Below are 57,671 nucleotides of genomic sequence, written 5' to 3' on the forward strand. Positions count from 1 at the left end.
ATTGATGAAGTACTAGAACCGTACGTAATGACAAGCTACGAGAAACACCTAGAGATCGCAAAAGAGTGGAACATTGCTGAGCCAGAAGAGTTCGCAAAATCACGCACTGAGAAAGAGTGTTACGACGCGTTCCAATCTCTAGAATACGAAGTAAACACGCTACACACGGCGAACGGGCAAACCCCATTCGTTACGTTCGGTTTTGGTCTTGGTACAAGTTGGGCGTCACGCCTGATCCAGAAGTCTATTCTAAAAAACCGTATTGCAGGTCTAGGTAAGAACCGTAAAACAGCGGTATTCCCTAAACTAGTATTCGGCATCAAAGATGGCTTGAACCATAAATCAGAAGATCCAAACTACGACATCAAGCAACTTGCGCTTGAGTGTGCGTCCAAGCGTATGTACCCAGACATCCTTAACTACGACAAAGTAGTAGAAGTAACGGGTTCATTCAAAACGCCAATGGGTTGTCGTAGCTTCCTTGGTACTTACGAAGAAAACGGCGAGCTGATTCACGAAGGTCGTAACAACCTTGGCGTAGTAAGCTTGAACCTTCCTCGTATCGCTATCCGTGCAAACGGCAGTGAAGCGAAGTTCTACGAGCTTCTAAACGATCGCCTACGTCTTGCTCGTAAAGCGCTAGAAACACGTATCTCTCGTCTAGAAAACGTGAAAGCACGCGTTGCTCCGATCCTTTACATGGAAGGCGCATGTGGTGTTCGTCTGAAAGCAGACGACTCAATCGCAGATATCTTCAAGAACGGTCGTGCGTCAATTTCTCTTGGTTACATCGGTGTACACGAGACAATCAACGCGCTATTCGGTACAGAAGCGCACGTTTACGACGACGCTGTTTTACGCGAAAAAGCAGTAGCTATCATTAAGCACTTGAAAGACACAGTAAACGGCTGGGCAGAAGATACCGGTTACGGTTTCAGCCTATACGCAACGCCAAGTGAAAACCTATGTAGCCGTTTCTGCCGTATCGATGCGAAAGAGTTTGGCGTAATCAAAGGTGTAACAGACAAGGGTTACTACACTAACAGCTTCCACCTAGATGTTGAGAAAACAGTAAACCCATACGACAAGATCGACTTTGAGATGCCTTACCCAGAAATCTCAAGCGGCGGCTTTATCTGTTACGGCGAGTTCCCGAACATGCAACGTAATGTTGAAGCACTAGAAAACGTATGGGATTACAGTTACACCCGCGTACCTTACTACGGTACAAACACACCAATTGATGAGTGTTACGAGTGTGGCTACAACGGTGAGTTTGACTGTACAAGTAAAGGCTTCACTTGCCCAAGCTGTGGCAACCATGACTCAACTAAAGTGTCAGTAACACGTCGTGTTTGTGGCTACTTAGGCAGCCCAGATGCACGTCCGTTTAACTTCGGTAAGCAAGAAGAAGTGAAGCGTCGAGTTAAGCACCTGTAAGGTTCACTTAAGCTCAAACCCAATAATGAAAATCAACCTGTCGTGGGTTGATTTTCTTTTCTAGCCAGCAAAACAAGGCACGATTATGAACTACCACCAATATTATCCAATTGACGTTGTTAACGGACCAGGTACACGCTGCACGCTATTTGTGTCGGGCTGTGTACACCAGTGCCGCGGCTGTTATAACCAGTCGACGCAACGCTTGGATTCTGGTGTGTTTTTCACGCAAGAAGCGGAAGACAAAATCATTGCAGACCTAAACGACACGCGCATCAAACGCCGTGGTTTATCTCTGTCTGGTGGTGATCCTTTGCATCCAGCGAACGTGCCGCACATTCTTAAGCTTGTAAAACGCGTAAGAGAAGAGTGCCCAGGCAAAGATATTTGGATTTGGACAGGTTACACGCTTGAAGAACTAGACGATGCACAGCGCGAAGTGACTCAGTACATCGACACATTAATCGATGGCAAATACGAGCAAGATAAACGAGACCTCAATCTAGAATGGCGAGGCAGCTCGAATCAAATTATCCATCGATTCACTGAGCTTTAAGCGTGAAACACAAGAAAGCTAAATATGAAAAGGGCACATTCGTATAATTCGAATGTGCCCTTTTGGTGTGAGTCCTTTTAAAGCTTTGCTCGATAGATGAGTCGCGCTGTTGTGATCTTACTATAGCACAACACTTCAGTTACGCTGTCACAGTGGAATCATCATCAACCATGTTATTAATCCATCGCTTAGACTGAATTCGGTGAGTTGTTAGAATGCCTTTTACCAATTCTTCGACCAGTAGAGACATCAGCACCCAATGCAGTGGTAAACCTAACACCATTCCAGTGTAGTAGGTAAGCGGAATACCAATCGCCCATTGACCAAACGTGTCGATGAAAATGCTATAGCGAATATCAGCGCCACTCTTTAATACGCCCCCAATACCAACCATGTTAAACACACGCAGTATCATGCCTAGCGCAAGTACTAAACATACATTCAGCGCCATTTGTGTGTCTGTGAGCGGGCTCATTTCCAGTAAATTCAATATTAAAGGCGAGCTAACCCACACAGCAAAAAACAACACAGTTGCGAGCACGGCGCTGGTTAAGACATACCACCAAGCGGTCTTCTCAACACGGTCATATTGCTGAGCGCCAATGTCATTCCCAAGCAACACAGACGCGGCAACAGCGAATCCCATAAAGGTTGAAATCAATACGCCTTCAATCGGCGATAGGAAAGAGATAATCGCCAGTTCGGATACGCCTAATTTACCGTAAATGATGCTGTAGATAATCAGGCCGCCGGTCCACAACGCATCGTGGATCAGCATTGGCATAGAGACTTTGAAATATTTGTTCCGATACTTCTTTATTGTACCTTCACGCCAATCTGAACGGGTAGGGAGCAGATACGCGTATCGACGACAGAAGAAATAAACCAGAATCGCCGTTTGAAAGAATCGAGAAATCAAAGTCCCCACAGCTGCGCCAAACACGCCCCATTGTGGAAAACCAAGTAAACCGAAGATCAAAACTGCATTGAGGAAGATGTTTACAACAATGGCAGCAATACTGACGTAAGTCGGCATCTTAGCTTCACCGACTGATCTCAACACCGATTCAATGGGAACAACGACAGCTGTGCCAATCAAACTCAATCCAGTTACCACCAAGTATTCCCTCGCGTACCCAACATACTCGGGGTCGTCCGCCATAAAAGAGACAATCTCTTTGTCGTAAACCACATACAACAAGATAAACGGCAAGGTCACGACCAACGAAATAAACCAAGATTGAGCGAGTGTTCGTCTTATTCCCGCAAGGTTCCCCGAACCATAATATTGAGAGGCTAAAACCGTTACAGCCCCACACAAACCAAACACCACAGCAAGGTTAAAGAAAAAGATTCGGTTACCGACACCCACCGCAGCGGTAGCGGACTCACCAAGTTGACTAACCATGAAGATATCCACGGCTCCGAGCAACGAAAACAGCATAGATTGGAGCGAGACAGGAACGCCAATCGCAACCAGTTTTTTCCAAAATGCTTTGTCTATGTATTGACGTGTTAAGAGCATCGCATTTCTCCTCTAAGAATAATGCGAGTAGTTTATCCACATGATTTAGCGGTGTATTTTTCAAAGACATCCAATAGTTTTGCGAAACTATCCAGTCTCTGTGGGAGTTACTCTAACTCCGAGACGAAAGTACCTTAGTGAGTCGATGAATCATGGAAGAAAAACAAGAACGCTACACCATTTCAGATAAAACCTATCAAGAATTCATCGATCATACCCGTGTACTTGCGCTTGAAGAACGCGGTATTGTCCAATGTGGAATCGCTACTTGCCGAGATTTTTTTTCCGTTTATCGCAAAAACCAAAAAAAGCACATGTTGTTATACACCGTCCGTGGAAGAGGTTGGCTAGAGAGCGGGGCATGTCGATATGAGTTAGAATCGGGGTCATTAGTAATTGTTCCAGCTGGAACGGAAAATGGATTTGGAATGGAAGATGAAACATGGCAAATCGCTTGGGTTTTCCTTTCACAAGATAAAGAATGGCCAATGGTTAATGAAGAGATCGAATACCAACTGACCCCTGCACCAGAAGTGCTGTATTCCTGCATTCAAACGCTACTGCGCAGTATCAACTTGCCTATTGACTACGGAGGTGAGGTAGGAGCTCACAGTGTTGCTCAATTAGAGCTTATGCTAAATATGCCACACTCAGATTCCCTTTCGCGTAATCAATTAAAACTACGACGTGTGTTCGATCTAGTGCAACGGCAACTTCATAAAGATTGGACAGTTGAACAACTCGCAGCGTTATATCCTTGTTCTGAGCCGCACCTTCATCGTTTAACTCAGCAACAATTTGGAAGAAGTCCGATAGCACATCTCACACGCATGCGGATGGAATATGCAGCTCGATTGTTGCGTTCGACAGAATGGTCAATTCAACACATTGGTGAAATCGTGGGGTATCCTACTAGTGCGAACTTCAGTACCCGTTTTAAAGCCTGGTCGAGCATGACCCCACGTGAATTTAGAAAGAATGGTAAACTTGACTCAAACTCGGATGAGTGAATCGTTCTTTTTATAACCGATTGAGATCATAAAACGCGTTCGTTCCCAGTATTTTGTCCTCTAATTGATGAAATCCGTTAAAAATCCTTTCGCCATTTTTAACGAAAGTGTTACCGTGAGGTTCGATACTTGAATTTCAAAGGGTTATGACTTTCATGCTTTCTAATCTACCAACTCCTGTATTAGATCCTATTTTATCTCTTTCCGTCGCATACCGCGGCGATGAACGCCCTAACAAGGTTGACCTTGGTATTGGCGTATACAAAAACAGCGCTGGCGAAACACCAATCATGAAAGCCATTCAAATGGCACAAGAAGTGGTCGTTGAGAACCAAAAGACTAAGTCTTATGTTGGTCTTGCAGGCTGTGAAGAATTCAACCAAAGCATGATCGACCTCCTTCTAACGGGAACATCAGCCACAGATCGCGTTGCTGCTATTCAAACGCCTGGAGCAAGTGGTGCATTGCGTATGCTGGGTGACCTAATGAAGGTCGCACAACCAGATACAACGGTTTGGATTTCAAACCCTAGCTACGTAAATCACAAACCAGTGATGGAAGCGGCTGGGCTGAAAGTTAAGTTCTACCATTACTTCTCTCCAGAAACCAAGCAAGTCGATACAGCAAAAATGCTCGAAGACCTTTCTAAAGCTGGTCCTTCTGATGTAGTACTTCTGCATGGTTGTTGCCACAACCCAACGGGTGCAGATATTGATTTTTCAGCGTGGCAGACAATCACTGAGCTTTCTCAAAAAAATGGTTTTACGCCATTCGTAGATATTGCTTACCAAGGTTTTGGTGACGGCTTAGAAGAAGACGCAAAAGGTCTTCGCTTTATGGCTGACAACGTTGAAGAAATGCTGATCACGACTTCTTGTTCTAAAAACTTTGGTTTGTACCGTGAACGTACCGGTGCAGCGATTGTGATCGGCAAGAATGCAAAAGATGTGGCGAATGCGAAAGGTAAACTGCTTACGCTAGCACGTTCAACATACACTATGCCGCCAGATCACGGCGCAGCATTAGTAAAAACCATTCTTCAAGATGCAAGCCTCACTTCCGTTTGGAAACAAGAATTGAACGAAATGCAGCAGCGCTTGTTGAATCTTCGTCAAACTTTGTGTAACGAATTGAAAAACAACCATAATACAGATCAATTTGATTTCATTGAGAGTCACAAAGGCATGTTTACTGTGCTAGGCTTTAGTGAAAACCAAATGGCGCAACTGCGTGAAGATTATGGCATTTATGGTGTCGGTGATGGTCGAATCAACATCGCTGGTTTAACCGAAACTCATATTCCTTACGTTGCTGACGCGATCCAAAAAATATCTCAACGTTAATTGGGAGAGTTAATGAAGAACTGGAAACTGATTCTGCCGCTAATGATGAGCGGTGGTCTTATTGCTTGTACGTCGACACCGACGACGACTGAGCCTGTTGAGCCAGAAAAACCAGTCGTGGAGCAGCCGGTAGAAAAACCGGATGTAAAACCAGAAGTAGACCCAAAACCCGAGGTGAAGCCGGAACAAAAACCGGAAACTAAGCCTGAGAAGAAACCCGATCCTAAACCGGCAAAACCACCGCAGGCAAAGAAAACACCTGATGGCATGTTGATCCTTGGTTCGGAAGAGTGGGTTTATGTACCAGACATTGACCAAACATTTAAAGGTCGCGTCGATACCGGTGCAACCACATCATCAATCAGCGCGACAGAAATAGTGCCGTTTGAACGAGATGGTAAAGACTGGGTTAAGTTTAAAATCGATATTAATGGTAAAGCGAGCAAAGAGTTCAAGTTACCTGTTGAACGTTGGGCAAAAGTTCGTCAATCCTCTTCAGAAGAAGTAGATAAGCGCGCTGTTGTTGTAGCTTACATTCAAGTTGGTGACCTAAAAGAGAAAACGGAATTCACACTGGCTGAGCGAGGCCACATGAATTTCCCAATCCTACTTGGTCGAAGCTTCTTCCGCGACGTTGCTGTTGTAGACGTATCTAAGAAGTATGTTCAAAACAAGCCAAGCGGCAAGTAAATCTCTGCTTCACGTAGCAAGCAAAAAAAGCCTCTCATTCGAGAGGCTTTTTTACATAATATCAATGCGTTATTGAACTTTAATGTCGAACAACTTAGTAAGCAAAGCGTGCTGATAAAACAAGCTGTTGGCCGTAAGTACCGTTATTTTTTAAATCCGCACCCAACGACAGTTGTTGCGTAGAGTGAAAGCGTGCACCTAGGTTATAGATAGTCTTAGAGTCATCGTTGTCAATCAGTTGGCCAATACGACCATGTAGTTCAATGTTCTGCATAAACCAGACTCGAGTGCCGATGTTTACTTCTGTTTTCCACTCATCACCGTCGCCATTGTCTTGTTTGATGTTGTGAACCAACATTTGACCATAAATATCAGCAAATTGGCCTGCAGGACCATTGAAGCCAATACCGCCTGCAACATCCCAATCACCACTGAATTCACTATCAGCACGTCCAATAAAATGCGTATTTTCAGTAAAGTAGGTTGTGACTTCCCCACCAAACGTACCTGGGCTGGTACCCATGCGGAATTCCATTGTGTTGTAGTTGAAATTGTTTGCGTGAGCAGAAAGTGGCAAAACAGCGCACAAACCAAAGGCAGCAACCTTTAGAGCTTTACCTAGCATGGGTGTCTCCGGGCAAGAAAAATAATACGAACGAAAAAAAGGTCTGCAAAATGCAGACCAATATTTACAAAATATCATTTCAGGTGTTTCCCGTCACCTTAAACACTAGGACAGAGTGCTTATGATCATAGTGATGACGCCCAATTAAGCGGCAAGAGAGCAGTGCTTACATCACCACTAAGTGTTCAACTTCGATCTCTGGCTTACTACCGCCTTCAAACTCACCAAATAGACGAACTTTTGTAGTCTGGTCAATTGGTGTTGCTAGACGGATGTCGTCGTCCAACTCAACCATGATCTCGCCAGAGCCATCGCTAAAGATAAACTGGTCTGAGCGTGTTTGACGAAGTAGGTTGCCTTCTACGACCACGTCTTTCTCAGTGAACATGCTTGAGTCTTTAATCAATGCATCGACTTTTTCAACCGTTACAGGACCATTAAATTGAATGCTTGATTGACCGTGGTTGTGGTCTTTAGCCATTGCAACAGTAGGAGCGATAGCAAGTGCAGCGATAGTAGCGATAACAGTGTTTTTCATAATTTGGTTTCTCTATTAAAGTGTTCGTTTTGATGGTGCTATTAAAACAAACCTTATTTGAACCATTACTGATTCGAACATTCATATTCGATTCATTTTCTTGAGTCCTATGCTGAGATAACGTTATGATTGTTCACCTTCTTTTTTCTCTTAATAAACGTTCATGAAATCACCAATCCCTTCATTAATGGTTCAAGGCACAACTTCAGATGCCGGAAAAAGCGTCCTTGTGGCAGGTTTATGCCGTGTATTAGCTCGTAGAGGGATAAAAGTTGCCCCGTTCAAGCCGCAGAACATGGCTTTAAACAGTGCAGTAACGAAAGATGGCGGTGAGATTGGACGTGCTCAAGCCGTTCAAGCGCAAGCCTGCAACGTCGAGCCTACGGTTCATATGAACCCTGTGTTGATTAAGCCAAACAGCGATACGGGCGCTCAAATTATCTTACAAGGTAAAGCATTGTCCAATATGGACGCTGTCGGCTTTCACGATTACAAAAAAGTCGCAATGGGCACGGTATTAGACTCTTTCTCTAAACTGACCGAAGAATTCGAATCCGTGATGATTGAAGGCGCCGGCAGTCCAGCAGAAATCAACTTAAGAGAAAATGATATCGCCAACATGGGATTTGCCGAGGAAGCAGACGTTCCCGTCATTATTATTGCAGATATCGACCGCGGTGGCGTGTTTGCCCATCTTTACGGGACACTAGCGTTGCTATCCGAATCTGAACAAGCGCGCGTTAAAGGTTTCGTAATTAATCGCTTCCGTGGCGACATCAGCTTGCTTGAATCTGGTCTTGATTGGCTAGAAGATAAAACGGGCAAGCCTGTACTCGGAGTATTGCCGTACCTTCACGGGTTAAACCTTGAAGCAGAAGATGCTATTACGGATCAACAAGAGCTGTCTTCACAAGTGAAACTCAATGTCGTGGTACCAGTTTTAACGCGCATTAGTAACCATACTGATTTTGATGTGTTGCGTCTAAATCCAGACATTAACCTTCGCTACGTTGGCAAAGGTGAGAAGATCGATAAAGCCGATCTCGTTATCTTGCCGGGTACTAAATCAGTCCGAGACGATTTGGATTATCTACGTAGCCAAGGGTGGGACAAAGACATTCAACGCCACATTCGCTTGGGCGGCAAAGTCATTGGCATCTGTGGCGGCTACCAAATGCTTGGCAACGTAATTGATGACCCAAATGGTGTAGAGGGCCGGCCTGGTCGTAGTGAAGGCCTTGGTTTGTTAGACATCACAACAACTCTAACCGATAGCAAACAGCTTACAAACACACGAGCAGAGCTTTCTCTTAACGGCAAAAAAGCTAATGTGAAAGGTTATGAAATCCATGTGGGAAGAAGTGAAGTGCAGGGCGCTCAACCTATCAAGTTAAATTCTGGCGAAGCAGAAGGCGCGCTTAGTGAATGTGGCCAAATCATGGGAACCTACCTACACGGCTTCTTCGATGAGGCAGATGTCTTGAGCCTTGTTTCAGAATGGGTAAACGGCACTCAAATCAAACAACAAGACTTTGAACAGCTCAAAGAACAGGGCATTAATCGAATTGCAGATGCGATAGAACAACATATGAATCTTGACTTTCTGTTCAAATAAAACCAGTTTTTAACTGTCTGAAGCATAAATAAAAGTGGAGATTGCTTTCCACTCATTCATCTTCTGCCTGTCTAGCACCGGAGTGTTTTTATGAAAGCATGGAAAATTCATGCTTGCCTAGTGGCAATATTGAGCGTTTCATCAGCAGCAAACGCGGCAACTGACTTAAAAATTTATGCAGCGTCGTCAATGACTAATGCGATTGATGATATTGCTCAAAAATTCGAGGAAAAATACGATGTATCAGTCACACCTGTATACGGTGGTTCATCATCCATTGCTCGCCAAATTCTAAATGGCGCACCAGCCGATGTGTTTATCTCTGCAAACACTAAATGGATGAATTACCTAGTAAAATCAAAAGCCGTAAAGAGTGACAACGTCACTACTTTAGTGCAAAATTCCCTCGTTGTCATTGCGCCGCAAAATAGCAGTATTGCAACATTTGATTTCTCTGATGCTGATGCTTGGAATGAGGCACTGGACGGCAACCGCCTTGCTCTAGGCAATCCAGTGTCCGTTCCTGCCGGAATGTATGCAAGAGAGTCTTTAACTAACCTTGGCGTGTGGAAAGTACTAGAACGTCAAATTGCTCCAGCAAAGAACGTTCGTCTTGCACTTGCGCTAGTAGAGCGAGCGGAAGCCCCGTTGGGAGTGGTCTACAAAACGGATGCACAATTGACAACTAAGGTGAAAATAGTTGGAGAATTTGCAAGCGATACCCACGCAGACATCGTTTACCCAGGCGCGATTGTGAAAGACTCAATACAATCAAAACAATTCTTCCAGTACTTGAAGTCGGATGAAGCAAAACAAGTCTTTGCTCATTACGGTTTTCAATAAAAGGGATCAGAGTGTCAGAACTTGAATACCAAGCCTTAATGCTAAGCCTAAAAGTCGGCACCTATGCCGTCGTTTGGTTGATTCCAATAGGCGTAGCTCTCGCTTGGTTACTGTCTAGAAAAGAGTTTATCGGTAAGTCCATATTAGATAGCTTGATTCATCTTCCACTCGTATTACCTCCTGTGGTTATTGGTTATTTGCTACTGATCTCTCTCGGTCGTCAAGGATACTTGGGTGGGTGGCTATATGAACACTTTGGTTTAATATTCAGTTTCAACTGGAAGGGGGCCGTCATCGCCTGTATCGTCGTGGCCTTACCATTAATGGTCCGTTCGGTCCGATTGAGTTTAGATACGGTTGACCCCAAATTAGAACACGCAGCGTCAACCCTCGGAGCGTCGCCGTTTAAAGTCTTTGTCACAATTACGCTTCCGTTAACTATTCCTGGAATCATCACTGGTACCATGCTCTCGTTTGCACGCAGTTTAGGAGAGTTCGGTGCCACTATCAGCTTCGTTTCGAACATACCAGGGGAAACGCAAACCATCCCACTAGCTATGTACAACTTTATAGAAACGCCTGGTGCTGAAATGGAGGCCGCGCGCTTGTGCATCATTTCTATTGCCTTAGCTCTGTCGACGTTAATGATCTCAGAATGGTTAAATCGTAAAGCCGCAGCGCGTCTGGGGGCCAAGCGATGAGTATAGAAATTCAATTTAAACAATCACTTGGTGAAACCAACTTTGACATTAATCTATCGTTACCGCGTAACGTAATAAGTGCGCTATTTGGTCGTTCCGGCGCCGGAAAAACGACTCTAATTAACGTTATTAGTGGATTAGTTACACCACAGCAAGGCAAAGTGGCGATTGGCGAGCACATCCTTTTCGATAGTGATGCGGGTATTAATCTACCGACGCATAAGCGCAAAATTGGTTATGTATTTCAAGATTCTCGCTTGTTTCCGCATTATTCAGTAAAAGGAAACTTGCTCTATGGTGTTGTAGAAAAAGATGAAGAGTATTTCGATAAGGTCACAGAATTACTTGCTATTAAACCACTATTAAAACGCTTCCCAGTTTCTTTGTCGGGCGGTGAAAAGCAACGTGTAGCCATTGCGCGAGCACTACTTTCTAAGCCTAATCTGCTTTTGATGGATGAACCTTTGGCTTCCTTAGATATGCCACGTAAGCGAGAAGTCATGCCATTTTTAGAAGAGTTGTCTGAGCAGGTCAACATTCCGATCGTGTACGTTACGCATAGCTTGCAAGAAATCCTACGCTTGGCCCAACACCTTTCGATTCTCGACAAGGGACGAATCATGACGTCAGGTAAGCTTGAAGAAGTGTGGGCGTCTCATGCGATGCGTCCGTGGCAGTCATTTTCCGATCACAGTAGCTTGTTTGAGGGCAAAATTGCGACCCATCATGACAAATACGCGTTAACGTGCGTAAAGCTCGCACCAAAGGCTTGTTTGTGGGTTCAAAAGGTCGATGGTGAGCCAGATACGTCAATTCGCCTGCAAGTGCGTGCCAATGATGTCTCTATAGCTTTGGAAAAACCAGTTGCGACGTCTATTCGTAATGTACTGTCAGCGACCGTTGCATCCATTGAAGAATTCAATGCTGGCGAAGACAAACAAAGTATTACGGTATCGCTGAAGTTAGATACTGACTGCCACTTATGGGCGACCATTACGCCTTGGGCGTTGGATGATTTGAATTTAAAAGTCGGTGACATGGTGTACGCACAAGTAAAAGGGGTCAGTGTAACGCAGAGAGATATCTCGTTGGCGCATCACTAGCGCGTAACCAGATTATACGAAATAAAAAAGGCCGCAATTGCGGCCTTTAACTTAACTGAAGTAAATGGGAAGAATTACTTCACAAATACTTCTTTAAATTCACGCTTAAGAAGAGGATCGCGACGCGCTTTCTTAAGTTGCTTAACCATGTCTTTCACGCAGTTGTGAAGAACATTGTCAAGAAGTTGAGAACGGTAGTCTTCTTTGTCTTCATCTGTCATGTTTTCAGGCAGATTAAGCGTTGGGAATTCTTCCATTACGTTTAGACCAGCGAATGCTTGGCCAACCGTTACTAGAGCGTGGAATTGCTCAAAGTTGTCCAGAATGTTTTGTGCACTTGCAGGCATTTCGTCCCAAGACGCACGAACAGCTTCTTCAGACACTTCATGGATAGAGGTAACCATCTCGAACATTTGCTCTGGAACTTCGTCAAATTCGATAACTTTACGTAGTTCAGGAGAAATGGTTTCTAGATCGATTTTTTTGCTTTCGTTGTTAGTTGCTTCTGACATGGTGTGTCTCTCGTTACAAAAGGCGGGAATATTAATACCAAATGCATCAAATAGCTACCATAAGAAGCATTTGATTCCGTGACCACTCAACAAAAAAATATAGCACTAAATGAGTGGCGTAATGCAACAACCTCGTGAGTATGATATATGTTTAATAAAGACTTACAAAAGAATGGGACGCGCTATGCAACCGACAGGGACATCGATGCGCATTCTACTGGTTGATGACGTTCAGCTGGATCGAATGCAGTTGGCTATCCGTTTGAAACAACAAGGTCATATTGTTAAAGCCGTTGGAAGTGGTCTAGAAGCATTAAATACTTATGAAAGCTTCGACCCAGAACTGGTTCTGTTAGATATCGCTATGCCAGACATGAATGGCTTTGAAGTATCACTTCATATCAGAGAAACGTTCCCGGACTGGATCCCAATCATCTTCCTCAGTAGCCATGAGGAACCAGAAATGATCGCCAAAGCTATTGAGGCCGGCGGGGATGATTACCTCATCAAACCTGTCGACAAGCTTGTTCTTAATTCTAAGTTGATGGCAATGCAACGTATTGCTCACATGAGACGAGAACTGAAACAGGCGACGGCACAACTAGAAGATATGAACTCAAGATTACAACAGCAAGCCAATGAAGATGGTCTAACGAAGTTGTATAACCGCCGCTATATCGATCAAAAGTTTGAAACCATGATTGCTTGGCATGGCCGTCATCATATGCCAATGGCCCTCATCTTACTCGACGTTGATTTCTTTAAGCCGTTCAATGACAACTATGGGCACATAGAAGGGGATCGCTGTCTGCAAGCGATTGCAAATCAACTCAAAGCAACGTTCTGTCGTTCTGGAGAGTATGTTGGGCGCTATGGTGGGGAGGAATTTGTCATTCTTCTCAATAGCACGGATGCGAAAACTGCAGAAAGGGAAGCTGAACGCGTGCAAGAGGCCATGTACTTCCTCGACTATCCACATGCATATTCTAGTATTGCAAATAGAGTGACAGTGTCACAAGGAGTCTTTGCCTTTCAACCCACAGGTAAAGACAACATAGCAGAATTGTACGCAACGGCAGATAGAGCGCTTTATTCGTCAAAGTCTCTAGGAAGAAATACATACACTGTGGTAAATGCTAGTTGATTCAGAAGCTTAATTTTAAAATCATTGTAGTGACAATGTCACTTATTTCTGGTTTTTGTCAAGCAAATCCCGTACAGCAAACGCTACAAAAAGAGTTTGAGCGCAACTTCGCGATTGGCATTGTGCTCTCTGACAGTGATGTCTTTACCTTAGGCTTTCATGATTTCGACCCCAATAAATATCTTAATATTGATAATGAAGATATTGGTACCCAAGACTCTGTCGACCTGAGAAAACAGGTTGCGCTGTCCACACTCCCTTATCACTTATCTCTTTCTGAAGATAAAACTGCCCCAGTTAAATATAATCTCAAAGGTCGATTATATGCGTTAGGTATCGACCAAGATGTGACCGTCAATGAAGACAAAGTGCCCGATCGAAACAAAGAGCTTATCTTAGGGTCTTACACCGAAATTGAACAACAAAACCAACTCACAGAACATCTATCATTGAGTGGCGCCGCCGGAGCTCACCTGATGTATTACCGCAACGAGTATTCTTACCGTAGTGATGCGCTCGATAACCTTAAGCCTTATATAGAGGGAGTTTACCTCAATACCGATGCTTGGGCGTTGGTCGGAGAGGTCAACGCAGAACTCAAGTACCTCGAAAATGAAAATTGGGGGAAATGGTACGTTTGGTCGTCGCCACATTACTTTTATGGAATGGGTTGGGGCGAAGGAAATAATGGCGATATAGGAAACCCAGAAGGCTGGTATTGGGTGAACGGCGTCAAATTGTTTTACGACATCACCAAAGTGGGCAGAACCGTCCAGTCTGTATACACCAGTTTCAATCGAGTTGATGTTGGCGGTGATACGAGTAAACCGATGAATACCTCACACTACTATGAAGCAAGCTTTGGTTGGTTAATGACACCACCGTTTAAAAGCGAATGGATTGATAACATAGGTCTCGGTCTGTCCGTCAATTACGGCAGTGCACTAAAAGGCGGAAGCCTTGTTTTGTTCTTTAATCAGGAGTAATTCCGCAATGGCAAAGAAAACCATTGCATTTCCTCACTCGGCGAGCCAAAATCGCGCCCCATTTTGCTTAATAGGAACATAAGCACATAAACCAAGTCATGGAACGACAATAACAAACCTATAAAAGTTATGCGTAAGTTGGCTTGTTTGGCGATGTGTTTCGCTTCTACTTCATCTTATTCCAGCACCGTTGAAAAGCAGCTGCAAAAAGAGTTCGATTATAACTTCGCCTCCAGCATTGTCCTTTCAGACAGTGATGTGTTCACCTTTGGCTTCTCAAACTTTGACCCTAACGAATACCTCAATCTCGATGATGATTCTTTAGGTGATAACGAATCCGTCGACCTTCGGAAGAAAATCTCCGTATTGTCGTTGCCATTCAGTATCCCGGCGAGCAATTACCGTTATTCCCCATACCAGACAAACGTGAACGGGCGAGGCTACCTGCTTTCTTCTCAACAAAAAGTGTCCGCGTTAAATGCCGACACTCCTGACGACCTTGATGAGCTTGTTTTAGGTGGCTACTTAGAAGTTGAGCAAGAGGCTTATTTGAATCGCAATATCACGTTGGGCGCAGCGGCGGGAACGCACATCATGTACTACCAAAATGATTACGCTTATCGTAGTGATACGTTGGAGGATTATCGTGACCAAATTGATGGTATTTATGTCAATACCAACGCGTTAGCAATGGTCGGCGAGGTCAATGCGACACTAAAATACAGCCCTTATGGTCATTTTGGTCAATGGTACTTTTGGTCTTCACCACATTACTTTAACGGCGTTGGTGTCAATCTCGGAAAAGGTGACAACGTAATTAACCCTGAAGGCTGGTATTGGGTTAATGGCGTAAAGGTCTTTCACCGTCTAGCGATATGGCAAAACATGGTTCAGTCGTTTTATACCAGCTTCAACCGAGTTGACATAGGTGGCGATACCAAGAAACCGTTAAACACGGATCACTACTATGAAGCGAGTATGGGTTGGCTTATGACACCACCGATTAAAATCCCATTTGTGGTGAACATAGGTGTAGGGATGAGTCTCAACTATGGCAGTGCGTTTAAAGGGGGTAGTTTGGTCATGTTCTTCAACCAAGTTTAACGCTTTTCAGATTTCAACGACTCTTGTAAGCAGAAAATAGGACAATTAAGCGTGGCAGAACTTCACACAGTTTCGGCCCGCTTTTTTGGCTTTATACAGGGCGTCATCAGCAAGTTTAATCACGTCAGTTGGGTTTCGTGCACTACGGCTGTCTGCAACCCCAAAACTCGCAGTGACAGATACGGTCTTTTTCTTTGAATCAGCACTTCCGCGCTTTTTGCGGCCTTGTTTGTTGTCATCAGGTCGACTGTCTTGATCGCGTAGAATCATTTCATATTCAGCAATCAATTCGCGAACTTCTTCCACATGAGCTTCGCAGTCTTCGGTGTACTTACCTTTAAAGACAATGGTGAACTCTTCACCACCAAAACGATACACCTTTGCTCCACCTTGTGTCTTCATTAGGCGCGAAGCCACCATCTTTAACACATCATCACCGGTGTCGTGGCCGTAGGTGTCATTAAACTTCTTAAAATGATCAACATCCAGCATCGCAATGGTGAACTTACGTCCCATATGCTTAAGGTCCAGATCCAACGCACGACGGCTAGGAATGAGCGTTAAGCTATCAGTAAAAGCCAGTTGATGGCTCGCCGATGTGGAGTAAATGATGATCAATAGGCCCGTTAGTGTAAACATGGTGCTAGAGATATATTGGACGTCGAAGAAGATAAACGTCGCCGAGGCTAACACCATCGCAGAGTAAGTCATCGCATGAATGATCTTATTCTTCTTCAGCACCAAAATGCCAAGGAAGCACACAATACCAACGCAATAGAGCACAAGTACTAGAGGAAGTTTGGAAACCTTGGGAACAATAAACAAGATGCCATTGGTCCACTCATCGAATCCACCTTCTACGTAATAGGTCAGCGTCACATAGGACCAAAAGACAAACATAACCAGCACAAAAATGTAGGCTAACGTGGCTTTGGAATCGAAACCTTCTTTATTGAACAGAAACACCGCTAGGAAAGAGACGGGTAAAAGACTCGCTAAAATGGTGAGCTCTAAAAGCGCAGTTCCCGTTTGAAGCGGAACTTGTAGGCGATGTTGGATTACGAAGTAGGCAAGTAGCATGGCAATGCAAACCATAGACTCGCGACCTTGCTTGAATGAGTAACACATTAACAGCGCACAGCCCAACAAAATATATGGCAAATTCGAAGCAATGCCCCAGTTAGACTGAGTCATCTGAATGATGCTATCCATACCCAAGCTGATCATACCCAACAGTATTATTGGAAATAGAAACCGAAAGCCTGGAGAGGTCATTAAAGATGAAGCCATCTACTACAAATCACCTGCAAATAGTTGAGTATATCTAAAGAGTTACATTAAGCATTCAATTAATACCGTGTGTGGGCAGTATATATTCTGACGCTTTCAAAACTAACAAGAATACGTGTATTTGCGAATTTTCCAAGTGTTTTACAGTCGATGATTACAAAAAGAGAGAGGTTGATTAAATTAAGACCAATCAACAAGTTGCACGATAGTTGTGACTGCTATAATTTCGTAGTGTTGAGCAAAGGAGAAAAATCGATGCAAATCAGTTCAGATGTACACAATTATATGGAGACCCTCGTAGGGCAAGAACTCTCTTCAGAGCGATACGTCGATCAGTTTGATCATGAACAGTTAGCTGACATCGCTTGCTTGGCGCTGATCCAATTAAAACCAGTTTATATCCGCCATGATATCGATTTTCTGTCTGCTCTACCTGAGCGTAAACTGACGCAGTTTAAAGATAGTGTCTATATCGCGGTAGAAAATGCAGCAGCAATGGTGCAAGAAGATCGACGCACGAATCGTAACAATGATGTACCTGTAATTTTCTCGCATACCAGTTATGATGAAGACAAAGAACTGGATTGGTTTGAGAAGCCAATTCTCAACGTCAACATTAAGTAATGAGTGTCTTAATCAGTCTTAAATAGATAAGGCATGCCCAAGGAGGAATTGTGGGATTCTTTTCGCGCTTGTTTGGTGGTGGTGATAAAACTGCCGCAGTTAAAACCGTAGACCCCGTCGAATATAAAGGCTTTTTGATTTACCAAGAGAGTATTTCAGAAAGTGGTCAGTACCGCATTGCAGGACGGATTGAGAAAGAGTTCGATGGAGAAGTGAAAACCCACCGCTTTATTCGTTCCGACTTGATAGGGTCAGAACAAGACGCCAACGAGCTGATGCTGAAAAAAGCGCAGATGTTCATCGACCAAATGGGTGAAAAAATCTTCAATTAAGAACTCACTGCAACTTGATTCGAATCATCTCCAAGAGAGCCATTAGTGTATATGCTGATGGCTCTCTTTCTTTTTGTGGCTTAATTACCTGTTAAATTAACCACTTAACATTCATCTGGTTAGACCTCTGTCTAGTGGCGCTAATCGTTGTTATTTTTCAGTGCGAAGTAGAGAATTATTCATTACTTAGCGTTATATGTAATGAAATTTAGTATTTTTATTACAAAATACTTGAAGTCATGATGGACGTTCGTTAAAAACAGAAGAATAACAGGGCTGTTAGTCAAGATTTGACTGTGCAAATGGGTGACCCAAAACACCATCATTCGTTTGCGTTTTCTTGCGTAGTAAACAGATAGAAATAAAAAAGAATTAGAGTAGAGCAACGCTCTGTTTTGGGACTAATTATTGATATGTATACAAGGAGTATGCGTTTTGCAAATCGGTGTACCTAGAGAAATACTCGCGGGTGAATCGCGAGTAGCTGCATCACCTAAATCGGTTGAGCAGTTAATTAAGTTGGGGTTCGATGTCGCAATCGAATCACAAGCGGGGGTGCTAGCCAGTTTCGACAATGCGGCTTATGAAGCAGCAGGGGCGACAATTGTATCTAGCGACGAAGTATGGCAATCAGGCTTAATTCTTAAAGTGAATGCGCCTCATGTTGATGAAGAAAATGGCATCGATGAGATCGCGTTGTTACAAGATGGCGCAACATTGGTTAGCTTTATCTGGCCAGCGCAAAACGCGGAGTTAATGGAACAGCTCTCAAGCAAGAACATCAACGTTCTCGCAATGGACTCCGTTCCTCGTATCTCACGTGCGCAAGCATTAGACGCACTCTCTTCTATGGCTAACATCGCCGGTTACCGAGCAGTGGTTGAAGCTGCTCATGAATTCGGTCGTTTCTTCACTGGCCAAATTACTGCCGCTGGTAAAGTACCACCGGCTAAAGTGTTAGTTGCAGGTGCAGGTGTCGCAGGACTAGCAGCAATCGGTGCGGCTGGTAGCCTTGGCGCAATCGTTCGTTCGTTCGACGTTCGTCCTGAAGTGAAAGAACAAGTCGAATCGATGGGCGCTGAGTTCCTGACGGTAGATTTCAAAGAAGACTCAGGCTCAGGTGACGGTTACGCTAAAGAAATGTCTGATGAGTTCAACAAGAAAGCGGCTGAGCTATACGCTGAGCAAGCGAAAGATGTTGATATCATCATCACTACGGCGCTAATTCCTGGCCGCCCAGCACCGACGTTGATCACCAAAGAAATGGTCGACAGCATGAAAGCGGGCAGCGTGATCGTTGATCTGGCGGCTGCCAATGGCGGTAACTGTGAATATACAGAAAAAGACAAAGTCATCACGACATCCAATGGCGTAAAAATCGTTGGTTACACTGACATGGTAGGCCGTCTGCCAACGCAATCTTCTCAGCTCTACGCAACCAACCTTGTAAACCTTCTAAAACTGTTGTGCAAAGAGAAAGATGGCAACATCGATATCGACTTTGAAGACGTTGTGTTACGTGGTGTGACCGTCGTGAAAGAAGGCGAAATCACTTGGCCGGCACCACCGATTCAAGTTTCTGCTCAACCACAAGCAAAAACCCAAGAACCGGTCAAAAAAGAGCCGAAAGTTGAAGAGCCAACTTCACCAGTTAAGAAATTCGCACCACTGGTTATTGGTTTGGGTGCGTTTGGCTGGGTTGCATCAGTCGCTCCGGCTGCATTCCTATCACACTTCACCGTTTTCGTATTGGCGTGTGTGGTAGGTTACTACGTAGTTTGGAACGTGACTCACGCACTGCATACACCACTTATGTCGGTAACAAACGCGATTTCCGGCATCATCGTAGTGGGTGCGCTACTGCAAATTGGTCAAGGTAATGGTGTAGTTACCTTCCTATCATTCATTGCTGTTCTCATTGCAAGCATAAACATCTTTGGTGGCTTTACCGTGACCAAACGTATGCTTGAAATGTTCCGCAAAGACAAATAATAGGAGTTACCAATGTCTGCAGGATTAGTACAAGCGGCATACATTATTGCTGCGCTATTTTTCATCTTAAGTCTCGCGGGACTTTCTAAACAAGAATCAGCACGAAATGGTAACTACTACGGTATTGCTGGTATGGCAATTGCGCTTATTGCGACAATTTTCAGCCCAGGTGCCGAAGGCTTTGCATGGGTCATCATCGCGATGGTGATCGGTGGTGGTATTGGTATCCACTACGCGAAGAAAGTAGAAATGACAGAAATGCCAGAATTGGTTGCGATTCTACATAGCTTCGTGGGTATGGCCGCGGTACTTGTTGGTTACAACAGCTACCTAGAGCCACCAGCACCAGTATCAACAGATCTTGCTGGTATTCACGCAGAGCACGTTATCCACCTTGTAGAAGTATTCCTTGGTGTGTTCATCGGTGCGGTAACCTTTACTGGTTCTATCGTAGCGTTTGGTAAGCTTCGTGGGGTCATTTCTTCTTCACCACTTAACCTACCTCACAAACACAAGATGAACCTCGCTGCGATCGTTGTTTCAACACTGCTTATGATTTACTTCGTAAAAGCAGACGGCAGCATGTTCGCACTGATCTTGATGACACTGATTGCTTTTGCATTCGGTTACCACTTAGTGGCATCAATAGGTGGTGCAGATATGCCGGTTGTTGTTTCAATGCTGAACTCATACTCCGGTTGGGCGGCTGCAGCAGCAGGCTTCATGCTAGCAAACGATCTATTGATCGTGACTGGTGCGCTGGTTGGTTCTTCAGGTGCCATCCTTTCTTACATCATGTGTAAAGCAATGAACCGCTCGTTTGTAAGCGTAATTGCAGGCGGCTTCGGTCAAGAAGTAGTGATTTCAAGTGACGAAGAACAGGGGGAACATCGCGAAACATCAGCTGAAGAAGTTGCTGAAATGCTGAAAAACTCGAAGTCCGTAATCATCACCCCAGGATACGGGATGGCAGTGGCACAAGCTCAATACCCAGTACATGAGATCACAGACAAGCTACGAGCTCAAGGCATTGAAGTTCGCTTTGGTATTCACCCAGTAGCTGGCCGTCTACCTGGTCACATGAACGTTCTATTGGCTGAAGCTAAAGTACCGTATGACATCGTACTAGAAATGGACGAAATCAACGACGACTTCCCAGCAACAGATACGGTTCTGGTCATCGGCGCAAACGACACAGTAAACCCAGCGGCACTAGAAGATCCAAACAGCCCGATTGCTGGTATGCCAGTATTAGAAGTTTGGAATGCGCAAAATGTCATCGTATTCAAGCGTTCAATGAATACAGGTTACGCAGGCGTTCAAAACCCACTGTTCTTTAAAGAGAATACATCGATGTTGTTCGGTGATGCGAAAGAGAGCGTAGAAGCAATCTCCAAAGCACTGTAAGCGTAGGGGACATCAGCATCTGCTTCGAATGGAAGTATTTGCTTTAAAACTCATCAAGGCCAGCATTCGCTGGCCTTTTTTTGTGGGCTTTCAATGTTATAGTACTGCAAATCCTTAAGCTGCCTAATGTCATTTGTTTTTAGATTGATGTATAGTTCTGGCTAATGTAACAAGTACCGGTAACAGTTTGATTAAACAGTTTTTGCTCCGTTCTGCCTTAATGCTGCCACTTTTCTCGGCAAGCGCATTTGCAGATTCATTACCAGAACGAATAGATACGTTTACAGAGCTATTTAATTATGAAGTAGCCCTTAAATCGTATGACATACGCATACTGCAATCAAACTACCCAACCAAGTTGCTTTCACCGGACTCAATGTTGCCACAAACGGCCGATTATCCGCTAAAAGACATTCAACAACTGTATCGCTTGGCGAACACATGTCGCGGAAAACTGCCGTTAAGTCCTTTAATTACGGAACCTTTGGTGTTTACTCGAGCCTTATGTAAAGGAACGCAACTCACACCACGTTGGTTTTCTCGTAGTGGGTTGATTCACCCAGGAGGCGGCACTTACGCAGCTCGTTATGCTGAGAAATATCCAGAACTGCGCCCTAAGCTTGCACAGTACATGCACATTAAAGAGCGCACTAACGACGATGGCGACGAACTGCTAGAAAGCTTGCAAAGCATGGATGATGATGCAATAAACGCACTCATCGCTGGTGCGAGCATGTTCATTGAAGGGAAGGAGCTTTGGCTACGCCGCGGTGATCACTACTTCGTTTTCTCTAAAAATGTTTGGCAAGAAAACGTTGCGAATGCTGGTCTGTCTTACGGACTCGCATCAGAAAGCCGAAGCTGCTTTGTGAAACGCGGTAACATTTGTTGGGATGTAGAAGATCACTCGCAAGTGTTGCGGATCAGCATGATCATTCTTGTGATTGCCAACATCTTATTGGTGATCGGCTGGGCAGTGTATCGCTGGAACAGCAAACGAGAAGAAATGCGCAGTCGCATGTTGGTGCTGCAAATTCTTACTCACGAACTAAGAACGCCGATTGCGTCTTTGTCTTTAACCGTTGAAGGTTTCCGTCGTGAGTTCGAACATCTTCCAGAAACCGTTTACGACGAATTTCGTCGATTATGCGAAGATACGCGCCGATTACGCCAGTTAGCAGAGGCAAGTAAAGATTATTTGCAATCTGATAACCAAATGCTTGCAACAGACTGGGTTCCTTCTGTTGCAGAATGGCTAGAATATAAGATTGAAGAAGAATTTGATAACGCTGTACTTTTCAAAATAAACGAAGATGTAGCTGCTAAAGTTAACGTGTATTGGCTCGGAACCTGTATCGATAACTTGTTACGAAACGCATTGAAGTACGGTAAAGCACCGGTCGAACTATGTGTAGAAACCAGTGCGGATAAAATCATTATCCAAGTCATAGATGCCGGCAGTTTAACTGCAAAAGATTGGGCAAACCTAAGAAAGCCGTTCGTAAGTAAGAGCGGACTAGGGCTTGGATTAACAATAGTTGAATCAATGGTAGGCCGCATGGGCGGAAAAATGTCCCTAATGGGACCACCTACAACCTTTATATTGGAGATACCTTGTGAAACAGACACTGCTTCTCGTTGAGGACGATAAAAACTTGGCTGACGGCCTGTTAGTAAGCCTGGAACAAGCAGGATATGAGTGTTTACATGTGGAGCGTATTTCAGACGTTGAGCCACAATGGAAAAAGGCTGACTTAGTCATTCTGGACCGCCAACTACCAGACGGCGACTCAGTACAATCTCTTCCTGAATGGAAAAAAATTAAAGATATCCCTGTAATCCTTCTTACTGCACTGGTTACTGTAAAAGATAAAGTTGCGGGTTTAGATTCTGGTGCGAACGATTACTTAACAAAACCATTTGCAGAAGCGGAACTGTTTGCGCGTATCCGAGCACAACTTCGCGCACCAGATTCAGCGGAACAGGGTAATGCAGACAAAGTGATGACCAAAGACCTTGAGATCGACCGCGCAACTCGCGAAGTCGTATTCCAAGGTGAAATGATCACACTGACTCGTACCGAGTTCGATCTACTGCTGTTCTTGGCATCTAACTTAGGTCGCGTATTTACACGTGATGAATTATTAGATCACGTTTGGGGTTACAACCATTTCCCAACAACGCGTACTGTAGATACTCACGTACTTCAGTTACGTCAAAAGCTACCGGGTCTAGAAATCGAAACGCTACGTGGCGTTGGTTACAAGATGAAAGCGTAACGGCAAAGAATGAAAACACTACTTCCTGTAGTTCTCTCATTGCTATTAGTGAAACCAGTCCAAGCTACGGACTGGTTTCAAACTAATACACCACTGACACAAGCTCACCAGCATCTGCTCGAAGATGACCTTGGTGGCATGTTCAATTCCCTTGTCGAACTATGGCAAAGTGAACCAAACAAAGAACTCACACCGCACCTCAATGATTTATTAGCACAATCACTTTCTAGAGACTGCGGCAAATCATTAACAGGTGTCACGCTTCCTGATTGGATAAGCGGCATTAACGTTATTAGACAAACCATCCAAAGCCCAGGCAGAGATACTTATCGACTCGTCGTTAAACTACGTGCAACAACGGATATTGAAGACATCTCTTTCCGCCGTTGGGTCGACAGTACCATCTCTGCAGACAGCTCATTCAATTTTGAAGAGCAACCGGAAGGCGCAGAACTGGCAAATGAACGCAGCTTTTTAAAACGCTACAATCTAACAGGCAAGTTGGATGCGGGCTTATATCACTTATCAGTGACGACAAAAGACAAACGTACTTACCGTACATGGGTGATTTTAGGCGATTCAAACTCGACACAATATGTTCGTTGGACTTCAAAAGAGAACTGGAAGGTAGAGAAGAGCGCGCTACGGAACCCACATTGTCCGCTACCACAGCTAGAAGTCGGCCTTTATGATTATGTCGAAGGTCAATATGACCAAGTATGGAAAAAGACATACGAATCTAATTACCCAAATTCTCTCGAATTAGATGGAATCCCTAATGACCGATATGTGTTAGCTGTGAGCATTAACAGTCGACGTTGGCAAGGTGACATTATTGTTGAGCAGGCTCAAACTATTAGCCGAACTTATGATGTTTCTCTCGAAGAATAGCTAAAGAAATTACACTTGTGCCGATATAAGTTCAGGACGAACGAAATAACAAGTGTAGTATGAAGACACAATTCAAAATTTTAACCACGACCATCACAGCAGCGTTATGCTCTAGCGCTGCTTTTGCTGGCACTTACGCAATCGAAGCTCGTAGTGACGCAATGGGTGGAGTAGGAACCGTATCAGCCTCTTACCTAACTGCACCATTCTTTAACCCGGCATTAACGGCAATCTACCGTCGTAATGATGATGCAGGTATGATCGTGCCAAGTTTTGGCGTTAACTATAACGATCAAGACGGTTTAATCGACGAAATCGAACGCATAGGTAAGCTGACCGATCCAACAGAAATCGTAAACTCCTTAGACGCGATTAACGGACAAAAGATGGATTTTGACCTTGGTGGTGTCGTCGCCGTTGGTATTCCGAATAAATTCTTATCTGCAACAGCTTACGGAAAACTATATACCGAGTCTTTCGTTGAACCGACTATCGACACGGCAAGTGGTGACCCGTTAAATGATAGCTACGTGCGCGGCGTCTCTATTGGTGTGGCAGAAGCGGGGATCTCCCTCGCTAAATACACCAACTTCATGAATCAGCATTTGTCGTTTGGTATTACACCAAAACTACAGCGCATCTACACTTACTCTTACGCAACAAGCTTTGCTGCGTTCGATACCAAAGATTTGCGTGAAAATGAAACTGCAGAAACCATGTTTAACCTTGATGCGGGTGCATTGTGGTTCTTTGGTCCTTACCGTTTAGGTATTTCAGCGAAAAACTTAATCGGTCGCGACGTGAAAACAAAATCTTTCACCTACAACGGCGATACCATTCAATCCTACGAATACAGCATGCGACCAGTCTACACCGTAGGTGCCGGATATGTCGCAGATTACTTCAGCTTCAGCGTTGACTACGATTTGAATGAAGAGAAGAAGTTCTCTACCTTTGATGACAACACGCAAATCGTTCGAGCCGGTTTTGAAATTGACGTACTTCGTCAGCTAGCACTGCGTGGGGGATACATGAAAAACCTTGCACGTTCAGGTGACGAGGGAACGATCACGGCGGGTATTGGTTTGTCACCTTTGAACTTAATCGAACTTGATATTGCAGCGCAATATACCAATGAAAACGCAATGGGTGCTTCGATTAATTTCCTTGCGACCTACTAAGCGAGCCGTTATAGTCAGCTCCTCATATTGAGGAGCTTTTTTATGTTTGACGATTTACCACCTCTGTCTCATCAAGAACAGCAACAAGCTGTAGAACGTATTCAAGAATTAATGCAGAAGGGTACCAGTACCGCAGAAGCGATTAAGATCGTAGCCCAGCAAATTCGAGCAGAATACGCCGCGAAGAAACAAGACTAAGAAATTACAAAGAGCAGGGCACAGACCCTGCTTTTTTACGCCCCTCACATATATCGCTAAATCAAACAGCTTCCCGTCTTTTCACCACACTACCTTAAACAAATTCAACGTTACCACGTAACCAAGCAGTTCAAAAGTGGAGTAGAAACACCTGCCATAATAAGTTAGTAAAATTTTACTAGATACCATTAACTATCACTTTTGAAATGCAGGTAAAAACACTGCGCAAGCACAGCAAGTTAAACATAATCCCTTAAATACAAACACTTAACTCAGGATAATCATTCAAGCAATAAAACACTCCCACCTCGTTCTGTAATTTAATTACAGTAACGAATTCAATGGCCATATCCAATAGTGAAATATTCTGCAAAAACATAAAAGAGACGCCGTCACTTTGATTGGCAGAAAATTTAGACATATAAAATGGTACTTATGAAAACAGTGAGTACTTGCGGACTAAAACCGAACCAAATCTGAAACCGTACTTAAAACAGAAAAAGAGAATGAGTAAACGGTGTTTTTCACGTGAGATTTAGATGGAATGAGCGCAACTTTTTTCAAAAAATGATCACTGGCCTACATTGGAGATATAAACGCAATTTTACTTACGTATTACACTGTAACGTTATAAGGTAAAAGTGAGATGCTGAATGGGGTGAACTATTGATGAGTAAAGTTTGCAGTTAATTCTTAAGCCTTTTGCTGCATGGTAGATACTTAGTTCGTTAGTGTTGAGGGCCAGATAAAAGCGGCAGGAGAGACGAGTTATGTATAGTGTGTCTAAACAATATGTAAGTAGAATCTAATAAGCGCTTAAACCTTTCGATCTAGTTCAGACCTGCACTAATGATGATTTACACAACGTGCGCTGAACCGATACCTTAGGCACGTCTATTGACCTAGACGGCTTCGAAAATGTTACTACATACGTTTCCATGATCAGTGAGAAGCCAACTAAAAAGCCGAACCCTTGGCGATGGGGTTCGGCTTTTTTAACTCTATGGTATCGAGAACCGAGTAAAACTAGTTACTACGGGCGCAGACAAAACCAGTAACCCAAAAAAGGAAAGTGACAGTGAAGTTTCCCGAAATCGATTATCAATTCTGGTACACGACCTGGTATGAGACCGTAGGAAAAAAGACAACTTATTCCAACGTTAACTCTAGAAAATACATGCATTTCAATGGTGACTTAAATGCCTGTATGGACGAAATTTTTTCCATGATCAGTAAAAAGCAATTCGACAAATCAACGATACTTAGAATCGTTGATCTCATTTATTGCTGGGGTGGTCCATCTGGAAGGTTGTTTTATGTACCAATGAAAGGGAAAGATGCCCCGCGACAAGTGCTAGAAGATGATGTAAGAGCATTTGAACAGTACATGCTTGGGGTCCAACTCGCAGTCGATGGCAATATCAAGTGCATAGATGAGTTCTGTAAGCTCGACGGAATTGGCAAATCGTTCGCAACTAAGCATGCTTATTTTTGGAGCCACGACAGTGCGTTCCCTTTAATGATCGTAGATTCCAAGATTTCCGGTGCCCTTGGATTTACAACAACGCAGCAACTCGAAAAAGCATACACCAATGAGCAGTTAGTGACCGCATTTAGAAAGAAGGCAATGGAAGAGTTCGGAGAGAATACTCCTTCAATGGTAGAACGTGCTCTATTCGCGTTCCATAACAACTATTTCTTGAATGACAATTCGAACTGGAAAAACAAAACTACGCATCGTGATAGTCATGTCGCCACAGGATTGGCAAAAACATTGTTTGAAACTGAAAACAGTTAAACCTTTTTGTTTTTAAGGCAAGTCACTCTAGGATGAATAGCTTATATTGGTAATTCACTATCCGTAGTAAATCGCCAAAACCATATAGAAGTATAGGGTGCTTGGGTACAACTAACCCAAGTTATAGTCTTATTCACTTGTGATGTTTGCGCTGATGGGGATGAATCTGAAATACCAGATTGTTACTCATCAAAGGACTGCAAGACGTTCGAGAAAGCGTATTGGTTCTAAAAGCTTCGCGTAATGTTGGCGCATAAAGGATTAAACTCGACCCCACACTAATGACGATTTACACAGCGGGCAGGGAGCCAATACATTTGGCAAGTCGATTGACCTCGACAGGCCTCCAATTCGTTTTCATCAACGTCCACCAAAATCAAGAAGCCTACAGAAAAGCCGAACCTTAGCGATGGGGTTCGGCTTTTTGGTTGTGCCAGCTCAAGTTTAATTGACCTTATTTTGATCTTGTTGCTATTCACCGATATTAATATGCATATAATTTAGCTGGATTTACGGCAGTTAATCCAGTTGTTTTTATAAAACACACCTCACATATAGAATTTAGTCGAGTATAGGAACACTTATGGTGTTATTTGATTCAGAAAAAAAAATATATAAAAAGATTGATGAAGAAAAAGAGCATTTGTGGAAAGCAATTAGCGCCATAAAAACACAACTCTATGAGCAGTCGCAGAGCTTAAGTGAACTCGGAAAAAGTGCTCCAGAACTCTATCAAGAGATAGTTAATGACAGTAGGAATATTAGTAGATATAGAAACCGCGCAAATGAACGTTCAAAAGAGGTTGAGCTTATAGTTACTTCTATAGAAGAAGCCAAATCTGCAATTGAGAAAGCGCAAGATGAAGTTAACCAAGCCAAACAAGGCATTGACACGCAGAGAAGTGAATCCGAAGAGGTATTTCTAGAACAAAAGCAAAAGCTCCAAAATCTTGTTCAGCAACAAGATAAAATCGAAGAAATGCACGAAGAGCTTATAACTTTTACTAGTCAAAAAGATTCTTTACAAGAAAGTATAGATCAAATCCAAGACCAGTTGACGGAATCAGAAAGTTCAAATAAGAGAATTAGTAATTTACTTACTGGTGCACTGGCTCAACAGAAAAGTATTAAAGCCATACACGAAGAAATCTTTGGTTATGTTCATTCAGATGACGGCGAAGAAGTTGTTGTCGGTGGTTTGAAAGAAGAGCTAGATACTAGTTACACAAAATTAAAAGAAGATCTGAATAATTTTAATAAAGAGGTAGCAAAAGCATCGAAAACGCAGCAGACCATACTAAGTGAGATTGAAACCAACTATGCAGAAAGCCTTTCAAACTTTAAAAATGACTCTGAAACGAAATACCACGCAATTGTTGCTAAAATAAACTCGTTACTTCCATCCGCTTTGACTGCTGGTCTTTCAGGAGCTTATATAGATAAAATTAAAATTGAAAAAGAAGAGCTTAAAAAACATGAGTCGTCGTTCAACAAGTCGATAATGGCTCTTGTTGCTTGCTCGTTGCTCCCATTTGCATTTGTGGCTGCTCGAATATTCATATTAAGAGAGAATTTTGACACCGTAATTGAAGATGCACCTATGTTGTTTTCTATAATGTTACCTGTGTACGCGCCCATACTCTGGGTAGCTTATTCTTCAAACAAAAGTTACAAGTTAAGTAAGCGTTTAATTGAAGAGTACACTCACAAAGAGGTATCAAGTCGAACCTTTGAAGGTTTGTCGACGCAGATAGCTAGCATTGGAAAAGACTCAGCAAGTGAAGAACTTAGGACTAAGCTATTGTTTAACTTACTAAATGTAAACAGTGAAAACCCCGGCAAGCTTATATCAGATTACAACAATTCTGATCATCCAATTTTAGATGCAATAGATAAAAGTTCAAAGCTAACCGATGCTCTTGGCAAACTTGGCAATGTGCCTATGCTAAGTCAATTGCTCAACCACCTAAATGCCAGAGAAAAGGAAAGGTTAGCTACTAAAGCGCAAGAAACTGAGAAAACTTTGGAAAGTCATTTGGCAGCGTCTACAGCAGACACTGAAGCACAGCAAGCTGAAAAAGCATCAGAAACTGGAACAACAGAGCAAGCAAAAGCAACAGCATAAACTTAAAGCTTATTTTTGCTATTCATTCGGCGGCTTTCATTCGACGGCCGCCTTTAAACGGTAAGACGTTTTCTTTAGCAGGATAGACCTTGGCCTGGTCAATATGCCCAAATTTCTCTACAAACTGACGATGTTCGTCACGCCAGAACACAAAGCTTTCCAATTCTTTAGGGCTGAACTCACGACCAGAAGCTGTGATAATGATGGCACGTTTCTCACAAACACGAAAACCAGACCAACGTATATCATTAGGCAAGTAACCAAGTGATTTAATCAGCAGAAGTTTTTCTACCATCGGATTAACAGGCATAGCGCCATCAAGCCAACGGGCAACAGTTGGCTTAGTTGCGTGACAGCTTTAATATATTTGTTAATCAACATCGGTTAAAGCCTCAAAAGCAAACAATGTTGTTAATCTTAGGAGGACATTTTAACTTTGGTAAATAGTGACATTACAACTTTGCGCCTACAATTACAGTGCGCATTATATGTGTTATGTTAAATACAATGTGAACTTACGCCAAATCTTCTCTACATGGGTCTCCTATCCCTCTCAGATTTCAAATTCAGACATCGTTTGTTAGGTTCATTAAACATAATGGTGATTTACCATAAAATAGCTAATATGGATCTATCAATCTACGATTGCTCGCTCTGCTATTAGCTCGTTTGTCTTTTAGCTTACTAATCGTTGCTTGTTCTTTGATATGCATTACAACTTTTGCGGACACCAACCACAGATACAAAAAGAGCGTCTGTTTGAGACGCTCTTTAAAATCTTTTGCTTAGTTTAAATTAACCGCCGGCCAACTTAACTGTCATGCCTTTCTTTTCAAGATGAGCTTTGATTTTATCACGAGCATCACCTTGAATTTCAATGGTTCCATCTTTTACTGAACCACCGCAGCCACACACTTTTTTCAGTTCTGCGGCTAACAACTTTAGCGGAGCGTCATCTAAATCCAAACCTGTGACGATACAAACGCCTTTTCCTTTGCGACCTTTAGTTTGTCGTTGAATACGAACAACACCGTCGCCTTTAGGACGTTCGACTTTTTCTTCTTCAGGTTTGATTCGACCAGTTTCTGTTGAATATACGAGAGACATACTCTTATTTCTTTTGCTGTTGTGCTTGCATCGCTTTTTGCTTTGCAACTAAATACGCTTCGATATGACGTTGAATTGCGGCTTTCGCACCTTTTATCAACTTGCCATTGAACATACAGTACCAAGCATTTGGCTCTCCTGTATCGTTCTTTATCGTGTAGCCATTAAATACTTCAGATTGAGGGTTGCCGGTGCTTTGCGTTCGTTGACCTAAAGAAGAAAACTCTTTGGGATCGATAATAGACGCGGTATCACACCACCAATCAATGCTCTTTTTTACCGCCGTTAAACTGCCTTGTAAAACGTGGTTTTTGATTTTAACCTTCCAAACGCTACCATCGGATCCGCCTGATTGCAGGTTAAAACCTCTATAATTTGAAATTGCCATACCACTGAGCCATCTATCTAATGCTTTGATACAATCATAATTATAACCGAACAATATTCAAACACTAATGCCTTACAAAAGTTCGGTTATTCTTATTTCTACCACAAAACGAATGACGGTAACGTTAGTTAGCTTGCAGTATTAATACAATCAGCTAAAAATTCGTGGAACTGATGACCATTATTTTGCAGCATTTTAGGGAACATCGAGATCGGCGTCATACCTGGGAAAGTATTTACCTCATTCAAATAGATTTCGTTGTCTTCTGTTAAGAAGAAATCGATACGCGATAAATGACGAAGATTCATTTGCTTAAAGACTGTCTGTGAAGCTTCAAGAATCGCATCCACCTGCTCTTCTGTTAAGTTCTTTGCTTCAACTTCTGTCAGCGAATGACTCGCACTGCTGTACTTCTCATCGTAAGAATAGAAGGCACCATCAGGCGCGATTACCTCACCGGGTTTGGTAATGTACAGTTGGCCACCCATCTCATAAGCTGCGACTTCAAGCTCACGTGGTTTCACTGACTTTTCAATCAACACCTGCTCAGAAAAACCGAAGGCATCATTGACTGATTGTCGCAATTCTGACTTTTCGGTGACACTGTAACACCCAACAGAAGAACCTTGACGAGCGGCTTTGACAAACACTTTTTCCCATTTATCAAATGCTTGTTGCGCTTGCTCGTGGGCGTATTCATCATTACGAGTCAGAAATAAGTATGGAGTGTTTGGGATACCAATTGCATCGTACCAAAGCTTCGATGTGATCTTATTGAAGCTGTTGCTGCTCGCCTCAGGACCGCAACCAAGGTATGGAATGCCTGCGATTTCAAACATGGACTGAATATCGCCAGTTTCACCAGGGAAACCATGAATACAAGGAACGATAAAATCGACGGCTAAACTCGAAGTATCTGAACAAAGTTGTTTTGTGTTCAAGTCTAGGTAAACCAACTCATTTTGGTTTGTTACCCAACCTTCATTTTTGATTTCTACGCGCGTTACTTTAACGTTTTCAATCAAATTTAATTGCTGCTCGACGAAGTTTGCAGACAATAATGAGATCTCGTGTTCCGATGAACAACCACCGCATAAAAGAAGAATATTTTTAATCATGAATCAATCTTTCCGTGATTTTAAAAAGATACTATTCAGTATGATAAACTTTTGGTTAGCTACGTACAGTAATTTTACTGTGAAGAATGCTGTTCGAATAGGATTTAACCAAAGAAAGAAGGGAGCAATTTGCTCCCTTCTTTTTGTGTTATTAGTTGAGTTTATTAAGTGTTGGGTATGCCGAGTTTTTAATGGCATCGATACTCTTAACAAATGGCTTCAACTGCTGAAAATGCCCAGGAAGCGTCGATATTGCTTGTTGTGCTTCAGCGCTAGTTGCGTAATCGCCGTAAAGCACTGAGAACCACTTAGTGCCATTGACTACTTTGTAGTTTTCCCAAATAGGTTGGCTGTTCTGTGGAAGCTTGCTCGCGAATTGGTCTACTTTCGCTTGGCTGCCGACGGCAACAACTTGGATGGTGTAACCAAAGCGTTGAATGCTCGCTTGCTTTTTACTTGGTGGAATGATCTTAACTGGCTTCGCTTGATCTTTAGGGGTTAATTTAACCACCTTCTTCTCTTCTGGCTTCGCAGTCATTTTGACAACGGTAGGCTCTACGTCTTTTTCTACCACTGCGTTTTCAGAAGACATAATTGGCTTAGAGACAGCCTGAGATTGGTAGTCTTCTTGGTAACTTTCTGATGTCACGTCAGTGATGTAAGTTTCCGAGGCACAAGCAGAAAGTAGTACTGACAAGCCGATGATTGCGATTTTTTTCATGAAGTAACAAACGCTCTGAACAAATATTACGATAAATCATGCCGATAGCAGGCTATTTTATCAAGCACCAAACACAATAATCTTTGAATTTGATGTGATGAGTGACACAAACTCTACAAGCATGGTTTAGATTTGCACCAATGTCTGGCTTATTCATATTTAAACAGAAAGTTATTCGTTTATGATTGTATAAGGACTAACCACTCGCTTTCGACGTCTATGGCCAAGGAGTAACAATGAACAAACTACAAAAACTCTTCAAACCGAATTCTGTTGCAGTGGTCGGCGCATCACAAAAAGAGCTGCGAGCTGGGCAAATTGTGATGCGTAATTTACTCCAAAGTGGTTTTGGCGGTGCCATAATGCCAGTCACACCAAAATACAAGTCGGTATCTGGTGTCATTGCTTATCCGAACGTAGCTTCCCTACCCTATACACCTGATATCGCGATCCTCTGTACAAACGTTTCTCGTAATAAACAGCTTTTAAAAGACCTTGATGCTCGTGGTACTGCATTCGCTATTGTTATTTCTGACGACGCTGAAAGCATCGATATTTCAGAGCTGAATATTCGTGTTTTAGGTCCAAATAGTCTTGGCATTATTCTGCCTTGGCATAACTTCAATTGCTCTTTTTCTCCCGTTGCTGCACGACCAGGAAAGATAGCTTTTATTTCACAGTCGGCAGCAGTATGTACAACCGTTCTTGATTGGGCCAACGACAAGAACATCGGTTTTTCTTCCTTCATTTCTATTGGACAAGGTCAAGACATCGATTTTGCGGAACTTCTCGACTATTTAAGTATGGATGGAAAAACCGAGGCAATCTTGCTCTACGTTGATTCAATTAAAGATGCTCGACGTTTCATGTCCGCTGCTCGAGCTGCCTCACGTAACCGAAGAATTTTGGTCTTAAAAGCTGGCCGCTCTAAACAAGCTCGCTCTTTAGATGAAGAAAGCATCGATGCGTTAGATATCATTTATGATTCTGCGATACGTAGAACTGGTATGTTGCGCGTTGGCAATACACATGAATTGTTTGCAGCTGTAGAGACGCTCACTCATTCGGTGCCACTTCGCGGAGAGCGCCTCGCCATTGTGACGAATGGTGGCGGGCCCGCAGTGATGGCCGTTGACACGTTACTAGAACTAGGGGGAAAACTCGCCTCTCTTGATGAAGATTCAATCAACCAATTACAAGCCGCTTTGCCCAGCAATTGGCGAGGAATCAACCCTATCGACTTAGCTGGAGACGCGACGAAAAAGCGTTATGTCGATACGATCAATGCCATCATGAATAATGATTGTACTGATGCAATCTTGATCATGCACAGCCCTTCAGCGGTATCAGATTCATTGGATACCGCGAATGCCGTTATTGAAGCGATTCAAGCACACCCAAGGCACAAGCATTTCAATATCCTGACAAATTGGTCTGGCGAACAAACCTCTAGAGAAGCACGTTTGGCGTTTACTCAGGCCGGTATTCCCACCTACCGTACACCTGAGAGTGCGGTCGTCGCATACATGCACTTAGTCGAGTACAGACGCAACCAAAAACAGCTGATGGAAACACCAACGACAGCAGAACCACTGCACTCAGGCAGCGTCAATCTTGCCCGTGATTGGGTTAATGACCAACTACTGGATAAAAAATCAGTAGTTCTCGATACGCACCAGACAAGTCCATTATTCGAACAGTTTGGCTTTAAGATGCTACCGACTTGGATTGCCTCTGATGTAACAGAAGCGCTTCATATGGCAGAAAATATTGGGTATCCAGTAGCAGTAAAACTGCGTTCTCCCGACATTCCTCATAAATCTGATGTTCATGGCGTTGCGTTGAACCTAAGGAACAGCCAAGAAGTATCAAGTGCAGCACAAGCAATCCTTGATACAGCGAAACTGAGTTATCCATCTGCAAACCTTCAGGGTCTTCTCGTACAAGGCATGGCTAAGCTTGGTAGTGCGGAAGAACTGCGGGTAAGTATTGTAGTAGACAGCGTATTTGGGCCCGTAATTCTGCTTGGTCAAGGCGGTTCAGATTGGAACATCACCCAAGATGCTGTTGCCGCTTTGCCTCCTCTAAATATGAATTTGGCACGCTACTTAATCGTGATAGCACTCAAATCTGGCAAAATACGATTACAAAAACACAAAGATGCCATCGACATTACCGAGTTGTCTAAATTCCTAGTTCGAATCTCACAAATGGCGGTTGAGCTACCTGAAATAGAAAGACTGGATATTCATCCAGTACTTGCATCAGGTAGTGATTTTACCATCATTGATGCCGACTTAACGCTCAGGAAGTACCAAGGGGATGCTCAAGAACGTTTGGCTATCCGCCCTTTCCCTGCAGAGTTTGTGGAAACCGTTACGTTAAGAGATGGGCAACCAATCTTACTTCGCCCAATCTTGCCAGAAGATGAACCCATCCATGCACAGTTTATTAATAGTGTGTCAAAGGAAGACTTGTACAATCGCTTCTTCTCGGACGTTGGCGAGTTTAATCATGAAGCGCTTGCGAATCTAACTCAGATTGATTACGACCGTGAAATGGCGTTTGTTGCTGTTGCTTTTGATGAGAATGGACCTTCTATCATCGGTGTAGCAAGAGCGTTGATTACACCTGACAATAGCGATGCTGAGTTTGCAATATTGGTTCGGTCTGACTTGAAAGGTAAAGGGCTCGGTAAAGTTCTGATGCAGAAAATCATTAGTTATTGTCAAGTCAAAGGGACCAAACAGATGTCCGGAATGACAATGCCGACTAACCGAGGCATGCTTTCTCTAGCACAAAGTTTAGGCTTCGAACTTGATGTTCAGTTTGCTGATGGCACCGCAGATATGGTTTTGCCGTTAAATTAGCCTTGCTATGCCAATGTGGTTTAAGAGCTCAAAGTTGTCACAGCGGATAGAGTATATGCACAGCAACCCTCGAACCCGACAGAAAAAACAAGGGACGTTGTGCGCGTCCCTATTGATTTCTAAGCGTCTGCGTTATTAGCCACAAGCGTGACAAGGTCACTTTAATTTCCAGTTTTTCTTCAAATACTGAACGCACCATGACTTCGCTTCTCCCATGGCGTTTCTGCGCCAAGCAAGGATTATCTCGATGGGTTGCTCTTCAGTACCTTCGATACGTTTTAGTTGCCCACTCTCAATCATACTCTGTGCGACTTGACTGGGAAGCGTCCCTATACCCAGTCCAGAAGCCAATGCTTCTACTTTTGCAGGAAAGTTTGTCACTGTCAGTCTGGGCTGCTTTTGCATAACATTGATAGACAGCGCTGGTTGCTCTCTTGCCGTATCGGCGATTGCTATCACTCGGTACTTTTCTCTCGCCGTATCATCGAAATCGCCATTGCGCTTATGTACGTAATGATCAGCCGCGGCAACCCAAACCATGCTCATTTTACCGATCTTTTCCGCTTTCACATCATGAGGAAGTGTATCAAGTGCTGGGCACACTAATAGATCAGCTCTGCCTGTATTTAATGATTCCCAACTACCCGCAAGTATCTCTTCTTGCAAGCGCACTCTCGTACTACTCACATTGGCCAAAGCATCCACCATCGGGAAAAAATTGGAAATGGGAATGATGCCATCAAAAGCGACAGTAATGTCTAACTCCCACCCGTTAGCCAGCAAGGTCGCATCATTTACTAACTTTTCACTTGCTTGAAGAATTGCTCTACCACTTTCAAGGATCAGTTTCCCGGCTTCTGTAAAATGTGCTTTGTGCCCTGAACGATCGAAGATGATGATATCAAGGTCTTGTTCAAGCTTTTGGATCTGGTAACTGAGAGAAGAAGGAGCTCGTTCCAGCTCGTTCGCAGCGGCAGCAAAACTCCCCCTTCTATCAATCGCATCGAGGATATGAAGTGCTTCTAAAGTGATTGGGCTTTGCACATGAACTTCCTTTTATGTGATTTTAATCACAGTAGTGGCATTTGAAATACCATGTTAAAAAATGACTTTAAACAATATAACAGATTGATAATTAAAGACTACCTTTGGCGTAGCACAAATTACTTTTGACAAAAACAATATTAAATAGCAATGGTAATGATAGTAATTACCATTTAGATAAACTAAGATACCGCACGTTGTTATTGCCTATTATGGATTTAAGGTATTGAAGCCAATGTATAAAAAATCAATTTTGTCAGCCTCTATTCTAGTTGCCGTTTCTCAAGGTGCTTACGCAGATGATACTTCAACATTTAATGAAGTGGTTGTATCCGCTACCCGTACAGAGCAAAACATCAATGATGTTTCAGCTTCTGTTGAATCGGTATCTTCTCAAGATATCGAGCGCTCTCTTTCTAAAGATCTGTATGATGCAGTTCAATACACTCCGGGCGTTGAAGCTACCACTTCAGGTCGCTTTGGCATCTCTGGCTTTAACATTCGAGGCATGGAAGGCGATCGAGTTAAAATCGTTGTTGATGGTGTTCAGCAAGCCACTCCATTCAACCCAGGTGGTGGTGCTGTACAAGCTATTTATCCAAACGCGATTGAGCTTGATACACTCACAAGTATCGAGATCAACAAAGGCCCATCTTCAACCCTTTACGGTTCAGATGCAATGGGTGGCGTGGTTGTTCTAAAGACGAAAGATCCATCAGACGTTTTGAAAACAGACGGTGATGAAAACCGTTTTGGTATTAAATCAAGCTACTACTCTGTTGATGAGCAATTCAAGAACACATTAACTTGGGCAATGCGCCAAGGTAACCTTGAAACGCTATTAATGGGTACATACGCTACCGGTAGCGAGCGACAAACTTACGGTGACGGTTCTGATATTGATGGTAGTGATCGCGGATTAGAAAACCCTGCAGACAAAGACCTAAACAACATTCTTGCTAAAGCCTACTACACACTAAATGATACGAACAAAATTGGTGTCGTCTTTGAGCGTTACAATTACCAGTACGATGAAAACAATCGCAGTGGTAACTACACACTAAACTTTGGCCCTATGCCTGGTGTCACTTATGCTGATGCAAAAAGCAGTGATGAGACGACACGTACGCGCTACGGCATTAACTACGAGTTAACGAAAGCTAACCCAGCCTTCGACGGAATGAAGCTAGACTTGAACTATCAGGTTACAGAAAGCGAAAACTCTAACTTCTCTAACGTGACTGATCATTTAGGCTACATTGGTTACGAAGGTGACCGAACTCGCCTGCGCCAAGCTGAAGATAAATCACTCCAGTTTGATGCCCAGTTCGATAAAGTGATTACCACGGACAATGCTATTCATGAGCTAACCTACGGTTTGAACTCTGTACACACTGATTTTCAGCTGACTAACGTTGATATCTTCCATGACAATGGCACAACAAAACCTGGTTCAACCACTATCCCAGACGCAACAGTAACTGAATGGGGCGTTTTCCTTCAAAACAACGCATTCTTACTAGAAGATACGCTTGTTCTTAACGCTGGTATTCGTTATGACTCATTTGAAGCTGACCCTTCTTCAGATGAAGGCTTCACAACTGAACGTAAGAAAAACAGCAACGATGCTTGGACGGGTAAACTGGGTGCGGTATATCACATTAACGATAAGCTAAGTACATTTGCTCAAATCAGCCAAGGCTTTAAAGCGCCAACGGTCGAGCAGCTTTACTACGAATACGACACGGGTGCTGAATTCGTTCCAAACCCAGATCTAGAAGCGGAAAAGAGCCTTTCATACGAGATCGGTTTCCGAGGTCAAAACGACTTTGCTCAGTTTGAATTGACCGGTTTTATCACGCAATACAAAGACTTTATTGACGCTGAAGACCTGCCAAGCATCGACCCAAACAAAGATCGTATCACCATCGTAAACCGTGACGAGGTGGATATTTCTGGTGTGGAATTTAGTTCAACTCTACTGCTAGATGAAAGCTTCTCAGCGCCTAAAGGTATGTACACTAAACTGTCTGTGACTTACCTAGACAGCGAAGACAAGTCGACAGGTAAACCTCTTGATTCTGTAGCACCGCTTTCATCAGTCATTGGCTTAGGCTACGACAATGTTGAGCACAACTTTGGTGCACTAGCCTCACTAAAACTTGCGGCGAAGAAAGACGACTGGTCTGATGAAGACCAAATCGATTCATCAGGTTACGGTGTAATGGACATTACCGCTTACTACATGCCAGTGAAAGACCTGACAGTATCGGCTGGTTTGTTCAATGCGTTCGACAAGAAATATTGGACATACCAAGACGTTCGCGGGCTTGATAACACCGACAACACCGATTTTTACAGCCAACCTGGCCGTAACTGGGGTGTATCTGTAGACTACCAATTCTAATTTACTTTTTAGCGATATAATGAAAAGCGCCTGACAGTGTCAGGCGCTTTTTTATTCTATGTAAACTCTTAAAAGCTGTAGGTTTAACGCATTTTTGATGCTTTACAGACTTTTCTAAGTAAAACATTTCTTCCGCACTACAAAAACAAAAAAGCCAGCATTATGCTGACTTTTTACCAGTACTTTCATTTCTAAAATGTTAAGAAAAGAATGAAAAATGAAAGATTATTGTTTTGCCATCTCTTTCTTCACCATAACTGCTGCAGCAACGATGAATGCGATGATTAAACCAAGTTCCATGAACTACCCCGAATAGTTTAAAGAAAATTTACGACCTAAATTAAGAGTCGGGCATAGTTTAGCACTTCTATAATTACGTGCTACCTTTTAACCACAAATTTACGATTTTTTCCGATTTAGATCAAAAAAGGTGCGATAACGCACCTTTTTGTTACTATTTTGTAAAATGGTCACTTTTAGGCGTCTGGGTAACCTTGTGGGTTATTTGACTGCCAACGCCACGTATCACCTGTCATTTCTTCAAGTGTTCGCCCTGCCTTCCAACCCAGCTCATTCGCTGCTTTTGAAGGGTCAGCCCAACACTCAGCAATATCACCAGGACGACGATCCACCAGCTTAAATGGAACCGGTTTACCAGAAGCAGCTTCAAACGCTTTCACCATTTCCAGTACGCTATAACCATTACCTGTACCTAGGTTGTAGATATGAAGGCCTGCTTTGTTACCTACTTTGTCTAATGCAGCAACGTGACCGTCAGACAAGTCCATAACATGGATGTAGTCACGAACACCCGTACCATCTTTTGTTGGGTAATCGCTACCAAATACCGACAAAAATTCACGACGACCTACAGCAACTTGAGAGACGAAAGGCATCAAGTTATTTGGAATGCCTTGTGGGTCTTCACCAAGCTCACCTGTTGGGTGCGAACCTACTGGGTTGAAGTAACGCAGCAACGTGATACTCCAGTCAGGGTTCGCTTTTTGGAAGTCAGTTAAACATTCCTCAACCATCAGCTTACTGCGACCATAAGGGTTAGTTGCACTTGTTGGGAAATCTTCTGTAATTGGCACTGTTGCAGGATCGCCATATACCGTTGCAGATGAACTAAATACGATAGATTTGACACCAGCGTCACGCATGGCATCGACCAATACGAGCGTACCGTTAACATTGTTATCGTAGTATTCTAATGGTTTCTCTACAGATTCACCCACCGCTTTGAGACCGGCAAAGTGAATCACTGCTTCAATGTTATGCGTCTTCATCGCATCGACTAATGAGGCTTTGTCGCGAATATCCGCTTCAATAAATACAGGTGTCACACCGCAAACTTTCTTTATACGTTCTAGTACTGTCGGTTTGCTGTTGTAAAGGTTATCGAGAATAACTGGCGTCATACCAGCTTCGATCATTTGAATACAAGTGTGGCTGCCAATGTAGCCCATACCACCCGTAACAAGTACTTTCATTTTATCATTCCTTCTGACGCGAATCGGGCTAGTTTAAAGGTTTCCAGCCCGTTTTTAAACAGTCTCTGGGGATTCGCAACCCATTAAAATCGCTTGGCCTTTACCCGCTTTCTTTGCTTGGTACATGGCCGTATCGGCGCTTTTCAATATTCTTGTGGCATCGCGTTCATTCACACCGACCAACTTAACACCGATACTGACACCGACTTTCAGTAAGGAGCCTCTGTATTCAATCGGCGCACAAATACTCTCGAGTAAGTGTTCAGCGATGCGTGTCACTGCTTTTTGATTTGCAGGATTCACCAACATCACAAATTCATCACCAGACAATCGCGCAATGAGATCGCTGTGTCGCGTGGTGGACGTCATACGCTCAGCAACTTGCTTAAGCACTTCATCCCCGGCATCATGCCCGTAAGTATCGTTGATGGCTTTAAAACCGTCCAAATCGAGATAAAGTACCGCAAATTCATCTCGTAAGTAGCCTGATCTTTGTACCAATTCTTCCAGCTCCAAATGAAATTTGGAACGATTAGCAAGGCCGGTAAGTGCGTCATGATGAGCAAGGTATTCAAGCCTTTCCATTTCCTTTGCGCTCGAAAGATCAGTCAAGATGATCACCATATCATACGCATTATTATCTTCACTTTTCACAATGCGATTTACTTTTGCAAACAGAGGAATGAGTTGCCCGTTGTGGTTTTTCTCAATGACTTCCCCCTGCCACATGCCGTAGTTTTCGATCGACTCTAAAATACTTGGCATCATCGCTTGTAACTTGCGCCAACGAATCGATTTGATAAACGGCTTTCCAATCAACTGGTCCATCTCAAGGCCGGTCAGTTTCGTGACGGCGGGGTTTACCATCGTAATAATGCCTAAGTGATTAAGAACTACCAAACCATCCTGACTGCTCTCAAACACACGTCCTGCAACTTTTTGGCGATTCATCGCCTCTTCGATGGCGGTTATATCTTGAATCGCAAACAACAAATATCCGTGTTTAGATAGGCGTCGACTCGTAAGACTCAATTGTTGCTCGTTCAAATCACTTTGTAGATGTATATCATCACACTCTAACCCGCGGCTCAGAATCTGACTAAGTTCGTTGGGTGTTTTGGTTTTAATCAAGTCGCAGATGTTCGCCGTTTCCAAATTATGGAACGTTTCTTTAAATATATGATGAGTCATCTTGTTGCAATGAATGACCCTTCCTAAGTTATCCGTCACAATGAGCGCGTATTGAATCGAGTCAATCACTTCTTCTGAAAACGACTTACGGCGCTCAAGTATATCTAATGTGTGTTTACGCTGTTTCTCACGTTTTTGTAGCTTATCGACCATGAGGTTAAATGAAGCAACGAGATCCCCCACTTCATCTTTTGCCCGATGATTAATACGTCCGCTCAAATGGTGACCGTTAGCAAAATCCTGTAATGCTCTGTTCACTTCAATCAGTGGACGAAGAACTCGTCGTTCGACACCAAAGTAAAAAGTCACACCACCAGCGAAGAGAATAACCAAGAACAATAAGCCATCTTGTAACAGCGCGTCTCTTACTTGCATCATCGGCAATTGAGATAACGTTACACGAATACTACCGATAACTTGCCCTTCATGAATAATTGGCTCTAATACATAAAGGAAATGAGCCGATAACGCATACCCTAAGGAATGCAAGCGGCTGCGCTCTTTAACTGAGGGGCTCGGTGCAGAAAAGCCATCAAGCGCAAAAACGGCAAACGGCTGATTGTTTTTGTCATACAACTTGACGAGTGATACGTTTGGCTCCATCAAAAAATCAGCCAAAATGGTTTGTGCTTTTTGCTTGTTCTTTGTGGCGAGCGCATCTTTAATGGAATGAGAGACATCATTAATAAGAACTTTCGTCTGCTCAACGAGCTCATGTTTGGCGGACTGGTACGTGATGTATGACGTGTAACTCTGAGATGTAACAAAGATGACCGTGATGAAAGCGAGTATCGGCCATATTAGCTTTGCTCGTATTGACATATATATTCCTGTCGCAAAAGACAACCCAAAAGACACAACGGTTGCTATGCAAGCTATCACACAAAAAGAAGAGTCAAGATTAACACGACAATCGATGAAATGAACCTGTAATTCTCAGATATTAGACTGATAAAACATGATTTTCTTGAAACTTCGGATCATTTCAAATTACTAAACGATCTTTATCGATTATCATCTACTAGTCTTCTACCTGAAAAATGAAGTTAGTCACTGAACTTAAACGTATTTTCCTGCATTTTACATGCATAGTTCGGATTTATAGAAACGTATGACATTGAATAAACAGCAACTGACACTTAACTGCGACATGGGCGAAAGCTTTGGATCGTGGAAAATGGGCGCCGATGAAACGGTTATGCCACATATTGATATGGCGAACATCGCATGCGGATTCCACGCCTCCGACCCAAATGTCATGCATGATACGATTACCCTAGCCAACCAGCACGACGTAGAAATTGGAGCTCACCCTGGCTATCCCGACATTCAGGGCTTTGGCCGTCGTAGTTTGCCTATGAACAACGATGACATTACCAACATGGTGATTTATCAAGTTGGCGCGCTGCAGGCACTGTGCAAAGCGCAATACACGGACATTGGTTACATCAAACCTCATGGTGCGTTATACAACGATATGATGGCAAATGACGGTGTTTTCTTGGCCTTAGTCAAAGCGGCCGCATTGTTCAAAGTCCCTTTAATGATCCTTGCTTCACAAGAGAATGAAAAATACCTTGAGATTGCTGATGATTTCGATGTTCCTTTGCTCTTTGAAGCGTTTGCAGATCGACGTTATCAAGACGACGGTTTACTCACTCCTAGAACCCACCCTAACGCAGTATTAAACACAGAACACGCCATTCTTGAGCAAGTTAAAATGCTGGCAGAATCAGGCAGAGTAAAAACGGCTTCAGGCCAATACATTCTCTTAGAGGCCGATACCATTTGCGTACATGGAGACAATGAAGAATCGATCACGTTGATACAAAAAATACGTCAGAGTCTCTACACCGGAGGAAATTAATGAATCAAGGGCAGTTTTCTATCTCACCGATATCAGAGTGCAGTATTCTTATTCGTTTCGAAGAACCTATTACAGTTGAGCACATTGGCGAACTCGCACATCAGATTGTTGACAAGTTAAATATGATCGTCATGAACGTGGTCCCATCTTACCGCACCATCTTGATAGATTATTTGCCCTTTCGAATTCAAGAAGCGTCGATTTTAAATGAGCTTCAACATCTCATCTCTCGTTTCGACGTTCAGTCCATGGACAACAAACAGCCAAATTACATTTCTATCCCAGTCTACTATTCGGAAGAAACCGCTCTTGATCTTAAGCGGTTTGAACTCAAAGGGTTAACGCTGACAGAGCTTATCGAACAGCACACGCAAGTGGTTTATACTGTCTCTGCAATTGGGTTTGCCCCTGGCTTTGCATTCCTTTCTGACGTAGCAGAACGCATTCAAATACCAAGACATCAAACCCCAAGAACGCACGTTCCTGCTGGAAGTGTCGCAATCGCTGACTCTAAAACAGCGGTGTATCCTTCTGATAGCCCTGGAGGTTGGAACGTCATCGGCAGAACCCCTATTTCCCTCTTTGTGGATACCCCTCCCTTTATCCCTTTCGAAGTAGGAGACAAGGTCGCATTTGGTGCAATATCAAAACAAGAGTTCCTCAACTTAGGAGGTATTCTATGAGTCGAATAGGATTATATGTAGAAAAACCAGGGGCGCTCTCTCTGATTCAAGATTTTGGACGCTTTGGCTTAGCTCATATCGGAATTACTCAAGGTGGGCCAGTGGATGATTACGCATACAGTTGGTCTAATCATCTACTCAATAACCCTGTCAATTGCTCAGTCATCGAAGTTACTCTCGGTAATGCGAGCTTTAAAGCATTGTCGGATTGTCACCTAGCAATTTGTGGTGGGGATTTAAATGCTTCTGTTGAAGGTTCACCTATCGCCAATTGGTCTGATTTCACCTTAAAAAAAGGTCAAACACTTCGATTTGGTATGGCAAAAAATGGACTGCGCGCTTATCTAGCAGTCAAAGGTGGTTTTAGCGTCAGTACGCATCTTGGTAGCAGTTCAACGGTCGTTCGTGAAGCGCTCGGAGGCTTGCAAGGTAACGGTGAAGCGCTTCAAGTTGGTGATATCGTTGAATGTCACCCTCATTCACTGCCAAATACTAAACCTAAGCAGATGACGTTCCGATTCAAACCTGATTACAACCTACCGATTAAGCTAAGAGTGATCGAAGGCTATCAACACGAAGATTTCTCCCAACAATCTGTCAACGATTTCTATTCCAGTCGTTTTTCGATTTCAACGAATTCAAACCGTATGGGCTATAGATTGGAAGGCAAAACGATCATGCCGCCATATGACGGTATTTTATCTGAGGGCATTGCACTAGGCTCAATTCAAATCCCAAATGATGGTAATCCCATCGTGTTGCTGAATGATCACCAAACAATTGGGGGGTATCCAAAATTTGGCTGCGTTGCGAGAATTGATTTACCGCGCTTAGCACAAGCAAAGCCAGGTCAAGCAGTGAGTTTTGTTAAGGGAGATAGAAAAGGCTTGCAGGATGTTTGGTGTCAGTGGGCTCAGTTTTTCGGGTACTGAGCCCTAACTTCGTTAAACATTATCCATGAGGATATTTGCAGTAAAGTCAAATTTACATGCCGTAGCGCTCAGCTAATGCTTGTGGGTAACCACGTTGTTGAGTGAGCTTGATAGCAAACTGTTCGACTTCTTCTGCGGTCCACTTGACCGCATCAGGATGCTGACTCTCAACATGGCTACTTGGCTCGATATCAAACCAGTATTGCGCCATTTTTTGCGCTGCTAGTAAGGTCGATGAGGCTTTAACCACCTCAACACGTGCATAATGGTTATCTTCAAACGTAACATCAGCAGCACGAAGCACAGGATCAGTGCCCGGTATCTGCTGAGCACCAAATAAAGCTTTACCACCTTTTATCGCGGTATTGTAATCTGGAATAAATTGCGCCATGTGCTGAATCGCATTGTCAGTGCGCTCTTCAAGAACCTCTTGCCGCCAACCGTTGCGTATCTTAGAAAGTAAGCGTGTTGGTAACACCGGTTGCGCAGACTCAGCACTACTCTCGACCAAACCATCATCAAACAATGTGATGCCTTTCGTCATACCATGCAATTGAAAGTAGCCGTTACCGTAAGGCGTCAGTTGCGCCATACCCTTGTCTGTTCCCCGAGGGCCATGGAAGATAACTTCTGGCCACTGCTGATGACACGCTTCCCAACGAGTCACATAAGCCGCTTTAAATTCAACAAGCCGATCTCGTTTTACGCCAATGGAGTCATCAACTTCACCGGTTTCGAAGCCGCAAGCATTGATGAGATAGTCGCAATACAATTGCTTATCTATTCCGTCTTGTTGGAAGCATAACGACCATGTATCACCATTCCATGACGCATCTTTCAGCTCAGCTTGAGTATATACCTGAACATTCGGAAGCTGTGCCAGCGTCATGTTGGCAACAGCAGCTAATCGGAAAACACTCCAACCATACTCTTGTACTGCTACCACTGGGTACTTCAACGTGTCTAGATCAGCATGTTGTGCAAATGGAATACACCACTCATCGATCGTTTGAGGGTTCTCTGGTTGAATACCGTCAGCTAAAGCTAGTAACGCTTCTTTTGAATAGAGCTTGTAATACGCTTCTGGATCTCCCAAAACTTGATTTCGGGCGTCTTGCTTAACAAGAGACTGATAGGCGCTTTTGATGCTCTCTAAACGAGGGATGAGCGTAGTAGGGTCTCCACCATCGGAGTGAGGTACTGCAATGACGGTTGGTCGAATATTCAATGAGTGAGGATACAAACGAATTGTATCAATAGACTGCGTTAAAAGATCTAGGCACTGTTGCTCAGAAATTTCCCGATATAGGTTACCACCAGCATGTAAATGACAGATGGGTGGGCCATTAACGAGCGAAACACCCTTCTCGATCACTGATACCTGAAAACCTAGCTCTGCAAAATGGATAGCAGCGGTTGCCCCTGCAACGCCACCACCGATTACTGCGATATGTTTATCTTTACGATTTGGAAACTCAGACTTCATTGCTTCACTGAAATTTTTATAAGGAGAAATCTTTACTTAATGTTGATTCTACTCGCCTTTGAGCATGATTAAAATCACAAAAAGTTCATGGGTTTGCATTTGTTAACGGTATACGTCAAAAGTTACTTTTAAGAGCAAAAAATTTCGAAAAAAAATGCTTGACGAGGTTGTTGAGAAAGCGAATTTTTAGGGGCATGTGCATAATAATTTTGCTCCAACACCCATGGTGTAAAGCCTGCGGAAACACCCTACTTTTCGACCACTTCAGTTATCCAAAAAGTTATCCACTGTTTTTGTGGATAACTAAAATAAAACTGTCATAGAGCGCTTCCGCTGTGACTAACTCACGTTGCATTAAGTGTTTACAGGGGTTAACAATCTTTTCAATAAACTCATCACCACTAAGGCTAGAACAGCAAACGTACCCAGAGGCAAAGCTATCCACAATTCTGGGTGGATCTGTGGGTTCAGATCAAAGCCATATTTCATCACAGCAGCAACACAAAGCTCTGCAGCTATGACGGCTACACCACTCGCAACAACGGCCATGATCCCATACTCCGCCCACAACGTGGTATTGATCCGTTTTTTACTTGTTCCTAAGGTACGATACAAGCGAATTTCTTGCTGTCGTTGTGAGAGGCTCAGCCTTAACAGCGTAAAGATCAGTAATAAACCAGCAACAACACCCAATAGAGCAAGAATAGTAATAGCAGAGACGATTTGTTGTACGAGTTCTTGTATCTTGTCTCCCATCGTACGAATATCAAGAACCGAAACCGTTGGATGAGCGCGAGACATTGAAGTTAGTAACGAATCATCATCTTCACTAATACGATAACTGATCAAATAGGAGCCAGGTAAGCTAGCCATGACATCCGAAGAAAAAATGAAGTAGAAATTGGGCTTCATATCTCGCCATTCTACATGTCGGATACTATCGACCGTTGCATCGAAATTCTGGCTGTTAATCACAAAGCGAAGTGTATCACCCAGCCCTATCCCTAAGTCCTCTGCAACTTTAGCTTCGACTGAGACGCTGTCCTTATTCGTCCACTCACCAGAAAGCACTTCGTTGTATTCAGGTAACACATCGCCCCATGTCAGGTTGAGTTCACGACGAATCGCATCAGACCCTTCGCCTTGATACTCGATTTCCTTAACGTTCTCACCATTAATTTCGGTCAATCTACCACGAATAATTGGGAACGCTTGTGACCGTGTCACTTGGTTTTTATCTAACGTTTCCAGATAGCTATCTAACTCATAGTCCGCAATATTTAAAGCAAATACATTCGGGGCATCAGCTGGAAGAGTCCTCGCCCAGTCAGCCAGAATATCGCTACGCACCAACCAGATAATAGAAAGCAACATTAGAGATAAAGATAATGCACCAAACTGAAGTCCACTCGTAAGCGGCGTTCTGTTGATACGACTTAAAGCCAGTTTCATTGCAGGGCGTGTTGATATCCGTGCAAATAATTTGGTGAGTCCAACGCTCACCGCCGCCAACACAATAAATAATGCCGCAATACCAGCTAAGACTATCCACACCAACGTGTTATTGGCATAAATGACCAATAGAGGAACCACTGGGACCAAAACTAACAACATACGCTTCCATGAACGTTTTGCAGTCCCTTGCTGGAGCACTTCTAAGGCGGGAGTTTTGATAAGGCCAAGTAGTGGAATCCCAAGTGCAGGCACCGTGATCAATATGGCAGAGGCGACAGACACAAGTATTGGTGTGACGCCGTAACTAGGTAATGGATTTGGCAGCAAGTCTTTCAGTGGGATTCGCAATAGGTACTCTAACCCACTGCCAAGCAAGATGCCGACGACACTTGCACTCACCAACAGAATCGTAACCTGTATTAAAAGCCATTTTTCGATCCAGCGACGACTTGCCCCTAAGCTCTTTAACATCGCAATGGTTTGCGTACGGCTGTTCACGTAACTTTGACACGTTAATACTAATGTAGTTGCCGCCATTATGATGACAATAGCAACGGTAAGAGATAAGTATTGAGTCGTGCGGTCGAATACTTCATTACTGCGACTTGCGGTGTCTTGTGTTCGCCAACGGTCACTGGGTGAAAGCTGGGTGCTGTCTTGCAATTTAGTAAGAGTCGCGTCGTCACCTTTCAGAAACAATCGGTATTGTACTCGACTACCAACTTGTATTGCGCCCGTTTTGACCACGTCTGACGAACTTATGTAGGCGGAAGGCATTTGTTGGAAAGGATTAAAACTCAGCCCCGGCTCCATTAATACAGCGCCTGAAACCGTAAAATCAGCATCGCCTATCGTGACAATGTCACCTTTATTCACTTCTAGCTGGGCCATAATACGTTCATCAAGCCACAGTTGGTTCTGCGTTACATGACCTGACTCATTACTATCCAGTACTAGGTCCCCCATAAGTGGGTAGTTTTCATCAACCGCCCTTACGGTAATCAACTGCATCCCATTCTCACTAAAAGCCATGGTCGCAAACCGCGTCATAGTTGAACGTTCTAACGCTTGTGTGCTCGCTAGAAGCGGTTCTGGGATCGGATTGGCAGAGACAAAAACAGCGTCAGCAGTTAACGCATACTTACCTTGTTTAATGATCACCTGCTCCATTCGCTCCGCCAGTGCCGATAATGCGAAAATGCTCGCGATCACCAATACCAATGCCACACTGATGGGCCATAGGTTACCTTGACGTATTTCACCTAAACTCCAGCGGATAAGACTCTTATTTGGTGATTGTTTAGTGTTAACGTGCCCTTGGTCGGAACCTTGTTCGCTTGAAGAAATTACGGACATGCCACCTCCTCTATCATTTCACCCGCTTCCATTCGATAAACACGGTCACAACGGCTTGCTAAATGACTGTCGTGGGTGACAAGAATCAAGGTCGTTCCATGTTGCTCGTTGAGGTCGAATAACAGCTCGATGACTTTCTCTGCGGTTTGATGGTCTAGGTTACCAGTTGGTTCGTCAGCAAATAACAACTCCGGCTGGGTCATAAACGCTCTTGCAAGTGCGACGCGTTGTTGCTCACCCCCTGATAGTTGGCTCGGTAAGTGGTCAAGTCGCTTTTCCAAACCAACAGCGGTTAACAATTCAGTCGCTCTTGCATCATTCTCAGCCTCACCACGTAGGAGACAAGGAAGAGTGACATTACGCAACGCGCTGAGACTTGGGATAAGAAGAAAGCTTTGAAATACGAACCCCAACGAATCTGCTCGGATTTTAGCGCGAGCTTCATCGTCCAATTTGGAAAGCTCATGCCCTAATAATGTAATTTCACCCGATGTTGGAGTATCTAGGCCAGCAAGCAGTGTCATCAGCGTCGATTTACCCGCTCCCGACGTGCCCACGATGGCGATTTTTTCTCCCTTTCTAATGTCGACGTTTACATTTTTAAGGATTGTTAATTGTTCTTGATTAGTAGAAACTTGTTTAGAAACCAAATTCGCTTGAACAATAGGTGCTTTAAGTACAGGTGTTTGCATGATTCGTATACTTTCCTTAGTTCTCTTTCTTAGTCTTTCCGCGACTGCTATGGCGAGCGAAAAGCTTCTTGTATTGGGCGACAGTCTGAGCGCTGGCTATCAAATGCCGATCGAGGAGAGTTGGCCTAGCTTACTCCCAGACGCGTTATTAGAACATGGCCAAGATGTAAAAGTTGTTAACGGCAGTATCTCTGGTGACACCACGGGAAACGGCTTGGCCCGCTTACCCCAGTTATTGAAGCAACACTCTCCTGACGTTGTACTCATCGAGCTAGGCGCTAATGACGGACTTCGAGGCTTCCCACCTAAACTTATTACGTCGAACCTATCGAAAATGATTACCATGATCAAAGATTCTGGTGCGAATGTGATCATGATGCAAATCCGTGTACCGCCTAATTACGGTAAACGCTACAGTGACATGTTCTACGATATCTACCCTAAGCTGGCAGAACATCAACAAGTTGAGTTGATGCCTTTCTTCCTAGAGCAAGTAATCATCAAACCAGAATGGATGATGTCCGACGGCCTACACCCTAAACCAGAGGCACAGCCTTTTATTGCCGACTTTGTCGCGGAAGAATTGGTTAAACATCTCTAATTTTACTGGTCTAGCTCAATAAGTTTTACCTAACTTTACGTTACTCTTATCTGAATCTTATTCACCAAGGTCACATAATAAAAATGCAAATAGAACCGTTAATTCAAGGTGTTGTAGCTCGTTCGTCGCATCCATATGGTTGCCGTGCTTCCATCAAAGAGCAAATTGATTTCGTAAAACAAGCGCCACAAATCAAAAAAGGCCCAAAGCGGGTTTTGATCATTGGTGCTTCCTCCGGCTTTGGATTGGCCGCTCGTATCGCCCTAACCTTTGGTGGCGCAGAAGCTGACACAATTGGCGTATCTTTTGAACGCGGCCCGTCAGACAAAGGGGTTGGTAGCGCAGGTTGGTACAACAATATCTTTTATAAAGAAGAAGCAATACATCATGGCCGTACAGCCATCAACATCGTTGGTGATGCCTTTTCGGATACAGTCCGTAATCAAGTGATTGAAGCGATTGAAACCTACTTTGAAGGTGAAGTTGACTTAGTTATTTACAGCTTGGCAACGGGTGTTCGCCCTATGCCGAATTCAGAAGAGTTTTGGCGCAGTGTCATCAAACCTATCGGCGAGTCAGTCACTGGCGCTTCAATTATGCTAGAGAACGATCAATGGGTTGAATCGTCGCTTGAACCAGCAACCGAAGAAGAAGCGGCAGCGACCATCAAAGTCATGGGCGGTGATGACTGGGAAAGTTGGATTGATGCTTTAATCAACTCAGAATCGGTTGCTGACGGCTGTAAAACCATTGCTTTCTCTTACATGGGGCCAGAAGTAACTCACCCTATCTACCTTGACGGTACGTTGGGCCGAGCAAAGGTAGACTTACACCAAACCAGCCATTCGTTGAATTTGAAAATGGCTAACTTCGGCGGTAGCGCTCACGCGACGGTGTGTAAAGCTTTAGTCACCAAAGCGAGTGTATTCATACCGGCGTTGAGCCCTTATCTACTAGCGCTTTATCGCGTGATGAAAGAGAAAGGCACACACGAACGATGTATTGAGCAAATGCAACGTTTATTCACAACTAAGCTGTATGACCAAGAAAAAGTACCCGTCGATGGTGAACGCTTGATCCGTATTGATGATCTTGAGTTAGATCCACAAGTTCAACAAGAGGTCTCTGCCATCCTTGAACAAATGAACGCAGACAATTTTAAAGAGCTTGGCGATTATGAAGGCTTCAAAAATGAGTTCATGAAGCTGAACGGGTTTAACTTTGAAGGCGTGGATTACTCACAAGACATCTCTTTAAAAACATTAAAAGCACTCAAGCCGTAGCCAACAGCTTGTCTCATAGGTGAGATAGTGCCAAGTAATTCAAAGTCCTGAACGGTTTTCAGGACTTTTTTTTGTTTCGAAATCTCCCACCCCTATACTTAATCTTAACGAGTGGTTAAATAGCAGCCTCAACACAAGAATAAAAACAAACCTCCATTCACAGGAAGTGAACGTTCGGGAAGGATACCTTATGGGAACACTGCAAACTTTAGATTATAAGATCCCGGAATCCATGCAGAAAAGTTGGCAAAACATCGTCAACCTTCTCGCACAAATTGCTAATGTTCCGACCACGCTCATCATGCGCATCCACCCTAACCATATCGAAGTCAACACCACCAGCGAGACACAAAATAACCCTTACAAAGTCGGTGATAAAGAAGGACTTGGACACGGCCTCTATTGCGAACATGTCATTGAACACAAAAAGGAGCTCATGGTACCCAACGCTTTGCTCGATGACGAATGGAAAAATAATCCTGATATTAAGCTTGGTATGATTTCTTACTGCGGCTTGCCCCTTTACTGGCCAAATGGGGAAACATTTGGAACGATCTGCATGCTCGACTCCAAAGAAAATCAATACAACGCAACTTATCGGCAGCTTTTAAATACTTTCAAAGAGTCCATTGAAGCGCAGCTTGCGGTGGTTTTTCAACAACACAAGCTGATGAGACTAAACAGTGAACTTAAAAACCGAGTCGAAACTCGGACCACTGACCTAGCACAACTCAGCTATTCCTTAACCAAAGAAATCGACCGCCGTAAAGCCGCAGAAAAGCAAGTGAGTTACCAAAAAACACACGACCAAGGTACAGGCTTTTTAAACCGTTCCGCATTAGAGAAAGTCCTCGATAGCACGTTAGAAACATTGAATCATGAACACGAAGCGCTTGCCGTGATTAACGTAGGATTCAGCAACGCACGAAGCATACAGACAAAATTTGGCTTTGAAGGTTTTGATGAGGTACTCAAAGAATTTCGCTTTCGCTTGGGCCATAACGAAACCAGTTATTTTGTCACGGGTCGACCAAGCTCCAATGACCTTGTGATTGTCGTATCGGGAGAAGATGTCGAAAACAAAGTCCAGAAACTGCTAGAAGATATCACACATGTAAGTGTTGGTAATTTCTACATCGAAGATACCGAGGTCCATTTACACTCTTACATTGGGGTTGTTCAAGCGCACAGAAACAGCCATTCCAAACAACTGCTACAAAACGCTTGCTACGCGATGCTGCTCTGTAAAGAGTCAGGTGAACCCTACAGTTACTTCTGCGAAAGCCATACACAAGAACTCAATAACCATAACCAATTAGAAAGCTACCTACTCCAAGCAGTTAGAAACGACGACTTAATGCTTTATTTTCAACCCAAAGTACTGCCCCATACTCACAAGTGGATCGGTGCAGAAGCCCTGCTGCGCTGGCGTCATCCAGTATTAGGCGATGTTTCGAATGAGGCTCTCATTCATATGGCAGAACAAAATGGTTTGATATTTGAAGTCGGTTCGTTTGTACTACGCACCGCCATCGATAAAGCTAAGCAATGGTCTGAGTTAGTGGATAACTTTAAGATTGCCGTTAACGTATCACCCATCCAATTGCAGAACGTCAACTTTGCGGAACAAATTGGACACCTTCTTGAAACCTTCCATCTGCCCGCTCACTTTCTAGAACTTGAAGTCACCGAAAGCGCTCTCATTGCTGATGAGGTTGTTGCTCGTAATACATTGAATAAACTTCACAATTTAGGCGTGACACTGTCACTTGATGATTTTGGAACAGGATACGCATCGTTCAGTTACCTAAAGAAATACCCGTTTGATGCGATTAAAATCGATAAAAGCTTTGTTCAGCAAATGGATAAGTCCGATGATGACCGTGCCATTATTTGTTCTATCATACACATCGCAAAAAAGTTGGAGTTACAAGTCGTCATAGAAGGCATTGAATCCGCCCAGCAAGAACAATTTTTAATTGGCGAAGGCTGCGACATTGGGCAAGGTTTTCTTTATGGCAAGCCTATGCCTTGTAACGAATTTGAGCAAAGTTTGTTTAATCAAAACCTCTTGGGTGGTCAATACACCTATTCTTCCTAAGCATTTGCTTTACTCTGCTTGCGGTGGTTTCTATAATCGCCGCCCGCTTCCAATAAAAAGGCCAATATCTTCATGGATCAGTTGACTGCCACGCTAAAAAAAATCGAAAAGCAGAACTACCGCGCTTACCAGCAAATCAAGGGTCAATACGACTTCGATGATTTCAATCTGTACATTGATCATGTACAAGGCGACCCATACGCTTCTGCTTCTCGCTTGCGTGCAACTCGTGCTTGGTCACTCACTGGCCTTGAATGGCTAAAAGATGAATCTCCAGCTTTCCAACGTGCAGCGCGTGATTTCATTGCACGCAGCTTTGAGCAATTTGCGAAACAAGAGAATACGGTAACTATCTCACTAAGCGGCCAGACCGTGCTAGACAACACGGCAGTCCTTTTTACTGAAGAAGGCATTGAATTACGTTTCCGCGTGAACCTTCCTGCGGAAGGACGTCAAGTGCTTGGTAAAAAAGCCAATAACATTCTGACTTTCCATCTACCAAAATTCATCCGCCGTGCAACGCTAGAACGTGAGCTAGACAAAGAAGCCTTGTTAGAGCACTGCCAAGTGGTGGAAGATCAAGCGGCGCTGCGTGAACAGTTGGAAGTGAACAATCTCGTAGCTTTCGTTGCGAATGGAAGCATTCTTCCTCGTATCGCAGGTAACTGCGATCTACCAATGAAAGAAGCGGTTGAATTCAAAGCCCCTGAAGACCTTCAAGTTACACTCCACGCCCCTAACAAAGGCTACGTAACAGGCCTAGGTATTCCAAAAGGAATTACATTGATCGTTGGTGGTGGCTTCCATGGTAAATCAACGTTATTGAATGCAATTGAGCGTTCTATTTACGACCACATTCCAGGTGATGGCCGTGAGTACATTGTTACCGATGCAAACGCGATGAAGATTCGTGCAGAAGACGGCCGTTGTGTTCATCACTTGAACTTGTCGAACTACATCAACCACTTACCAATGAGCAAAGATACCGCCGACTTTTCTACTCAAGATGCATCTGGCTCAACCTCTCAAGCCGCTTGGTTGCAAGAGTCAATTGAAGCCGGTGCAAGCTCACTGCTTATTGATGAAGATACGTCAGCGACTAACTTTATGATCCGTGATGAGCGTATGCAGGCATTGGTTGCAAAAGGTGATGAGCCAATTACTCCCCTTGTGGATCGCATTGGCCAATTACGTAATGAGCTGCAGATATCAACCATTATTGTTATGGGGGGATCTGGTGATTACTTAGACGTTGCAGACACCGTCATTCAAATGCACGATTACCAAGCGGTTAACGTGACAGAAAAAGCCAAACAAGTGATAGCTCAGCACCCTACTCAGCGTCATAACGAATCTGAAGATCCTCTGCAAACGTTCCGTCCGCGTGCACTTAATCGTGTCGCGTTAATGAACATTTTGATGGATGGCAAATTCCGCGTAAATGCAAAAGGCAAAGATTCACTTCGCTTCGGTAAAGAATTCGCTGATTTAAGTGCTTTGGAGCAACTAGAATCCGCGGATGAAGTGAACACCATTGGCTGGCTGTGGTTCCAGTTAGCGCAACTTCCAGGTTGGTGTAACAACCCTGCGAAAGAGATTGATGACATGCTAGTTGGCGAATGGCACGCAAACTTACCTAAGCAAGGCGATCTGGCTAAGCCACGTACACTTGACGTAATGGCAGCGTTAAACCGCATGCGTAAATCTCAGTTTAAGCCAACCAACTGATTCTATCGTTCAAGAACCTAAAGAAGAATTAAATAAGGCAGCGTTTCACCGCTGCCTTTTTATGTTCAACTGTTTTCTAGTTAACTATCCGTTTCTTAATACGTTCCACGCATCACACAGCACACGAAAGCGTTCTGCGCTGCCGTTTTCTCTATCTGGATGCCAACGCAACGCTAATTTTAGCCATTGCTTACGGATCTCCACTCTTGTCGCGTCGCGCCCTAACTCAAACAGACTCAACGCTTTGGACCTATCAATACAAGAACTGGATGAGCCACCAATGAAGTGTTGATAGCGATTCCAAAAGTCATTCAGCAATCGGCGTACCTCTCCTTCGTTGGCTTCATAATTACTCCAGTCGAGGTAGTATTCTCGTAACGGATTCGTCGTATCGACAGTATGGCGCGTAGCTTCTAATGAGGACATTAACACGATATCCATGGCTTCAACTTGCAGCCAACCTTCTGGATATAACGTTTCTTGTAATTGATAGAGCGCATTCATCAACAAGAAGTTACGTTTGAAGAGATCTTTATCTGGAGATGAGTCTAATTGGGCAATGTAACCATGCTCACTCAATTCATGAGCTAGAGTATGCACTTTCCAGCCTGAAGGTTTCTTTTTGAGGATTTCGAGGATCGGCCATAACAATGGGTTTTCCATATCATGATGACCACGTTGGCAAACTTCATGTTGTTCGTCCATGTATCCTCTTTGTTTTCACGGTGTATTCTCTAAAGCTAGTCAATTTGTACCATAAACACAAAAAGGCCGACAGTAAGAAACGGTCGGCCTTTTGAACGAAGATCTCATTGATTTAAATAACGCCGAGTTCTCGTAGTCGTTCCATCAGGTAACTATGTGCTGTGTAACGTTCCGAAAGCACTGTATCAGGCTTTGGATGGAGGAATAACGGCAAAGAAATGCGGGAGTTCTCTTGACGACCACCCGTTGGGTTGATGACTCGGTGTGTCGTTGATGGGAAGTAACCCCCTGATGCTTCTTGTAGCATGTCACCAATGTTGATGATCATATTACCAAAGTCACAAGGCACATCTAACCAATCACCTTCTTTGCTCTTAACTTGCAAGCCCGGCTCATTTGCCGCAGGCAGCACCGTGAGTAAGTTGATGTCTTCATGAGCCGCAGCGCGAATTGCTCCCGGTTCTTCTTCACCCGTCATTGGTGGGTAATGCAAAACGCGTAGCAATGTTTTGTCGCTATTGTTGATCATTTCAGACAGCGCAATAGAAAACTTCTCTTGAACCTCTTTCGGTGCGTACTCTTCTACCCAGC

General features: G+C 43.6%; 49 protein-coding genes and 1 pseudogene (2 of these 50 cut by a window edge). 32 read left to right on the forward strand and 18 right to left on the reverse strand.

Annotated features, from left to right (window positions below):
* Positions 1 to 1,440, forward strand: partial view of an anaerobic ribonucleoside-triphosphate reductase gene (nrdD, locus tag C1S73_RS23445; RefSeq protein ID WP_038870680.1) — the 3' portion only. It extends 681 nt beyond the left edge of the window; 1,440 of the gene's 2,121 nt are visible here — the last part of the coding sequence; its start codon lies off the left edge, out of view; it ends in the stop codon at positions 1,438 to 1,440.
* Positions 1,441 to 1,525: 85 nt separating this feature from the next.
* The gene (gene nrdG, locus C1S73_RS23450; RefSeq protein WP_038870682.1) at positions 1,526 to 1,996 is read left to right on the forward strand and encodes an anaerobic ribonucleoside-triphosphate reductase-activating protein; all 471 of its coding nucleotides are present in this window, start codon (positions 1,526 to 1,528) and stop codon (positions 1,994 to 1,996) included.
* Positions 1,997 to 2,135: 139 nt separating this feature from the next.
* Here the strand turns inward: nrdG and C1S73_RS23455 are convergent, their stop codons facing one another.
* On the reverse strand, positions 2,136 to 3,521 hold the full coding sequence (locus C1S73_RS23455; protein ID WP_038870684.1) for an MATE family efflux transporter: 1,386 nt from the start codon (positions 3,519 to 3,521) through the stop codon (positions 2,136 to 2,138).
* Between the two features lie 152 nt (positions 3,522 to 3,673).
* Between C1S73_RS23455 and C1S73_RS23460 the strand changes: the two genes are divergently transcribed.
* From C1S73_RS23460 to C1S73_RS23470, 3 genes are all read left to right on the forward strand, one after another.
* Positions 3,674 to 4,531: an AraC family transcriptional regulator gene (locus tag C1S73_RS23460; RefSeq protein WP_038870686.1), complete on the forward strand. Its 858-nt coding sequence runs from the start codon at positions 3,674 to 3,676 to the stop codon at positions 4,529 to 4,531.
* Positions 4,532 to 4,686: 155 nt separating this feature from the next.
* Positions 4,687 to 5,874, forward strand: a complete 1,188-nt coding sequence (locus C1S73_RS23465; RefSeq protein WP_038870688.1) for an amino acid aminotransferase — start codon at positions 4,687 to 4,689, stop codon at positions 5,872 to 5,874.
* A 12-nt stretch (positions 5,875 to 5,886) separates the two neighbouring features.
* Positions 5,887 to 6,564, forward strand: coding sequence for an ATP-dependent zinc protease family protein (locus C1S73_RS23470; protein ID WP_038870689.1), 678 nt, complete (start codon positions 5,887 to 5,889; stop codon positions 6,562 to 6,564).
* Positions 6,565 to 6,658: 94 nt separating this feature from the next.
* On the opposite strand, the gene C1S73_RS23475 is transcribed toward C1S73_RS23470, so the two are convergent.
* Together C1S73_RS23475 and C1S73_RS23480 are read right to left on the reverse strand one after the other, a co-directional pair.
* The gene (locus C1S73_RS23475) at positions 6,659 to 7,189 is read right to left on the reverse strand and encodes a hypothetical protein (protein ID WP_038870690.1); all 531 of its coding nucleotides are present in this window, start codon (positions 7,187 to 7,189) and stop codon (positions 6,659 to 6,661) included.
* A 166-nt stretch (positions 7,190 to 7,355) separates the two neighbouring features.
* Positions 7,356 to 7,727, reverse strand: a complete 372-nt coding sequence (locus C1S73_RS23480; RefSeq protein WP_038870691.1) for a YgiW/YdeI family stress tolerance OB fold protein — start codon at positions 7,725 to 7,727, stop codon at positions 7,356 to 7,358.
* Positions 7,728 to 7,890: 163 nt separating this feature from the next.
* On the opposite strand from C1S73_RS23480, the gene C1S73_RS23485 reads away from it, so the two are divergent.
* The 4 genes from C1S73_RS23485 to modC all read left to right on the forward strand — a co-directional run bounded on the left by C1S73_RS23485 (position 7,891) and on the right by modC (position 11,989).
* Complete coding sequence (locus C1S73_RS23485; protein WP_038870692.1) at positions 7,891 to 9,342, forward strand: cobyric acid synthase; 1,452 nt, start codon at positions 7,891 to 7,893, stop codon at positions 9,340 to 9,342.
* 90 nt (positions 9,343 to 9,432) lie between these two features.
* On the forward strand, positions 9,433 to 10,185 hold the full coding sequence (gene modA / locus C1S73_RS23490; RefSeq protein WP_038870693.1) for a molybdate ABC transporter substrate-binding protein: 753 nt from the start codon (positions 9,433 to 9,435) through the stop codon (positions 10,183 to 10,185).
* 11 nt (positions 10,186 to 10,196) lie between these two features.
* Entirely contained in the window at positions 10,197 to 10,886 is a 690-nt protein-coding gene (gene modB, locus C1S73_RS23495; RefSeq protein WP_038870694.1) for a molybdate ABC transporter permease subunit, read from the forward strand.
* Positions 10,883 to 11,989, forward strand: a complete 1,107-nt coding sequence (gene modC, locus C1S73_RS23500) for a molybdenum ABC transporter ATP-binding protein ModC (RefSeq protein WP_038870695.1) — start codon at positions 10,883 to 10,885, stop codon at positions 11,987 to 11,989. The genes modB and modC overlap by 4 nt, the downstream gene beginning before the upstream one ends.
* 74 nt (positions 11,990 to 12,063) lie before the next feature.
* On the opposite strand, the gene C1S73_RS23505 is transcribed toward modC, so the two are convergent.
* Entirely contained in the window at positions 12,064 to 12,501 is a 438-nt protein-coding gene (locus tag C1S73_RS23505) for a DUF3069 domain-containing protein (RefSeq protein WP_038870697.1), read from the reverse strand.
* Between the two features lie 184 nt (positions 12,502 to 12,685).
* On the opposite strand from C1S73_RS23505, the gene C1S73_RS23510 reads away from it, so the two are divergent.
* From C1S73_RS23510 to C1S73_RS23520, 3 genes are all read left to right on the forward strand, one after another.
* Entirely contained in the window at positions 12,686 to 13,645 is a 960-nt protein-coding gene (locus tag C1S73_RS23510; protein ID WP_038870907.1) for a diguanylate cyclase, read from the forward strand.
* A complete protein-coding gene (locus tag C1S73_RS23515; protein WP_373863214.1) occupies positions 13,645 to 14,631 on the forward strand; it encodes a Solitary outer membrane autotransporter beta-barrel domain in 987 nt (328 codons plus the stop codon). Before C1S73_RS23510 ends, C1S73_RS23515 begins: the two co-directional genes overlap by 1 nt.
* Before the next feature lie 129 nt (positions 14,632 to 14,760).
* Positions 14,761 to 15,735: a Solitary outer membrane autotransporter beta-barrel domain gene (locus C1S73_RS23520; protein ID WP_038870699.1), complete on the forward strand. Its 975-nt coding sequence runs from the start codon at positions 14,761 to 14,763 to the stop codon at positions 15,733 to 15,735.
* 45 nt (positions 15,736 to 15,780) lie between these two features.
* On the opposite strand, the gene C1S73_RS23525 is transcribed toward C1S73_RS23520, so the two are convergent.
* Positions 15,781 to 17,025, reverse strand: coding sequence for a GGDEF domain-containing protein (locus C1S73_RS23525; RefSeq protein ID WP_038870701.1), 1,245 nt, complete (start codon positions 17,023 to 17,025; stop codon positions 15,781 to 15,783).
* A 255-nt stretch (positions 17,026 to 17,280) separates the two neighbouring features.
* Between C1S73_RS23525 and C1S73_RS23530 the strand changes: the two genes are divergently transcribed.
* The 11 genes from C1S73_RS23530 to C1S73_RS23580 all read left to right on the forward strand — a co-directional run bounded on the left by C1S73_RS23530 (position 17,281) and on the right by C1S73_RS23580 (position 29,852).
* Positions 17,281 to 17,649: a late competence development ComFB family protein gene (locus C1S73_RS23530; protein ID WP_038870703.1), complete on the forward strand. Its 369-nt coding sequence runs from the start codon at positions 17,281 to 17,283 to the stop codon at positions 17,647 to 17,649.
* A 50-nt stretch (positions 17,650 to 17,699) separates the two neighbouring features.
* Positions 17,700 to 17,981 (forward strand): HlyU family transcriptional regulator, encoded by a 282-nt coding sequence (locus C1S73_RS23535; RefSeq protein WP_038870705.1) that lies wholly within the window; start codon positions 17,700 to 17,702, stop codon positions 17,979 to 17,981.
* A gap of 435 nt (positions 17,982 to 18,416) precedes the next feature.
* Entirely contained in the window at positions 18,417 to 19,973 is a 1,557-nt protein-coding gene (locus tag C1S73_RS23540) for a Re/Si-specific NAD(P)(+) transhydrogenase subunit alpha (RefSeq protein WP_038870707.1), read from the forward strand.
* 12 nt (positions 19,974 to 19,985) lie between these two features.
* A complete protein-coding gene (gene pntB / locus C1S73_RS23545; RefSeq protein ID WP_038870708.1) occupies positions 19,986 to 21,380 on the forward strand; it encodes a Re/Si-specific NAD(P)(+) transhydrogenase subunit beta in 1,395 nt (464 codons plus the stop codon).
* A 220-nt stretch (positions 21,381 to 21,600) separates the two neighbouring features.
* On the forward strand, positions 21,601 to 23,022 hold the full coding sequence (gene vxrA, locus C1S73_RS23550; RefSeq protein ID WP_161625078.1) for a sensor histidine kinase VxrA: 1,422 nt from the start codon (positions 21,601 to 21,603) through the stop codon (positions 23,020 to 23,022).
* Positions 22,997 to 23,659 (forward strand): response regulator transcription factor VxrB, encoded by a 663-nt coding sequence (vxrB, locus tag C1S73_RS23555; protein WP_038870712.1) that lies wholly within the window; start codon positions 22,997 to 22,999, stop codon positions 23,657 to 23,659. Before vxrA ends, vxrB begins: the two co-directional genes overlap by 26 nt.
* 9 nt (positions 23,660 to 23,668) lie before the next feature.
* On the forward strand, positions 23,669 to 24,550 hold the full coding sequence (locus tag C1S73_RS23560) for a DUF2861 family protein (protein ID WP_038870714.1): 882 nt from the start codon (positions 23,669 to 23,671) through the stop codon (positions 24,548 to 24,550).
* A 59-nt stretch (positions 24,551 to 24,609) separates the two neighbouring features.
* Positions 24,610 to 25,731, forward strand: coding sequence for a conjugal transfer protein TraF (locus C1S73_RS23565; protein WP_038870716.1), 1,122 nt, complete (start codon positions 24,610 to 24,612; stop codon positions 25,729 to 25,731).
* 42 nt (positions 25,732 to 25,773) lie between these two features.
* Complete coding sequence (locus C1S73_RS23570) at positions 25,774 to 25,929, forward strand: YoaH family protein (protein WP_080774323.1); 156 nt, start codon at positions 25,774 to 25,776, stop codon at positions 25,927 to 25,929.
* Between the two features lie 1,078 nt (positions 25,930 to 27,007).
* Entirely contained in the window at positions 27,008 to 27,727 is a 720-nt protein-coding gene (locus tag C1S73_RS23575) for a hypothetical protein (protein ID WP_038870719.1), read from the forward strand.
* A 583-nt stretch (positions 27,728 to 28,310) separates the two neighbouring features.
* The gene (locus C1S73_RS23580) at positions 28,311 to 29,852 is read left to right on the forward strand and encodes a hypothetical protein (RefSeq protein WP_038870721.1); all 1,542 of its coding nucleotides are present in this window, start codon (positions 28,311 to 28,313) and stop codon (positions 29,850 to 29,852) included.
* 22 nt (positions 29,853 to 29,874) lie between these two features.
* Here the strand turns inward: C1S73_RS23580 and C1S73_RS23585 are convergent.
* The 5 genes and pseudogenes from C1S73_RS23585 to C1S73_RS23605 all read right to left on the reverse strand — a co-directional run.
* Positions 29,875 to 30,204, reverse strand: a pseudogene (locus C1S73_RS23585) (phage protein); the annotation flags it as partial.
* A gap of 443 nt (positions 30,205 to 30,647) precedes the next feature.
* Complete coding sequence (gene yciH / locus C1S73_RS23590; protein ID WP_038870723.1) at positions 30,648 to 30,959, reverse strand: stress response translation initiation inhibitor YciH; 312 nt, start codon at positions 30,957 to 30,959, stop codon at positions 30,648 to 30,650.
* A gap of 4 nt (positions 30,960 to 30,963) precedes the next feature.
* Positions 30,964 to 31,347: a DUF3319 domain-containing protein gene (locus C1S73_RS23595; protein WP_038870724.1), complete on the reverse strand. Its 384-nt coding sequence runs from the start codon at positions 31,345 to 31,347 to the stop codon at positions 30,964 to 30,966.
* Between the two features lie 128 nt (positions 31,348 to 31,475).
* Positions 31,476 to 32,465 (reverse strand): D-alanine--D-alanine ligase, encoded by a 990-nt coding sequence (locus tag C1S73_RS23600; RefSeq protein ID WP_038870726.1) that lies wholly within the window; start codon positions 32,463 to 32,465, stop codon positions 31,476 to 31,478.
* A gap of 151 nt (positions 32,466 to 32,616) precedes the next feature.
* Positions 32,617 to 33,186 (reverse strand): SPOR domain-containing protein, encoded by a 570-nt coding sequence (locus tag C1S73_RS23605; protein WP_038870728.1) that lies wholly within the window; start codon positions 33,184 to 33,186, stop codon positions 32,617 to 32,619.
* A 236-nt stretch (positions 33,187 to 33,422) separates the two neighbouring features.
* On the opposite strand from C1S73_RS23605, the gene C1S73_RS23610 reads away from it, so the two are divergent.
* Positions 33,423 to 36,056, forward strand: coding sequence for a bifunctional acetate--CoA ligase family protein/GNAT family N-acetyltransferase (locus C1S73_RS23610; RefSeq protein ID WP_038870731.1), 2,634 nt, complete (start codon positions 33,423 to 33,425; stop codon positions 36,054 to 36,056).
* Positions 36,057 to 36,212: 156 nt separating this feature from the next.
* On the opposite strand, the gene C1S73_RS23615 is transcribed toward C1S73_RS23610, so the two are convergent.
* A complete protein-coding gene (locus tag C1S73_RS23615; protein WP_038870733.1) occupies positions 36,213 to 37,100 on the reverse strand; it encodes a LysR substrate-binding domain-containing protein in 888 nt (295 codons plus the stop codon).
* A 235-nt stretch (positions 37,101 to 37,335) separates the two neighbouring features.
* Here C1S73_RS23615 and C1S73_RS23620 point away from each other — a divergent pair, with 235 nt between their 5' ends.
* Positions 37,336 to 39,507, forward strand: a complete 2,172-nt coding sequence (locus C1S73_RS23620; RefSeq protein ID WP_038870735.1) for a TonB-dependent hemoglobin/transferrin/lactoferrin family receptor — start codon at positions 37,336 to 37,338, stop codon at positions 39,505 to 39,507.
* A 476-nt stretch (positions 39,508 to 39,983) separates the two neighbouring features.
* Here the strand turns inward: C1S73_RS23620 and galE are convergent, their stop codons facing one another.
* Both galE and C1S73_RS23635 read right to left on the reverse strand, forming a co-directional pair.
* A complete protein-coding gene (gene galE, locus C1S73_RS23630; protein WP_038870736.1) occupies positions 39,984 to 41,000 on the reverse strand; it encodes a UDP-glucose 4-epimerase GalE in 1,017 nt (338 codons plus the stop codon).
* Between the two features lie 54 nt (positions 41,001 to 41,054).
* Positions 41,055 to 43,013, reverse strand: a complete 1,959-nt coding sequence (locus C1S73_RS23635; protein ID WP_038870737.1) for a diguanylate cyclase domain-containing protein — start codon at positions 43,011 to 43,013, stop codon at positions 41,055 to 41,057.
* 289 nt (positions 43,014 to 43,302) lie between these two features.
* Between C1S73_RS23635 and C1S73_RS23640 the strand changes: the two genes are divergently transcribed.
* From C1S73_RS23640 to C1S73_RS23650, 3 genes are read left to right on the forward strand one after another with little or no spacing between them, the layout of a single operon-like run.
* Positions 43,303 to 44,058, forward strand: coding sequence for a 5-oxoprolinase subunit PxpA (locus tag C1S73_RS23640; RefSeq protein ID WP_038870738.1), 756 nt, complete (start codon positions 43,303 to 43,305; stop codon positions 44,056 to 44,058).
* Positions 44,058 to 44,741: a 5-oxoprolinase subunit B family protein gene (locus C1S73_RS23645; RefSeq protein WP_038870739.1), complete on the forward strand. Its 684-nt coding sequence runs from the start codon at positions 44,058 to 44,060 to the stop codon at positions 44,739 to 44,741. The genes C1S73_RS23640 and C1S73_RS23645 overlap by 1 nt, the downstream gene beginning before the upstream one ends.
* On the forward strand, positions 44,738 to 45,673 hold the full coding sequence (locus C1S73_RS23650) for a 5-oxoprolinase subunit C family protein (protein WP_038870740.1): 936 nt from the start codon (positions 44,738 to 44,740) through the stop codon (positions 45,671 to 45,673). The genes C1S73_RS23645 and C1S73_RS23650 overlap by 4 nt, the downstream gene beginning before the upstream one ends.
* Before the next feature lie 52 nt (positions 45,674 to 45,725).
* Here C1S73_RS23650 and C1S73_RS23655 read toward each other — a convergent pair whose 3' ends face one another.
* From C1S73_RS23655 to C1S73_RS23665, 3 genes are all read right to left on the reverse strand, one after another.
* Positions 45,726 to 47,159: an FAD-dependent oxidoreductase gene (locus tag C1S73_RS23655; RefSeq protein ID WP_038870741.1), complete on the reverse strand. Its 1,434-nt coding sequence runs from the start codon at positions 47,157 to 47,159 to the stop codon at positions 45,726 to 45,728.
* Positions 47,160 to 47,513: 354 nt separating this feature from the next.
* Positions 47,514 to 49,970 carry an ABC transporter permease gene (locus tag C1S73_RS23660; protein ID WP_038870742.1) on the reverse strand — a complete coding sequence of 819 codons (2,457 nt, stop codon included), beginning with the start codon at positions 49,968 to 49,970 and terminating at the stop codon, positions 47,514 to 47,516.
* A complete protein-coding gene (locus C1S73_RS23665; protein WP_038870743.1) occupies positions 49,961 to 50,662 on the reverse strand; it encodes an ABC transporter ATP-binding protein in 702 nt (233 codons plus the stop codon). Before C1S73_RS23665 ends, C1S73_RS23660 begins: the two co-directional genes overlap by 10 nt.
* On the opposite strand from C1S73_RS23665, the gene tesA reads away from it, so the two are divergent.
* From tesA to C1S73_RS23685, 4 genes are all read left to right on the forward strand, one after another.
* Positions 50,661 to 51,263 (forward strand): multifunctional acyl-CoA thioesterase I/protease I/lysophospholipase L1, encoded by a 603-nt coding sequence (gene tesA, locus C1S73_RS23670; protein ID WP_038870744.1) that lies wholly within the window; start codon positions 50,661 to 50,663, stop codon positions 51,261 to 51,263. The genes C1S73_RS23665 and tesA overlap by 2 nt on opposite strands.
* 83 nt (positions 51,264 to 51,346) lie before the next feature.
* Positions 51,347 to 52,546, forward strand: a complete 1,200-nt coding sequence (fabV, locus tag C1S73_RS23675; RefSeq protein ID WP_038870745.1) for an enoyl-ACP reductase FabV — start codon at positions 51,347 to 51,349, stop codon at positions 52,544 to 52,546.
* Positions 52,547 to 52,736: 190 nt separating this feature from the next.
* Positions 52,737 to 54,647, forward strand: coding sequence for a bifunctional diguanylate cyclase/phosphodiesterase (locus C1S73_RS23680; RefSeq protein ID WP_038870746.1), 1,911 nt, complete (start codon positions 52,737 to 52,739; stop codon positions 54,645 to 54,647).
* A 72-nt stretch (positions 54,648 to 54,719) separates the two neighbouring features.
* The gene (locus C1S73_RS23685) at positions 54,720 to 56,375 is read left to right on the forward strand and encodes an ABC-ATPase domain-containing protein (RefSeq protein ID WP_038870747.1); all 1,656 of its coding nucleotides are present in this window, start codon (positions 54,720 to 54,722) and stop codon (positions 56,373 to 56,375) included.
* An 84-nt stretch (positions 56,376 to 56,459) separates the two neighbouring features.
* On the opposite strand, the gene C1S73_RS23690 is transcribed toward C1S73_RS23685, so the two are convergent.
* Positions 56,460 to 57,080 (reverse strand): DNA-J related domain-containing protein, encoded by a 621-nt coding sequence (locus C1S73_RS23690; protein WP_038870748.1) that lies wholly within the window; start codon positions 57,078 to 57,080, stop codon positions 56,460 to 56,462.
* 112 nt (positions 57,081 to 57,192) lie between these two features.
* Positions 57,193 to 57,671 carry the 3' portion of an isopenicillin N synthase family dioxygenase gene (locus C1S73_RS23695; protein WP_038870749.1) on the reverse strand. Its footprint extends 361 nt past the window's final position, so 479 of the gene's 840 nt are visible here — the last part of the coding sequence; its start codon lies beyond the right edge, outside the window — the gene reads right to left on this strand; it ends in the stop codon at positions 57,193 to 57,195.

It is taken from the genome of Vibrio jasicida 090810c (genome assembly GCF_002887615.1).
In the GTDB taxonomy this organism is placed as follows: Bacteria; Pseudomonadota; Gammaproteobacteria; order Enterobacterales; family Vibrionaceae; genus Vibrio; species Vibrio jasicida.

Bases quoted from the DNA above. Each gene is read 5' to 3' on its own strand.
- C1S73_RS23620 (WP_038870735.1), top strand. From the start codon at position 37,336: ATGTATAAAAAATCAATTTTGTCAGCCTCTATTCTAGTTGCCGTTTCT.
- C1S73_RS23570 (WP_080774323.1), top strand. From the start codon at position 25,774: ATGTTTGACGATTTACCACCTCTGTCTCATCAAGAACAGCAACAAGCT.
- C1S73_RS23600 (WP_038870726.1), bottom strand. From the start codon at position 32,465: ATGATTAAAAATATTCTTCTTTTATGCGGTGGTTGTTCATCGGAACAC.
- galE (WP_038870736.1), bottom strand. From the start codon at position 41,000: ATGAAAGTACTTGTTACGGGTGGTATGGGCTACATTGGCAGCCACACT.
- vxrA (WP_161625078.1), top strand. From the start codon at position 21,601: ATGCTGCCACTTTTCTCGGCAAGCGCATTTGCAGATTCATTACCAGAA.
- C1S73_RS23505 (WP_038870697.1), bottom strand. From the start codon at position 12,501: ATGTCAGAAGCAACTAACAACGAAAGCAAAAAAATCGATCTAGAAACC.
- C1S73_RS23635 (WP_038870737.1), bottom strand. From the start codon at position 43,013: ATGTCAATACGAGCAAAGCTAATATGGCCGATACTCGCTTTCATCACG.
- C1S73_RS23485 (WP_038870692.1), top strand. From the start codon at position 7,891: ATGAAATCACCAATCCCTTCATTAATGGTTCAAGGCACAACTTCAGAT.
- C1S73_RS23610 (WP_038870731.1), top strand. From the start codon at position 33,423: ATGAACAAACTACAAAAACTCTTCAAACCGAATTCTGTTGCAGTGGTC.
- C1S73_RS23650 (WP_038870740.1), top strand. From the start codon at position 44,738: ATGAGTCGAATAGGATTATATGTAGAAAAACCAGGGGCGCTCTCTCTG.
- tesA (WP_038870744.1), top strand. From the start codon at position 50,661: ATGATTCGTATACTTTCCTTAGTTCTCTTTCTTAGTCTTTCCGCGACT.
- C1S73_RS23640 (WP_038870738.1), top strand. From the start codon at position 43,303: ATGACATTGAATAAACAGCAACTGACACTTAACTGCGACATGGGCGAA.
- C1S73_RS23685 (WP_038870747.1), top strand. From the start codon at position 54,720: ATGGATCAGTTGACTGCCACGCTAAAAAAAATCGAAAAGCAGAACTAC.
- modA (WP_038870693.1), top strand. From the start codon at position 9,433: ATGAAAGCATGGAAAATTCATGCTTGCCTAGTGGCAATATTGAGCGTT.
- fabV (WP_038870745.1), top strand. From the start codon at position 51,347: ATGCAAATAGAACCGTTAATTCAAGGTGTTGTAGCTCGTTCGTCGCAT.
- C1S73_RS23530 (WP_038870703.1), top strand. From the start codon at position 17,281: ATGCAAATCAGTTCAGATGTACACAATTATATGGAGACCCTCGTAGGG.
- C1S73_RS23660 (WP_038870742.1), bottom strand. From the start codon at position 49,970: ATGTCCGTAATTTCTTCAAGCGAACAAGGTTCCGACCAAGGGCACGTT.
- C1S73_RS23645 (WP_038870739.1), top strand. From the start codon at position 44,058: ATGAATCAAGGGCAGTTTTCTATCTCACCGATATCAGAGTGCAGTATT.
- C1S73_RS23665 (WP_038870743.1), bottom strand. From the start codon at position 50,662: ATGCAAACACCTGTACTTAAAGCACCTATTGTTCAAGCGAATTTGGTT.
- C1S73_RS23465 (WP_038870688.1), top strand. From the start codon at position 4,687: ATGCTTTCTAATCTACCAACTCCTGTATTAGATCCTATTTTATCTCTT.
- C1S73_RS23510 (WP_038870907.1), top strand. From the start codon at position 12,686: ATGCAACCGACAGGGACATCGATGCGCATTCTACTGGTTGATGACGTT.
- C1S73_RS23580 (WP_038870721.1), top strand. From the start codon at position 28,311: ATGGTGTTATTTGATTCAGAAAAAAAAATATATAAAAAGATTGATGAA.
- pntB (WP_038870708.1), top strand. From the start codon at position 19,986: ATGTCTGCAGGATTAGTACAAGCGGCATACATTATTGCTGCGCTATTT.
- C1S73_RS23520 (WP_038870699.1), top strand. From the start codon at position 14,761: ATGCGTAAGTTGGCTTGTTTGGCGATGTGTTTCGCTTCTACTTCATCT.
- yciH (WP_038870723.1), bottom strand. From the start codon at position 30,959: ATGTCTCTCGTATATTCAACAGAAACTGGTCGAATCAAACCTGAAGAA.
- nrdG (WP_038870682.1), top strand. From the start codon at position 1,526: ATGAACTACCACCAATATTATCCAATTGACGTTGTTAACGGACCAGGT.
- C1S73_RS23480 (WP_038870691.1), bottom strand. From the start codon at position 7,727: ATGAAAAACACTGTTATCGCTACTATCGCTGCACTTGCTATCGCTCCT.
- C1S73_RS23655 (WP_038870741.1), bottom strand. From the start codon at position 47,159: ATGAAGTCTGAGTTTCCAAATCGTAAAGATAAACATATCGCAGTAATC.
- C1S73_RS23605 (WP_038870728.1), bottom strand. From the start codon at position 33,186: ATGAAAAAAATCGCAATCATCGGCTTGTCAGTACTACTTTCTGCTTGT.
- C1S73_RS23565 (WP_038870716.1), top strand. From the start codon at position 24,610: ATGAAGACACAATTCAAAATTTTAACCACGACCATCACAGCAGCGTTA.
- C1S73_RS23470 (WP_038870689.1), top strand. From the start codon at position 5,887: ATGAAGAACTGGAAACTGATTCTGCCGCTAATGATGAGCGGTGGTCTT.
- modC (WP_038870695.1), top strand. From the start codon at position 10,883: ATGAGTATAGAAATTCAATTTAAACAATCACTTGGTGAAACCAACTTT.
- C1S73_RS23525 (WP_038870701.1), bottom strand. From the start codon at position 17,025: ATGGCTTCATCTTTAATGACCTCTCCAGGCTTTCGGTTTCTATTTCCA.
- C1S73_RS23455 (WP_038870684.1), bottom strand. From the start codon at position 3,521: ATGCTCTTAACACGTCAATACATAGACAAAGCATTTTGGAAAAAACTG.
- C1S73_RS23475 (WP_038870690.1), bottom strand. From the start codon at position 7,189: ATGCTAGGTAAAGCTCTAAAGGTTGCTGCCTTTGGTTTGTGCGCTGTT.
- C1S73_RS23690 (WP_038870748.1), bottom strand. From the start codon at position 57,080: ATGGACGAACAACATGAAGTTTGCCAACGTGGTCATCATGATATGGAA.
- C1S73_RS23560 (WP_038870714.1), top strand. From the start codon at position 23,669: ATGAAAACACTACTTCCTGTAGTTCTCTCATTGCTATTAGTGAAACCA.
- C1S73_RS23460 (WP_038870686.1), top strand. From the start codon at position 3,674: ATGGAAGAAAAACAAGAACGCTACACCATTTCAGATAAAACCTATCAA.
- C1S73_RS23595 (WP_038870724.1), bottom strand. From the start codon at position 31,347: ATGGCAATTTCAAATTATAGAGGTTTTAACCTGCAATCAGGCGGATCC.
- C1S73_RS23680 (WP_038870746.1), top strand. From the start codon at position 52,737: ATGGGAACACTGCAAACTTTAGATTATAAGATCCCGGAATCCATGCAG.